The organism is Pseudomonas sp. Y3 TE3536 (assembly GCF_053629175.1).
In genome coordinates this window covers 57,186-113,202 of sequence record NZ_JBRJHU010000001.1, presented here as the reverse complement: position 1 = coordinate 113,202, position 56,017 = coordinate 57,186, and the positions used below count along the sequence as shown (strand labels likewise).

The window sequence follows — 56,017 nt, the reverse complement described above, 5'->3', positions numbered from 1 at the left end:
GGCCAGGCCGAACTTGTCGGCGCGCTCGATGACAATGGTGTTGGCGCTTGGCACGTCGATGCCGGTCTCGATGATGGTCGAGGCGATCAGCACATTGAAGCGCTTGTGGTAGAAGTCGCTCATCACCTGTTCCAGCTCGCGCTCGCGCATCTGGCCGTGGCCGATGCCGATACGCGCTTCCGGGACCAGTTCGGCAAGGTCTGCAGCGCACTTCTCGATGGTTTTCACGTCGTTGTGCAGGTAGTACACCTGGCCGCCGCGCAGCAGTTCACGCAGCAGGGCTTCTTTGACCGTGCTGTTGTTGTGTTCCATGACGAAGGTGCGCACCGACAGGCGTCGGGCGGGCGGTGTGGCGATGATCGACAGGTCGCGCATGCCGGCCACGGCCATGTTCAGGGTGCGCGGAATCGGCGTGGCGGTCAGGGTGAGAATGTCCACCTCGCTGCGCAGGGCTTTGAGCTGTTCCTTCTGGCGTACGCCAAAGCGGTGCTCTTCGTCGATCACTACCAGGCCCAGGTCCTTGAAGCGCACATCGTCCTGCAGCAGCTTGTGGGTGCCGATGAGGATGTCGATCTTGCCTTCAGCCAGGTCCGCAGCGGCGCTGGCGACTTCCTTGGCCGATTTGAAACGGCTCATCACTTCGACGGTTACCGGCCAGTCGGCGAAGCGGTCGCGGAAGCTGTTGTAGTGCTGTTGGGCCAGCAGGGTAGTGGGCACCAGCACCGCCACCTGGCGGCCGCTGTGCACGGCGATGAAGGCCGCGCGCATGGCCACTTCGGTCTTGCCGAAGCCCACGTCGCCGCACACCAGGCGGTCCATCGGCTTGGCCGCGAGCATGTCGGCGCGTACGGCTTCGATGGCGTTCTGCTGGTCGGGGGTTTCTTCGAAGGGGAACCCGGCACTGAAGGTGGCGTAGTCGGCAGCAGGGTCGGCAAAAGCGTAGCCCTTGCGCGCGGCGCGGCGGGCATAGATGTCGAGCAGCTCAGCGGCGACATCGCGCACCTGTTCGGCGGCCTTGCGCTTGGCCTTCTGCCAGGCCTCGGAGCCGAGCCGGTGCAGCGGCGCCAGGGCGTCATCGCTGCCGGTGTAGCGGGCGATCAGGTGCAGGTTGGCCACCGGCACGTACAGCTTGGCGCCCTCGGCGTATTCCAGGGTGAGGAACTCGGCGGCCTGGCCGTCGATTTCCAGGGTAGCCAGGCCCAGGTAGCGGCCCACGCCATGGTCGATGTGCACCACCGGTGCGCCTTCGCGCAGTTCGGTGAGGTTCTTGATCACCGCATCGTTGGCGGTCTCGCCGCGCTTGTCGCGCCGTCGGCGCTGCATCACGCGCTGGCCGAACAGCGGGCTCTCGGCGATCAGGGCCAGGGCCGGGTCGTCCAGCACCAGGCCTTCGTCAAGCGGGGCAATGGTGATCGCCAGCCGCTCGGAGCCGGTGATGAAGTCGGTCCAGCCTTCGACGGTGTGCGGGCGCAGTTTCAGGCGTTCGAGCAGTTCCAGCAGCACTTCGCGACGGCCCGCAGACTCGGCGGTAAACAGTACGCGGCCAGGGAACTGGTCAAGGAAGCTGGACAGCGCCGCCAGTGGCTGGTTGGCCTTGGCCTCGATGGCAAGTTCGGGCAGGGCGCGTGCCGGGAAGCGTTCACGGCCGGCGCCTGCCTCGACGTCATCGGCGCTGACCACCACCCGCGGCCATTGCTTGAGCCGGGCGAAACAGTCTTCTACCGGCAGGAACAGCTCGGCAGGCGGCAGCAGCGGGCGGCTCAGGTCGCCACGGCGGTCTTCGTAGCGCCCGCGCACGTCGTTCCAGAAGTGCTCGGCGGCCTGCTCGACGCCCGGCAGGGAAAACACCTGGGTGTCGCTGGGCAGGTAGTCGAACAGCGTCGAGGTGTCTTCGAAGAACAGCGGCAGGTAGTACTCGATGCCGGCGGGAATGATGCCGCTGGCCAGGTCCTGGAAGATCGCGCTGCGGCGGAAGTCGACGTCAAAGCGTTCGCGGAAGCGCGCCTTGAAGCGGGTCACTTCCTCTTTTTGCATCGGAAATTCGCGCGCCGGCAGCAGGCGCACCGAGTCGACCTTGTCGATCGAGCGCTGGGTCTCGGGGTCGAAGGTGCGCAGCGTCTCGATTTCGTCATCGAACAGGTCGATGCGGTAGGGCAGCTTGCTGCCCATGGGGTACAGGTCGATCAGCGCGCCGCGCACGGCGAATTCGCCATGTTCATAAACGGTGTCGACGCAGCGATAGCCGCTGGCTTCAAGGCGCGTGCGCATTTGCTCGACGTCGATGGTCTGGCCGATGTCCAGCACCAGGCTGCTGCCCAGCAGGAAGCGGGTTGGCGCCAGGCGGTGCAGGGCGGTGGTGATCGGCACGACGAGAATGCCGTGGCTCAGCTCCGGCAGCCGGTACAGGCTGGCAATGCGCTGGGAGATGATGTCCTGGTGCGGCGAGAACAGGTCGTAGGGCAGGGTTTCCCAGTCGGGGAAGGGCAGCACCGGCAGGTCTGGGGCAAAGAAGCGCAGCTCCTGTTCCAGACGGTCGGCGGCCTGGCTGTCGGCGGTCAGCAGCAGGGTAAAGCGGCCAGCGCTGCTGGCGGCTTCGGCAATGGCAAGGCTGAGGGCGGCACCGGGCAGGTTGCCCCAGGTTTGTTTGCCGGCCGTGGCCGACAGTTGCGGTAGGCGCAGAACTGACACGGGAGATTGCACTCCAAGCGTTGCGGCAAAGACACCGATTGTACCGGTGCCGGTGCCTGCTGTCAGGCTCCAAAGGCCATGAACACTGGCTCTGGCTGCCGCGACAGGCGCTCATTGCCCGTTCCGCGTTGGGGCGTCATAATGTAGCCCCTTTTTTCTGTCCCTACATGTGGAAGGTTCCCGTGACTCAGAAGCCCGACCAGTGTCTTGGTGAGTGGATTGATCGTGAAGCATTGGCTGAAGCGATGATCCCGCTTATCGGTCAGCTCTACCGCAACAACAACGTGGTGAGCTCGATTTATGGCCGCAGCCTGATCAACCGTTCGGTTATCTCGATCCTCAAAGCCCACCGCTTTGCGCGTCATCGTCAGACCGACGAGACCGAACTGTCTGTCCACGAGACGTTCCCCCTGCTCAAGGCCATGAGCGAGCTGAAACTGGGCGCCGCTTCGGTCGACCTGGGCAAGCTGGCCAACAAGTTCAAGCAGGAAGGCAACGGCCGCAGCGCCGAGCAGTTCGTGCGTGAAGAGCTGGCTGACGTAGTTGGCCAACAGAACGCTTCGGCCCGTAAAGGCACCGACGTCGTCCTGTACGGTTTCGGCCGCATCGGCCGCCTGCTGGCGCGCATCCTGATCGAGAAGACCGGTGGTGGCGACGGCCTGCGCCTGCGTGCCATCGTCGTGCGCAAAGGCGCCGAGAACGACCTGGTCAAGCGTGCCAGCCTGCTGCGCCGTGACTCGGTGCACGGCCCGTTCGATGGCACCATCACCATCGACGAAGCCAACAACACCATCACCGCCAATGGCAACCTGATCCAGGTTATCTACGCCAAGAACCCGAGCGAAGTCGACTACACCCAGTACGGCATCGACAACGCGCTGATCGTCGACAACACCGGTGTATGGCGTGACGCCGACGGCCTGGGCCAGCACCTGGCCTGCCCGGGCGCTGCCCGCGTGATCCTCACCGCACCTGGCAAGGGCGCGCTGAAGAACATCGTGCACGGCATCAACCACGGTGAAATCACCGCCGATGACAAGATCATCTCGGCTGCTTCCTGCACCACCAACGCCATCGTGCCGGTGCTGAAGGCTGTCAACGACAAGTACGGCATCGTCAACGGCCACGTCGAAACCGTTCACTCGTTCACCAACGACCAGAACCTGATCGACAACTTCCACAAGGGCAGCCGCCGTGGCCGTGCCGCGCCGCTGAACATGGTTATCACCGAGACCGGTGCCGCCACTGCAGCCGCCAAGGCACTGCCCGTGCTGAAGGGCAAGCTGACCGGCAACGCGATTCGCGTACCGACGCCGAACGTCTCGATGGCTATCCTGAACCTGAACCTGGAAAAGCCCACCACCCGCGAAGAGATCAACGAGTACCTGCGCCAGACGGCCATGCACTCGGAGCTGCACAAGCAGATCGACTTCGTCAGCTCGCAGGAAGTGGTTTCGACCGACTTCGTCGGCTCGCGCCACGCCGGTGTGGTTGACGCAGAGGCGACCATCGCCAACGACAACCGCGTTGTGCTGTACGTTTGGTACGACAACGAATTCGGTTACAGCTGCCAGGTGGTTCGTGTGATGGAAGACATGGCCGGTGTGAACCCGCCAGCGTTTCCACGCTGATTCGCTTGTAAGGCAATGAAAAAACGGGAACCTTCGGGTTCCCGTTTTTTTTGCCTAGCATTTATGTTGTCTCTACTGGCCTCTTCGCGGGTAAACCCGCTCCCACAGGTTCGCCTGCGTCCTTGAGGGCGGTGCAATACCTTGTGGGGGCGGGTTTACCCGCGAAGAGGCCAGTGTCGGCGACCGAGAGTCCGAATTTGCGCACAGCCCTCCTGTTCATCCTGATGCTCCTCACCGCCTGCAACCAGGGCCCGACCCTGGAGCGCCTGGGCGGCCCGACCATGGGCAGCAGCTACAGCATCCAGTACGTTCGCGCCCCCGGTGGCCCAGCCCCAGCCCAGGTGCAGGCTGCCGTCGAAACCATCCTCCACGACATCGACCAGCACTATTCCACCTACCGCAGCGATTCCACTGTCAGCCAGTTCAACCAGCTGCCGGCCAATCAATGCCTGGCATTGCCATCAGACATGCTCGACCTGGTCCGCTTCGGCCAGCAGTTGGCGGCGCAAAGTGCCGGCGCCTTCGACCTCACTATTGAGCCGCTACTCGACCTCTGGGGCTTCGGCCCCCAGGCCCGTCACGAGCAGGTGCCCGACCCGCGAGCCCTGGCCCAGGCCCGCCTGCGCGTGGGCTACCAGCACCTGCGCATCGAAGGCCAGGCATTGTGTAAGGATGCCCCCGTGGAGCTGGATTTCAACAGCATCGCCGCTGGCCACGCCGTCGACCTGATCGCCCAGCGCCTGCAGGCCATGGGCATCAGCAGTTTCATCGCCGAAGCCACCGGCGAGCTCAAGGCGGTTGGCCGCAAACCCGATGGCAGCCCGTGGCGCATCGCCCTCGAGCTGCCCCGTGAAGACCGCCAGATCGCCCGCCAAGTCATCCCGGTGGATGGCCTTTCGGTATCGACCTCGGGTGACTATCGCCACTATTTCGAGCAGAATGGCCGGCGCTATTCGCACACCTTCGATGCCCGTCTCGGGCGCCCGGTCGCGCACGACCTGGCTGCGGCCACTGTGCTCGACGCCTCGGCGCTGAAGGCTGACGGGTTCTCGACCCTGCTGCTGATTCTCGGCCCCGAGCGCGGCTGGGATTTCGCCGTCAGCCACAACCTTGCCGCCGTATTGGTGACTCGGGCCGAGGGTGGCTTCGTCTCCCGAGCGACCCCAGCGTTTTCGCGGGTAATGAAAGGCGAGTGAAAGCGCAAGGATGGATGATCGCCAGGGAATCGGTGAACCACATGTAGTGCAGGCAAAATTGGCCTACGACGCGACCAAGGGTTAATGTGCGCGGCGTTCACGCTTGATTAGACTGCAACCGAATTTTCTCATGGCGCCCCGGCGACATGATCGCGCCCCGCGAGCCACCGTGACTCGCGGGCCAGTTCTGAAGGAGTACGCATGGCTGTCTACAACTACGACGTAGTGGTGCTGGGTTCCGGCCCGGCCGGAGAAGGCGCGGCAATGAACGCCGCCAAAGCAGGGCGCAAGGTGGCGATGGTCGACAGCCGTCGCCAGGTCGGCGGCAACTGCACCCACTTGGGCACCATCCCGTCCAAGGCACTGCGTCACTCGGTGCGGCAGATCATGCAGTTCAACACCAACCCGATGTTCCGCGCCATCGGCGAGCCGCGCTGGTTCTCCTTCCCGGACGTGCTCAAGAGCGCCGAAAAGGTCATTGCCAAGCAGGTCGCTTCGCGCACCGGCTACTACGCTCGCAACCGTGTCGACCTGTTCTTCGGCACCGGCAGCTTCGCCGACGAGCAGACCATCGAAGTGGTCTGCCCCAACGGTGTGGTCGAAAAGCTCAACGCCAAGCAGATCATCATCGCCACCGGCTCGCGCCCGTATCGCCCGGCCGACATCGACTTCCACCACCCGCGCGTCTATGACAGCGACACCATCCTCAGCCTCAGCCACACCCCGCGCAAGCTGATCGTTTACGGCGCCGGCGTGATCGGTTGCGAATACGCCTCGATCTTCAGCGGCCTGGGTGTGCTGGTCGAGCTGGTCGATAACCGTGGCCAGTTGCTGAGCTTCCTGGATTCGGAAATTTCCCAGGCGCTGAGCTACCACTTCAGCAACAACAACATCACCGTGCGCCACAACGAGGAGTACGACCGGGTCGAAGGCTTGGACAACGGTGTGATCCTGCACCTGAAGTCGGGCAAGAAGATCAAGGCCGACGCCTTGCTGTGGTGCAACGGCCGTACCGGCAACACCGACAAGCTGGGCCTGGAAAACATCGGCATCAAGGTCAATAGCCGCGGCCAGATCGAGGTCGACGAGGCCTACCGCACCACCGTGTCGAACATCTACGGTGCCGGTGACGTGATCGGTTGGCCGAGCCTGGCCAGTGCCGCCCATGACCAGGGCCGTTCGGCAGCGGGCAGCATCGTCGACAATGGCAGCTGGCGCTTCGTCAATGACGTGCCGACCGGTATCTACACCATTCCGGAGATCAGCTCGATCGGCAAGAACGAGCAGGAACTGACCCAGGCCAAAGTGCCGTACGAAGTGGGCAAGGCCTTCTTCAAGGGCATGGCCCGCGCGCAGATCGCCGGCGAGCCACAGGGCATGCTGAAGATCCTGTTCCACCGCGAAACCCTGGAAATCCTCGGCGTGCACTGCTTCGGCTACCAGGCTTCGGAAATCGTCCATATCGGCCAGGCGATCATGAACCAGCCGGGCGAGCTGAATAACCTGAAGTACTTCGTCAACACCACGTTCAACTACCCGACCATGGCCGAAGCCTATCGGGTAGCTGCCTACGACGGCCTGAACCGGCTTTTTTAAGCGGCTCCGACCGGTGGCCTGAGCCGGTCGGGGATACCGATTTCAGCCCTACCCGAGGGTGGTCTTGGCCAAACCGGGAAAGTCTGTAATCAGGCTGTCCACGCCAAAATCAGCGAGCCGGCGCATCAGTGCCGGTTCGTTGACTGTCCACACCGACACATGCAACCCCTGGCCCTGGGCTTTGAGCAGGCGCTCTGGGGTGCACAGTGTCCAGTTCAAAGCCAGCAACTCGCAGCCGTAGTTTTGCGCGACCTTCAGTGGGTCGAGCCAGGCGTATTCGGCCACCAGCCCGCGAGACACGTCGGGTACCAGCTCTTGTGCGGCGCCTAGCACGTCGCGTGAGCTCGAGGTGATGGTGACCTTGTCCAGCAGGCCGTACTGCTGGGCCAGTTCACGAATGGCCAGCACCGTGGTGGCGGCGCGGGTGCGCGAGGCACTCTTGACCTCCAGCTGCCAATGCTCGAAGGCGCATTTTTCGAAGAGTTCTTCCAGTTTCGGGATAGGGCAGGGCTGCACATGGCCTGGGCCGCCTTTGCGTGCGTCGTAGGTGACCAGGTCGGCTGCCGGGTGCTCGACCACCTTGCCGCGTCGGCCGGTGGTGCGCTTGAGCGTCGAGTCGTGGATCACCATCAGTTCGTTGTCGGCCGACAGGTGCAGGTCCAGTTCACAGCGATTGACGCCGTGGGACAGGCACTGGCGGAAGCTGTTCAGGGTGTTCTCGGGCGCTTCGCCCTTGGCGCCGCGATGGCCGTAGATCAGGGTCACGTTCGTTCCTTCAATTCAAGGGGAAGAGGCTCAGGAGGCAGGGTCATTCTGCTCCAGCTGCTGGCGCCGTTGTTGTTGCTGGCGCTGCAGGATGTATCGGGCCAGCAGTTGGCGCTGGGCGTCGGTCATGTCGATGAATTCGGTGCCGACCTCAAAGCCGCCGTCAGGGCGTGGGTCGCAGTGGGTGACCTTGCCGCGCAGCAGTAGGCCGTGGGCGCGGGGCATCAGCACCATCTTCACCTTCACGCGGGTGTCGGGGGCGATGGCCTGGGCTTGGGTGAACTCGATGCCGCCTTCGGAGATGACCACTGCCTGCGGCTGGCCGACCTCACCGATGAGGGTTTGCGCGACCACGGCGCTGAGCAGGTCGAGGCGTTTGCTTTGCGCGCGCAAAAACGCCGCCAGAGTGCGGTCCTTGTCACTCAGCTGGCGCAGCAGGTGCTGGGCTTCGAAGTCGGACAGGTGCAGCTCGCTGAGCAGGTTGAACAGCGGCGAATCATCCTGCAACACTTCTGGGTCAAGGGCTTCAGCCGCGCTCAAGGGGTTGATTTGAAGTGCGATCCGATCTGCGATGCGGTAGTATTCGCGGCGATCTTCTTCGTCTAATGTCGTCATGGCGAACCCATGGTAGCGGCGGTGGTCCGAGTGTAAAGCCGCCGTAAGCGCCCCGCCACAAGGACGTTCCCTTTCATCCGAACAAGCCCCGACATGTTCAGACCTCTTTTCGCATTCATCGGCACGCGTTATACCCGTGCCAAACGTCGCAATCACTTCGTCTCGTTCATTTCCCTGACCTCGATGATCGGCCTCGCCCTGGGCGTGGTGGTCATGATCGTGGTGCTCTCGGTCATGAACGGTTTCGACCACGAGATGCGTACCCGCGTGCTCGGCATGATTCCCCATGCCACGCTCGAGAGCGGCCAGCCGCTTGACGACTGGCCTGCGCTTGCCCAACAAGTAAAGCAGAATCCGCAGGTGGTGGCGGTAGCGCCCTTCACCCAGATGCAGGGCCTGCTGACCCATGAAGGCAAGGTGCAGAAGGTGCTGCTCAATGGCATCGACCCGGCCCGCGAGCGCGAGGTGTCGATCATCGACAACTTCGTCCAGCAAGGCCGTCTCGACCAGCTGGCACCGGGCGAGTGGGGCATCATGATCGGCGACAAGGCCGCCGCCAAGCTGGGTGTGGCCATCGGCGACAAGCTGACCTTCGTCGCCCCCGAGGTCAGCGTGACCCCGGCCGGCATGTTCCCGCGCATGAAGCGCTTTACCGTGGTCGGTACCTTCCACGTGGGCGCCGGCGAAATCGACGGTTACCTGGGCCTGACCAACATCAGCGACCTGTCCCGCCTGCACCGCTGGAAACCGAACCAGGTGCAAGGCCTGCGGCTGAAGTTCGACGACCTGTTCCAGGCGCCGCGCGTGGCCTGGTCTATCGCCCAACAGCTGGGCGAGCAGGAGTTCTACAGCCGTGACTGGACCCGCACCCATGGCAACCTTTACCAGGCGATCCGCATGGAAAAGGCCATGATCGGCCTGCTGTTGCTGCTGATCGTGGCGGTGGCGGCGTTCAACATCATTTCCACCCTGGTGATGGTGGTCAATGACAAGCGCGGCGACATCGCGATCCTGCGCACCCTCGGCGCCACGCCTGGGCAGATCATGGCCATCTTCATGGTGCAGGGTACGGTGATCGGGGTGATCGGCACCTTGATCGGCGCCGGCGTCGGCATTCTTGCCGCGCTCAACGTGAGTGCGGCGATTGCCGGCATCGAGAAGCTGATCGGGCACAAGTTCCTCAACGCCGACGTGTATTTCATTGATTACCTGCCGTCGCAGATCATGGCCAATGACGTGTACATGGTCTGTGCCGCGGCACTGGTCCTGAGTTTCTTCGCCACCCTGTACCCGGCCTGGCGTGCGGCCCGCACCCAGCCTGCAGAGGCGCTACGTTATGAGTGAGTCGCGCATGAGTGATAAAGCCGTTCTGAGTTGCCGCAACCTGGGCAAGTCCTACGACGAGGGCCCGGAGTCGGTGCAGGTGCTGTCTGGCTTGCAGCTGGAGCTGCACCCGGGTGAACGCGTGGCCATCGTCGGCAGCTCGGGCTCTGGCAAGAGCACCTTGCTCAACCTGCTTGGCGGCCTCGACACGCCTACCCAGGGCAGTGTCTGGCTGGCGGGCGAGGAGCTTTCGGCCCTGGGTGAGCGCGCGCGTGGCCTGTTGCGCAACCGGGCACTGGGCTTCGTCTACCAGTTCCACCACCTGCTGCCTGAGTTCACCGCCATGGAGAACGTGTGCATGCCGCTGTTGATCGGCCGCACCGCCATCCCCGAAGCGCGTGAGCGCGCCGAGGCTCTGCTCAAGCGCGTCGGCCTTGGCCACCGCCTGCACCACAAGCCTGCCGAGTTGTCCGGCGGTGAGCGCCAGCGTGTGGCGATCGCCCGCGCCTTGGTCAACCGCCCGGGCCTGGTGATGCTCGACGAACCGACCGGCAACCTCGACCACCACACCGCCCAAGGCATCCAGGAACTGATGCAGGAGCTGTCCAGCGCTTCGCGTACCGCGTTCCTGGTGGTGACCCACGACCTCAACCTGGCGCGCCAGATGGACCGTGTGTTGAAACTCGACGACGGTCACCTGGTGGCGATCTGAGCCGCTTGCACGGGGTGGCCTGAGCCGCCCCGCAACTCTTTCATTGGGTGTTTTACATGTTCAGACCCTTGCCCTTGTTCATTGGTGCTCGCTACACCCGTGCCAAGCGCCGCAACCATTTCATCTCGTTCATCTCGATGACCTCGATGATCGGCCTGTCGCTGGGCGTGCTGGCGATGATCGTGGTGCTGTCGGTAATGAACGGCTTCCAGCGCGAGATGAGCTCGCGCATCCTCGGCCTGGTGCCCCATGCCAGTATCCTTGGCGTGCAGCCGCTGGATGACTGGCGCACCGTCGCCGATGCCGCCCTAAAGGACCCGGCGGTGATGGCCGCGGCGCCAATCACCGAAATGGAAGGCATGCTCTCTTACAAGGGCGCGATGCAGCCGATCCAGGTCAGCGGCATCGACCCAGCAGAGGAAGGCAAGGTTTCCATTGTCGGCCAGCATATTGTCCAGGGCCGCCTGGAGGACCTGAAACCAGGTGAGTTTGGCGTGGTGCTCGGTGAACTGAGCGCGCGGCGTTTTCGCTTGAACACGGGCGACAAGCTGACCCTGATCGTGCCGGAAATCAGCAAGGCGCCGGGTGGCATCACCCCGCGCATGCAGCGCCTGACCGTGGTCGGTATCTTCAAAGTCGGTGCAGAGCTGGATGGCTCCCAGGCGTACATTCACGTCGCCGATGCGGGCGAAATGCAGCGTTGGGCGCCGGGCCAGGTACAAGGCGTGCGGCTCAAGCTGCATGACCTGTATGCGGCGCCGCAGGTGTCCAAGGCCATCGCGGCCGGCCTGGGCGATGCCTACCGTGCCGATGACTGGTCGCACACCCAGGGCAGCCTGTTCAGCGCCATGAAGATGGAAAAGACCATGATCGGCCTGCTGCTGATGATGATCATCGCAGTGGCGGCGTTCAACATCATTGCCACGTTGGTGATGGTGGTGAATGACAAAGGGCCGGATATCGCCATCCTGCGCACCCTGGGTGCCACGCCTGCGCAGATCATGGGTACGTTCATGGTCCAGGGCAGCTTGATCGGTATTGTCGGGACCTTGATCGGCGGTGTGCTGGGGGTGATTGCCGCGTTCAACGTCAGCCAGATCGTTGGCTGGCTGGAGCGGGTCAGCGGCCAGCATATCTTCACGTCGGACGTGTACTTCATCAGCAGCCTGCCGTCGGAACTGCAGTGGGGCGATGTGGTGATCATCTGTGCGGCGGGGTTGGTGATGAGCTTCTTGGCGACCATTTACCCGGCGTATCGGGCATCCCAGGTGCAGCCGGCGATTGGCCTGGCGGTTTGAAACGCTGATTCGCGTTCATTGTAGGAGCAGCCTCGTGCTGCGAAGAGGCCGGTGCAGGCAAAGCAGATTGCTGCAGCCTGCACCGGCCTCTTCGCAGCACAAGGCTGCTCCTACACGCCGATGCAGGAGCTGCAGTTCTATTGATTGCCAGGTAACTCGATCACAAACCGCGTCCAGCCACCCTCGCACTCTGCCCGAATACGCCCACCATGTGCCTGCACGATCGACCGGGTAATCGCCAGCCCTAACCCGGCGTGCTCCGTGCTGCCTTCGCGCCGCGCCGGGTCCACCCGGTAGAACCGGTCAAACAAGCGGGGCAATGCAGCCGGTGCGATTGCCGCCCCGGTATTGGCCACGCAAACCCGTAACCCAGGCTCCAGCGTCACGCGTACCTGCCCACCGGGTGGGGTGAAGCGCAAGGCATTGTCGAGCAGGTTCGACAATGCGCGGCGCAGCATGGGGCGGTCACCCTGCAACAGCAGCTGGCCTTCGCGCAGCAGCGTCACGTCGCGGTCCTCGGCCAGCGGCGCGTAGTACTCCAGCAATGCATCGACATCTTCATGCAGTGCCAGCGTGGCTTGGCCAGGCACCAGCAGGCCATGGTCGGCCTTGGCCAGGTACAGCATGTCGTTGATCATCTGCGCCATCCACTGCAGCTCCTCCAGGTTGCCATGCAAGGCCTCGCGGTATTCCTCAAGGCTGCGCGGGCGGGTGAGGGTGACCTGGGTGTGGGTCAGCAGGTTGGACAGTGGTGTGCGCAGTTCGTGGGCGATGTCGGCGGAGAATGCCGACAAGCGCTGGAAGGCATCGTCCAGGCGCTGCAGCATGGCGTTCACGGTGGTGGCCAGTTCGGCCAGCTCTTCCGGCATCTGCGCCACTGGCAGCCGGGTGGTCAGCGAGCGGGCCGACACGCTGGCCGCAACCTGGCCCATCTGCCGCAGCGGCCTCAGCCCCCGGCGTACGGCCCAGGCACCGAGCAGGGCGGTGGCCAGGGCCGAGAGGCCGACCGTTAGCCAGATCAGGCGCTGCATGCCCTGCAGGAAGTGCTGATGGTGGGTGATGTCGAGGTACAAGGTCAGCTGCGCAGACTGCGGGTCGGCCGGGTTCAGGGGCATGGCCAGGCTGCGGTAGTCGGCGCCGTCGGTGTGCAGAGTGGCAAGCCCAGAGGGTGGCGTGGTGTCGGGCAATTGCGTGCGGCTGTCGAACCACGGCCTACCGTCATGGCCGCTGATGCGCAGGGCCAAGTCGGCCTGTTGGCTGAGTTCATCGCGCAGGGCGGGGAGGCGGGCGCCCAGTTCGGCGGGCCCGACGACGCCGGCCAGCTGCGTGCGAAACAGCGACAGGCGAGATTCCAGCAACTGTTGGTCGAGTTCGATGAAGTGCTGCTCGCTGGCGCGGCTGAACAGCACGCCAGCCCCCAGCGAAACGGCAGCGGTGCAGGCCGCGAACAGCAGCGCCAGCCGGCTGCCAAGGGAAAGTCGGCGCATCAATCCTGACGCTCCTCCAGCACATAGCCCATGCCCCGCACGGTGTGGATCAGCTTGCTGGCGTGTGGGTCGTCGATTTTCAGGCGCAGGCGGCGGATGGCCACTTCGATGACGTTGGTGTCACTGTCGAAATTCATGTCCCAGACCTGCGAGGCGATCAGCGATTTGGGCAGTACCTCGCCCTGGCGCCGCAGCAGTAATTCGAGCAGGGCGAACTCTTTGGCGGTCAGGTCGATGCGCTGGCCGGCGCGCTCGGCGCGGCGGCGGATCAGGTCCAGGCGCAGGTCGGCCAGGCTCAAGGTGGTGTCCTGGCTCGGGCTGGCGCCACGGCGCAGCAGGCTGCGTACACGGGCCAGCAGTTCGGAAAAGGCAAACGGCTTGACCAGGTAATCGTCGGCGCCCAACTCCAGGCCGTGCACACGGTCTTCTACCGCATCGCGGGCGGTCAGGAACAGCACGGGGGTGTCCAGGCCGGCCTGGCGCACTGCGTGCAAAATCTGCCAGCCATCGCGGCCTGGCAGCATCACGTCGAGGATCAGCAAGTCATGGTCGCCGGTCAGTGCCAGGTGTTGGCCTGTTTCGCCATCGGCTGCCAGTTCGGTGGCGAAGCCTGCCTCGCTGAGGCCCTGGCTCAGGTACTGGCCGGTGCGGGCCTGGTCTTCAACGATCAACAGTTTCATGCAGTGTCCACATTTCTGGAAGGGTGCGCGGCGGCTACCGGAAATGATACGTGACGATGTCGGCGCTCGCCCAAACTGACAAAGTTGTAATCTTCCCGTCAGGTAGCCGCCAGCCCCACCTGATTAAGGTGCTCTCATCACGTTGTGTATTTTGGAGTCATCATGAAACGCCTGTTCATCGCCGCCGCCCTTGCCATGGCAAGCCTGCCCACGTTTGCGGGCAGTGCCGACAGTTTCGCCTTTGGCGAGCCTGCCCCGGCTGGCAAGGCCACCCGTACGGTCGAGGTGGTGCTCAAGGACATTGCCTTCGAACCAAAAAGCCTGGAAGTCAAGGCGGGCGAGACGGTGCGCTTCGTGTTGATCAATGAGGGCAAGTTGCCCCACGAATTCAACCTGGGCGACAAGGCCATGCATGCCGAGCACCAGAAAGAAATGATTGCGATGCAAGGCAAGCTGTTCACCGCAGGCATGAACCATGAAGGCATGGACCACGGCCAGATGAACCACGGCGAAGGCCACGGCCACGGCGGGGGCAACACCGTGCTGGTACCGCCTGGCCAGCGTGCCGAACTGACTTGGACGTTCCGCAAGTCGGCACCCATCGAGTTTGCCTGCAACGTACCTGGGCATTACCAGGCGGGGATGGTCGGGCCATTGACCATCGAGTGACATCAGGCCCAAGGCGGGGCGCAAAAACGGTAGACTAGGGGCATTTCGAACCTTCAGGTCAGTTTCCATGCATCCCGCCGCCGAACACTCCCCGCTGGGCAAGTCCAGCGAATACATCGCTACCTACTCCCCTGAGCTGCTGTTCCCGATCCCGCGTACCGCCAAGTGGGCCGAGCTGGGCGTTACTGCCCAGACCCTGCCGTGGCAGGGCGTGGATTATTGGAACTGCTTCGAGCTGTCGTGGCTGCTGCCGTCGGGCAAGCCGGTGGTGGCGATCGGCGAGTTCGCCATTCCTGCAGACTCGCCGAATATCATCGAGTCCAAGTCGTTCAAGTTGTACCTGAACTCGCTGAACCAAACGGTTTTTGCCTCGATTGGCGAGCTGCAGGCCTGCCTGGAGAAGGACTTGTCTGCGGCGGCTGGCAAGCCGGTCGGCGTCAAGGTTCGCACGTTGGCCGAGGTGGAGGCTCAGGGCGTTGTGGCATTGCCGGGGCAGTGCATCGACGCGCTGGATGTGGCCATCAGCAACTATGAGCAGCCGCAACCGGAGTTGCTGCGTTGCGATGCGCAGCGTGTGGTTGAAGAGACCCTGCACAGCCATTTGCTCAAGTCCAACTGCCCCGTCACCGGCCAGCCGGATTGGGGTAGTGTGGTGGTCGAGTACAAGGGCAGGGCACTAGACCCTGCCAGCCTGCTGACTTACCTGATCAGCTTCCGGCAGCATGCCGACTTCCATGAGCAGTGCGTGGAGCGAATTTACCTGGACTTGAAGAACCTGCTGCAGCCGGAGCATTTGACGGTGTATGCACGGTATGTGCGCCGGGGTGGGCTGGATATCAACCCGTACCGCAGCATGGGGGCGATCAGCCCGGTGAATGGGCGGCTGGTTCGGCAGTAAAATCACGGCCGTTGGGGGCGCTTCGCGCCCCATTCGCGGGCAAGCCCGCTCCCACAGGTTTTAGCGCAGCCCTTAGACCGCGCTGTCCTGCAGGAGCGGGCTTGCCCGCGAAAGGGGTGCGAAGCGCCCCCAGCTATTCAGATACCCATGCTGTGCAATGAGTTGAAAATATTGCGCAGGGTAGCGGCTAAATCTGGGTGGTCGAGCTCAAAACGATCGATCGCCAGATTGACCCCGTCTACCAGATTGTTGTCCGGTGTGGCTTCCTCAAGCTTCAGCTGCGCTTCAATTTGTCTGGCTTCCTCATGCAGCGCGGCCAGCTCCTCTTCCGAAAGCGGCACGTTACGGTCCAGTTGCTCGCGCAAGCTGTTCAGTCGCTCTTGCAATTCGCGGGCAGGCATTGGCTTTTCTCCATCAATGGCTTGGCAAGCCATGGACCTCAGCGAAGCGGCAAAGGTTCTGGCCTGCTTTCAATGTAATCCACTCGCAGCCGCTTTGCATGATCCGCGTCAAAGGTGCTGTATCAGGGTTTTTCGCCCTTGCGCCGACGCTGGGCGATGTCCTGCAGGCAGGTGTCCAGGGCTTCGAGGTGATCGATCACCGAGTGTACGCCCAGGCTGAACAGCGCGAGGGTGGCCTTGCCACGGGCCAGGTCTTGTTCCTGTTGGCTCATGGCTTGCCAATGCCGGGAGCTGAGGTCGCAGTGCGGGCTGCAGGCCGCCAGGCCCACGGTCCACAAGCCGGCGTTTAGGCCCGATTGCAGCAGCGCAGGGTCACCGCTAACCAGTACGCAGCCATCCAGGCGCGCGCTTTCCAGTGCCATCAGCGCCTGCCAGCAGGCGTTTGGCGCGGGCCAGCGCACGCCGTTGACCGCGTGCCCCGGCAGCCAGTCGGGCAGCACAGTGGCCAGGCGTTTGCCCTGTGTGGCAGTCAGGTCGTCCAGCCAGATGCAGGGCACCTGGCGCTGGCGCAGGCTGGTGAGCGTTGCCAGGGCGCCGGGCGCGGGCAGGGGGTTGCCGTTAGCACCCTGGACCAGGCAGCCACGCAGGCCAAACAGCACAGCAGTGAAGGCGGACGCATCGTGCATGGCAACTTCCCTGAAATAGTCCGCAGGCTAGGCCGCTATTGTTACCAGCCGATGACGAGGCAACATACGTTCACAAAATCTTGAGCAAAAATGTGTAATGCTGGTGATCAGCCCGCAAGCCCTTATACTTGCGCCTTATCAGCAGCACGCCCGGTGCGGCTGCGGCCAAGAAATTCGATGGAGAGACATCTATGCGTAGGATCGGTGCCGGTGTGATCGAACGAGTCACCCAGGCCTGTGTCTGCGCCAGCTTGTTGCTGGCGCCCGTGGCGGCCACCCAAGCGGCCACCGAGGAAGACCCTTGGGAGGCGGTCAACCGCCCGATCTTCAGGTTCAACGATACGGTCGACACCTATGCCCTCAAGCCATTGGCCAAGGGCTACCAGGCAGTGACGCCGCAGTTCCTCGAAGATGGCATCCATAACATCTTCCGCAACCTGGGCGATGTCACCAACCTGGCCAACAATATTCTGCAGCTCAAGCCGCATGCGGCGGGCGTGGACACGGCGCGGCTGATCGTCAACACCACCTTTGGCCTGGGTGGCTTCTTCGACGTCGGCACCAAGATGGGCCTGCAGCGCAACGACGAAGATTTCGGCCAGACCTTGGGTTACTGGGGCGTGGGCAGTGGCCCTTACGTGGTTATCCCGTTGCTGGGCCCAAGCACCGTGCGTGACGGCCTGGCCAAGTACCCGGACAGCTACACCGAACCTTACCGCTACATCAACCACGTACCGACGCGTAACACGAGCCTCGCGGTTGATGTCGTCGATACCCGTGCCAGCCTGTTGTCGGCTGAGAAGCTGATGCAGGGCGACAAGTACATCTTCATTCGCAACGCCTACCTGCAGAACCGCGAGTTCAAGGTAAAGGACGGCGAAGTCGAAGATGATTTCTGATTGTTTCTGATTTAAGCCATCGGGGCTGCCAAGCAGCCCCAGCGTTAATGCATCGCCAGGATGCGCAGGCCGAATTTCTGCTGCCCGTCGGGCTGGTCGGCGATCCACACCACCTCGGTGCTGGCATGCAGGCCTTTCAGCGCCTTGTGATCGGAATCGATCCTCACCTCAAGCGTATCCCCTACCTGAAAACGCTGCGGCGCCTGCACTTGCATGCCCCCGCTGGACAGGTCCAGGCACACCGCTGCAATCACCTGGCCTTGGTGCAACAGGCTGATGTCGGTGTCGATGCGCATGCGGATGAAATCGCGTTTTTCGCTGTGGCTTGAGGGTGTCTGGGGCATGCTGCATCCTTCCCTTTAGGTTGCGCGGGTCGGCTTTCTTATAACTCTCGGTGATTTGCCCTGTAAAGAGCAGCGAGGTCGACCCTTGCACGCTTGAAACGCCTGGCGGATGGGAGTACCGTCTGCGCCTTACAGGGTACCTCTGACAGTTGCCGGGCGGGTCTTCTTGTCCTACAACTCAAGTAGAGTGTTACCACAGAGTATTCCCGTAGCTGGCCGTCAGCCTTGCCGACACCGCTGCACCAACCTAAATCGGCGCCGTTCGCCCACATGCAGAAAACCAGTGCAACGCTGCTGATCATCGATGACGACGACGTGGTCCGTGCGAGCCTCGCCGCCTATCTTGAAGACAGTGGTTTCAGCGTCCTCCAGGCCGGTAATGGCCAGCAGGGGCTTCAGGTCTTCGAAGAACACCAGCCCGACCTCGTGATCTGCGATCTGCGCATGCCGCAGATGGGCGGGCTCGAACTGATCCGCCAGATCAGCGAGCGCGCGCCGCAACTGCCGGTGATCGTGGTGTCGGGTGCCGGCGTGATGAGCGATGCGGTCGAGGCCTTGCGCCTGGGCGCCGCCGACTACCTGATCAAGCCGCTAGAAGACCTTGCCGTGCTCGAGCACTCGGTGCGCCGGGCCCTCGACCGTTCGCGCCTGGTGCTGGAAAACCAGCGCTACCGCGACAAGCTCGAAGCCGCCAACCGCGAGCTGGAGGCCAGCCTGCACCTGTTGCAGGAAGACCAGACCGCCGGCCGGCAGGTGCAGATGAACATGCTCCCGGAAAGCCCCTGGGTGGCCGGCGAGTTTGCCTTCGAGCACCAGATCATCCCGTCGCTGTACCTGTCGGGTGATTTTGCCGACTACTTCCGCGTGGATGATCGGCGCATTGCCTTCTACCTCGCCGATGTCTCCGGGCACGGCGCCTCGTCGGCGTTCGTCACGGTGTTGCTGAAGTTCATGACCACGCGCCTGTTGTTCGAATTCAAGCGCGGGAGCAAGATGCGTGAGTTCAAGCCCTCGCAAGTGCTCAGCCACATCAACCGCGGGCTGATCAACTGCAAGTTGGGCAAGCATGTGACCATGGTGGGCGGCGTGATCGATGAAGACACCGGGCTGTTGACCTATGCCGTGGGCGGCCACCTGCCGCTGCCGGTGCTGTACACCCCGGGCAATACCCGCTATCTGGAAGGCCGCGGCCTGCCGGTGGGGTTGTTTGACGAGGCCAGTTACCAGGACCTGGTGGTGGAGCTGCCGCCGGTGTTCAGCCTCAGCTTGATGTCCGATGGCATTCTGGACCTTTTGCCAGGTGACACGCTCAAAGATAAAGAAGCCGCCTTGCCAGAAATCGTCAAGGCAGCGGGTGGCAGCCTGGATGGGCTGCGGCAACGATTTGGATTGGCTACGCTTGGGGAGATGCCGGATGATATCGCCCTATTGGTGTTGAGCAGGAACCTTCAATGAGTACCGGTAGAATTCAGTTCGCCGAGCAAAGCGGTACCTTTGTACTGAAATTCGTCGGTGAAGTGCGCCTGACCCTGTGTTCGGCGCTGGATGCAACGATCGAGAAGATTTTCACCGCGCTGAACTTCTCGGCCATCGTCATCGATTTGACTGAAACCGAGAGCATCGACAGCACCACTTTGGGCCTGCTGGCCAAGTTGTCGATCCTGTCGCGCCAGAAAGTGGGGCTGCTGCCGACTGTGGTCACCACCAACCCGGACATTTCCCGGTTGTTGCAGTCCATGGGCTTCGATCAGGTGTTCAACATCGTCGATCGCCCGATACCGTGCCCAGAGTGCCTGACCGACTTGCCGTCGCAGGACCAGAACGAAGAAGTGGTGCGCTCCAAGGTGCTGGAGGCCCACAAGATTCTCATGGGGCTCAATGACTCCAACCGCGAAGCGTTTCATGACTTGGTGAATGCGCTGGAGCGGTCTTGAGTACGCTTTAAACCTGTACCGGCCTCTTCGCGGGTAAACCCGCTCCCACAGGGTTAGCGCTGCATCAGGAACTTCGGTAACCCTGTGGGAGCGGGTTTACCCGCGAAGAGGCCGGCACAGGCAATCCTTCATTCCGGCCCAACAAACTCCGTCACATCCCGCCCACCGGCATCCAACTGAAACACCCGTGCCGGCCGCCCCTGCTCATCAAAAAACACCTGCCCCAACCCCGCACCATTCCACAACCGCTCACCCGCCTTGCTACCGCTGGGCGTACGCGGCACCACTTCCATCTCCCGCCGCTTGGTAAACCAGTTCAGCGGCGAGCGCGGTGAATACAGCCAGCGGTTAAGCCGGTCGAGCACATCCAGCAAACGCCTAGGGAATTCGTTCTTGATCCCGCTGCTGGTGATCTGCCACAAGTGCGGGCTGCGTTGGCGGTGTCGAATCAGCACTTCATAGACGAACGAATAATGCACATCCCCTGAGAGCACCACGTAATGCCCGGGCGTGCGCGAGTGGCGGAAGATATTCAGAATCACCTGGGCCGCGCCCCGATGGGCCATCCAGTTCTCGGCATCCACCAGCAACGGGTAGCCCATCCAGCTGAATACCTTTTGCACGGTTTCTATCAGCTTTACCCCGAAGATCGGTGCCGGTGACACGATAATCGCCGAAGGATGATCGAGCAGCGCCTGCTGCAGCTCGCTCAGCGCCTCCCAGTCGAGCAGGCCCGAAGGCTTTGCCAGGCTGGTTTCGCTGCGCCAACGCCGGGTGCGGGTGTCGAGTACCAGCAAGGGTGGGTTGCTGGGCAGGCTGAACTGCCAGCCTTGGAAGCGCAACAGCTCGCCGATCAGTTCATCCTGTGCCTGGCTGGCCAGTGGCGCACCGGTCAGCGCCTGGCAGCGTTCGACCAGCGGCCCGCAGCCATCCGGGTCGTTGCCCCAGGCCTGGCACAGCAGGTAGCCCAGCAGCGCATTGCCGATGATCCGCCGCGAGAACGGGTGGCCATAGGCGGTTTCTTCCCACTGGGCCGAGAGGTTCCAGTCGTCGGTGATGTCGTGGTCGTCGAAGATCATCAGGCATGGCAGGTGTGCCATCACCCGCGCCACCTGGCCGAGGTTGTCGGCGAAGGCCTCGATCAGTGGCACCTCCTGCCGATAACGCGCCTGGCGTTCATCGGTGAGGCCTGCGGGCATGTCCAGGTTGACCAGCCGCCAGGGTTCAGGTGACCACACCAGCAGGTACATGGCCATGACCTCGGCGAAGGTTACCAAGTGGTTGTCGGCGTTGCTGGACGAGAAGATCGGCTTGCGTTTACCCCCGAAAAAGCGCTCGCGCAGGCTGTCGTTACGTTCCTGCGCGGGCAGCAGGTCGGCGCGGTGATAGTAACTGGCCGGGTGGCGATAGAGCGCCGCGCTGTCGGCGACGACTGCACCGTCCAGCTGTTCGTCGAACAGCCCCAGGCGTTCGATCAGCACGTGGATCGCGCGCAGCATGGGCCCGGCGACATCATCGGCATACACCTGGTCGCCGGTCATCAGCAGCACCGCGGGGCGTTGTTCGGGGTGTTGGCACTGTTGCAGCAAACGGTCGGCGCAGAGCAGGCCGTCGGCGGCGGGGTGGTGCGGCTTGCGGCAAGAACCGTGCAGCAAATGGTTCAGGCGATCACGCAACACGAAGTGTGGGCGCGTTTCGCCGGGGTAGAGCATGTGGGGTGCCCAGTCTGCGATGCCCTGGCCATTGATGCGCAGGTCGTAGCCCAGCGTCTGGTTGCAGGGGAGCGGCTGGGCAACGTGGATATCCAGCAAATGAATAAACGCGTGCTGGCCTATCGGGATCACCTGGCAAGTGACCTTGGCCGAGTGTTCTACGCCATCAAGGGCAAATTCAGGTTGCAAGGGTTGCGTTGCGACCAGCCAGATGGCCAGGCGCTGTGGCTCCAGGCGGCGCAGTACCGGGCCGGCGAGAACAAGGGGTAGGGAAGAGGTCATCAACAGCTCTGGTGGCTAGACAGCCCATTCACGCAGCACGGTACCGGTGGGAGCGGGCTTGCCCGCGAATAGGCCATCGAATTCAAAATACCTCGGAAGCCTGGCGCAGTTTAGCGCCAAACCAAAAACGGGCGGAAAATGCTGAACATTTCCCGCCCGTCAGGCAAACCCAAAATGTATCAGGCCTTTTCAGCCATCAACTTCTCCAGCTTCTCCTGATCCCGCGCGAACTGGCGAATACCCTCGGCCAGCTTCTCGGTGCCCATGGCATCTTCGTTCATCGCCCAGCGGAACTGGCTCTCGCTCAATACCTGCTTGGCCTCGCCCGTGTTGCCCGGCTTGAGCACGCGCGGCAGGTCGCCCTGGTCATCGCTCAACTGCTGCAGCAGTTCGGGGCTGATGGTCAGGCGGTCGCAGCCTGCCAGTTGCTCGATTTGACCGATATTGCGGAAGCTGGCACCCATGACCACCGTGTTGTAGCCATTGGTCTTGTAGTAGTCGTAGATGCGCGTGACCGACTGCACACCCGGGTCCTCGGCGCCGACGTACTCCTTGCCGGTGCTCTTCTTGTACCAGTCGTAGATACGGCCCACGAACGGCGAGATCAGAAACACCCCGGCATCGGCGCAGGCTTGGGCCTGGGCGAAGGAGAACAGCAGGGTCAGGTTGGTCTGGATGCCTTCCTTCTCCAGCTTCTCGGCGGCGCGGATGCCTTCCCAGGTCGAGGCCAGCTTGATCAGCACGCGGTCTTTACTGACCCCGGCGGCGTCGTACAGCGCGATCAACTGGCGGGCCTTGGCTAGCAGGGCCGGCTCATCGAACGACAAGCGCGCATCCACTTCGGTGGAGATACGGCCAGGGATGACTTTGAGGATCCCAGAACCGACCGCGACCGCGAACTTGTCGCAGGCCAGGTCCACATCACCCTTGGCATCACCTTTTACCTCCTTGAGCAGGTCGGCATAGCCGGGGATGGCGGCGGCTTTGAGCAGCAGCGACGGGTTGGTGGTGGCATCGACCGGTTTCAGGCGGGTGATGGCGTCCAGGTCCCCGGTGTCGGCGACCACGGTGGTGAACTGCTTGAGTTGTTCCAGCTTGGAGGTCATGGGCGTGCTCTGTCCTGTGCAATGACTCGACATTACCCGAGCCCCGGCGGCCGCTCAAGGCCCGTCGAAGCCGCTCGGGCAAACCGCGTGTGAGCGCGGCGTTGCGTCGCGAATGGGGTTGCGCAACAGCCCCAAGGTCTCAGCCCAACACAGCAGGCAAGCCCCTGAAGTTCTACGCAAGGTGATGATTCGATTCACCCACAGCCCCGAGGTTCCCAAGGCTGCCGACTACCTGCTTTTCAGGGCCTCGCCCAAGGTGCCCGATTGCCCTTCCTGGAGCCGTTTGCGGTCGGGCATGATGATTTCCAACGTGGTCCCCGCAGGGCGAGGCGCCGGCTGTGCCGCACGCGCCTGCGCCTTTCTCGCCTCAACCCTGCGCTCGATCATCGTCGGGTATTGCGAGGCGACCGCCAGAATGATGCCCACCGGGGCAAAGATCGCCACTGCCACGCCCAAGCTGCCCTGCGAACGCGTGCGCCTTTTCTTCATTGCCAATCCATCCCTGGTTCATTCATCAATGACCCTGCATCAACTCCGCTGCCTGATCAAACACCACCAACGGCTCTGGAGCCTTGTGAATATCCGCCGACAACAGCTGCCGGAATCGCCGCGCCCCCTTGAAGCCCTGGGCCAGCCCCAGAATATGCCGGGTGACGTGATGCATGGCCCCACCGCTCTCGATGTGCGCCACGATATAAGGCCGCAACAACGCCAGCGCCTCACTGCGGCTGATCACCGGCGCCTCGCTGCCAAACAACTGCTGGTCCACCTCGGCCAGCAGGTAAGGGTTGTGATACGCCTCACGCCCCAGCATCACCCCATCGAACGTTTCAAGGTGCGCCTGGCATTCCGCCAGCGTCTTGATCCCGCCGTTAAGCACGATCTCAAGGTCCGGGAAGTCCGCTTTCAGCTGCGCCGCCACGTCGTAGCGCAAAGGTGGCACCTCACGGTTCTCCTTGGGCGACAGCCCTTCAAGAATCGCAATCCGCGCATGCACGGTAAAACTCCGGCACCCAGCTTCGCGCACCTGGCCGACGAAATCGCACAGTTCGGCATAGCTGTCACGGCCATTGATGCCGATACGGTGCTTCACCGTCACCGGCGTCGACACCGCATCGCGCATTGCCTTGACGCAATCCGCCACCAGCGCCGGGTGGGCCATCAGGCACGCACCGATCATGTTGTTCTGCACCCGGTCGCTCGGGCAGCCAACGTTAAGGTTGACCTCATCGTAGCCCGCCTCCTCGGCCAGGCGCGCGCAGGCCGCCAGGTCGGCCGGCACGCTGCCGCCCAGTTGCAGGGCCAGCGGGTGCTCGGACACGTCGTGGCGCAGGAAACGGTGGGCGTCGTTGTGGAGTAGGGCGCCGGTGGTGACCATTTCGGTGTAGAGCAGGGTGTGCTTGGAGAGCAGGCGCAGGAAGAAGCGGCAGTGGCGGTCTGTCCAGTCCATCATCGGTGCAACGCTGAAACGGCGTGACGGCTCAGGGCGCGTGGTTTGTGGCTTTGAGGCTGATTCTAGGGGCATTCTGGTCTACGCATTTTTGTACCACTTTCGGGGTTTTGTGGCGTCTTTGGTGTGACGGCGGTGCGTTTACACCGGCAAACACGCTTGTATCCCCGAAAATCATGGCAACGATTAGAGCAAGGAAAAAGGCCGATGGAACGGTGAGCTACACCGTCCAGATCCGCCTCAAGAAAAAGGGTGTCCTAGTCTACCAAGAGTCCCAGACATTCGCCCGCAAGCAGGCTGCTCAAGCCTGGGCAAAGCGACGAGAGACCGAGTTGGCAGAGCCTGGCGCGATCGAGCGCGCCAATCGTGGTGGGCATGCAGTCAAGGACATGATTGATCGCTACCTGGTGGAAGCCGAGAAAGCCCGGCCGCTGGGTAAGACGAAGCGGCAGACCCTCCTGGCTATCAAGAACAGTTACCTCGGCGAAGTGGTCGACTCTGACATCTCTCAGCAGGTGCTGGTGGACTATGCCTATGGCGTATGAGCCCTGAAGGCGGCGGCATCAAACCGCAGACAGCCGGCAATGATCTGGCTCACCTAGGTTCTGTGTTGTCGCTGGCTAGGGCTGCGTGGGAGTACGAGATCAACCCCCAAGCCATGCCCGACGCACGCCTTGTGCTGAAGCGCCTCGGCTACAACATGAAAAGCCGGGAGCGGGATCGCCGGCCAACGCTCGAAGAACTCGACAAGGTACTCGAGCATTTTTTCGAGATGCTTGCACGGCGTCCGACTGGGATTCACATGCCAAAGGTAATGGCGTTTGCCATCTTCTTCACGCGCCGTATGGACGAGATTGCGCGCATCTTGTGGGAAGATCTGGATGAGCACCGCCAAGCGGTGAAGGTGTGGGACATGAAGAACCCTGGTCAGAAGATCGGCAACGATGTGTGGTGCCATCTGCCGGATGAGGCGTGGGCGATTGTGCAAAGCATGCCGCGTCAGTGCGCTGAGATCTTCCCTTACAACACCGACTCAATCGGCACGGCCTGGTCCAGTGCATGCAAGCTGGTTGGCGTGGAGGATCTGCACTTTCACGATCTGCGCCACGAAGGTGTGAGCCGGTTGTTCGAAATGGATTGGGATATTCCGCGCGTTTCAAGTGTTTCCGGCCATCGTGACTGGAACTCGCTGCGGCGGTACACCCATTTGAGGGGGCGTGGTGATCGATATATTGAGTGGAAGTGGTTAGAGCGGATTATCCAAGCCCCAGTCACACTTGGCGCCAGGGTTGAGTAGCTGGCTGGGGTAAGCGCAGAATTGACCATCACTAATGCTCGTCTTAACGAGTCGGCTGCATCGGACCTGACAAGTGCCTTAAATGGTTTGATCGGCACGAAGCGGCTATGAGCTGCCATGCCCGTAACACTGCCGTGGTTCAATCCGTCTCCAAGTGTGGCCGCTTTCGAACCGAACTGCCATTCGCCCAGCTTTAGTGATCTCCGTGGGAGCGGTTTGCCCGCGAACAACGCGACGCGGTTCAAGACCATGTCTTCGCCGCAACGCGCGGATGAAAACCGCTCCCAAAGGCTGGATCTGCTATTAAAAAACGAGCAAGGTCATGGCTACCAAAGTTGAATCCCATTGCGGCAGCTTCGGGTCGACTGTCGCTTGTGGTGACTCACAGCGCCTAAAATTAAGCAGTCCGGTGCAATAGAACGAATATGCAGCGGATGATAACTTATGGTTCTGCAAGTACTGGAGGCTGCGAGTCGTTTAATAAAGACCTCCTCTAGTCTCCAGAAGCTTTATTTTTAGTTTTTCGCCATCGACCATGATTCGCCTAATGCGCTGAGGCTCGGAGGACTCAATATCATCAAAGTCACCCCCTGAGCACCCGTCGAAAAAATCAGATAGCGGACTTGATATATTCTGCGTGCTAAAGCCTCTATACTGCCCGTCTAAATAATTGGTAAGCAGTGAAAGCTTAGCTTGCAGCCCAAGAATGTACTGCTTATCGTGAGGCTCGGCTTTTTTTTTGTTAGACCAGAACTTGCATGCGGCGACCTCAAGCTCTCCGATTAACTTGCATAGTTCCTCTATTCTTTTTGAAAAATCCTGAGATCTTATAGTGTATCTAGTGCGCCAGTAGTTGGTTATGATTGCTACCGCTGCTCCAATAATTGCCGCGGTAACGCTTATTGCGTATGTGCTCATTTATTACCCGCCTCATCAATGTAGCTCCAAATTTGATGTGGCAAATGAAAGTCGTCATTTGAGATCAGATTTAGTCTCCCTTTCAAACTTGATGCGGAGCGTCCATGCCTTACCAGTCCCGCGAATGCCTCTTCCAGAAAGGAGGCTCCATATCCATATGTGCCGTCTAGGTTCACCGTGACTGTTTGATATTTATCGAATGCTGGCGACAATAAACTATTAATAAAGGCTTCTGCAGAATACTTGCCATCAGTTAAGTACCTTCCGGCAGGATATTTACTGAAATCTTTAGCAATATCAATCTCTCCATGCGGCGAGAGCTGAGCTTGAGTGTCTTTGGGGCAAATCACAATTTCAACTAAGGTGCCGCCTCTAACAGGCGAGGTGACTGAAAGTTCATTTTTTTCGCTCGTACAATATAGCGCGCCACTGCGGCTAGATATATTAACAGCCTGCAGAGAACCTTTTAAAACAAAATCAAATATTGAATTTAGTCCGCGCCCTCGTCCGTGTTGTTCAGTCGAGCGTTCTGTTGAGAAAACAGCATCGGCAATTATTTTGGCGTCACTTTTACTGTGCGCATGTGCCGACAGATCATAATCATGGGATATCTTATTTAAAATTGACTGTGGAATGGTTACTCCATAGTCAACTACAGTAATAATTATAGCTTCGGCTGTAGTTTCTCGTATGGAAATCTCGCAAGCAAGTTGATTTGCCGGATTGAAATTATCTGGATATGCATGCTGCTTAATATTTGCAACTAATTCTGTTATGGTCGAATAAAGCGCTTGTGCGCGTGCGCGCTCAAATGTTTTAAAGTATGCAGAAACTGCATCCACAACCTCCACGGCAATACTCAAATCAATGCTTTCGCAAGTCCATCTCTTAACTTCCATATCTTCTCCGTCGCTTGTTAAGTCAAATGATATAGGCATGGGCTAGCTTTCATAGGTTTTTAAATCGAGCCGTATTGCATGGCAGAAGATTGGGTCTTCCAGATTCTCAAGACTAACCTATCCAAATTTTTTTCTGAATAGTCATGCCTACATTATGCCGCAAGCTACGCTACATGATGGACTCCTTTGGGGCGAAAGCGGTCACTATCAAGTAATGGATTTGGGCATTTTCGCCGTTCCGATCTAGCCGATTTAGTGTGGGGCGGGTCGATAGCCGCCGATTGTAGGCGGCCATCGACGCAAGGTAGCTAAGTCGGATTCGCCTGAGAAGTCGCGGGTGCAGCCAGATATTTTGTGTGGCCGTGTGACACTGATCAAGTGGGGGGCTGTCTCCGTATCAGCGTGTTCGTCATCTCCTATCCTATTGCACACACTCTTTGCGCGCAGCGTCCCTTTGCTGGTCCAGGTAGAGAGCCAGGTCGGCAATGTGTATGCCTCGGGCGCTCTTCTGGCTCGGTTCAAGTCGGGTGATGGGCAGCGTGATCTCCCCGGCCAGCACCTTGCGCTGGAATACGAGCGGCGTGAGGTGCGTGAAATAGTCAGCGCATACCTGTTCGAGCGAGATGATCGCCATGCCATTGTACTGCGCCATCAAAACAAAGGCTGTATTCACGCATGGCCCTCCTGTTCTTGCGAATTCGGTTCTTCGCTGCTTGGTCGAGCGGATTCTGCTGCTGCGGATCTTGGACAAGCCTGGCATGGAGTCGGACGAATTTGAGCTGCGCATTGACGACCGCGACCAGGTAGTGGCGCTGCCAGCGCGGGGAGGGGTGGTGGAGGTCCTGCTGGGTTACGAGGGCCAGCCACTTAAACGCATGGGCGCCTACACCGTGGACGAGGTGCAGTTATCCGGTCCCCCTGATGAGCTGACCATTCGCGGCAAGGCCAGCGACATGCGCGGCAGCGGTAAGACCATCCGAAGCGGCAGTTGGGAGGGTGTGCCGCTGGCCGAGATCGTCACTGAAATTGCCAAGCGCAACGGCTGGGAGGTGGTTTGCCCGGTCACGACGAAGGTCGAGCGGATCGATCAGCGCAACGAGTCGGACTTCAACTTCGTCACGCGCCTGGCGCGGCAGTACGACAGCACTGCCAAGGTTGCCCAGGGCAAGCTGCTGGTGATGCCCCGGCAGGGTGGGAAGAGCACTTCGGGCAAGTCACTGCAGGTCATCACCGTCAACAAGACGGACGTGTCCCGCTATCAGTTCCGGCTGAGCGACCGCAGCACGCAGAAAGCAGTGAAAACCCAGCACCAGGATCAGAAGACCGGCGCTTTGAAGGTGGTCCAGCTGGACAACGACGAATCGCCAGATGGCCTGCCCCCCGTTCATACGGACCGCCATATCTACCCCAACGAGTCTGCTGCCAGACAGGCCGCCAAGGCGCGGCTGGCTGCGTTCAACCGCAGCACCGCCGGTGTGCGCCTGGAGATGGCGGGCCGGCACGACCTGTTCGCGGAGTGCTCGGTGAATACCCAGGGCTTCAAGGTCGGGCTCGATGGCGAGTATCTGGTGGAAAGCGTGGAGCAAGTGTTCACGGCCAGCGGGTGGACCACGACCGTGGAGTGCAACGGCGGCAAGAAGGGCAAGGCCAAGGCCTCGCGCAAGAAAAAGAAAGACGACAAGCCGCTCAAGGTTGAGCAGCTCTAATCCCTATGGCCGCATACGGCCATCACTGGAGAGACCACTGGCTATCTCAGTTCAACAGCTGCAACAGATCCTTCCCAACGCCGGCCGAAAAGCCGGCGTTTTTGTTCCCGGCCTCAACGCAACAATGGGCAAGTACTCGATCATCACCCCTCGGCGTATGGCTGCGTTCCTCGCACAAGTCGGCCATGAGTCTGGGCAGCTGCAGTATGTGCGCGAGCTCGGTAACGATGCTTATCTGGCCAGGTACGAAACCGGGCGTCTGGCGGAGCGCCTCGGCAACACCCCGGCGGCTGACGGCGATGGTCAGCGGTACCGTGGCCGTGGGCTTATTCAGGTCACTGGCCGCGACAACTACGAGGCCTGTAGCGAAGCGCTGTTCGGTGACAGCCGCTTGCTCAACACCCCTGACCTGCTTGAGCAGCCCGTCTATGCGTCGCTGTCGGCCGGCTGGTACTGGCAGCGGGCAGGACTCAATAGCCTCGCGAACAAGGTGCTGCGGGCCGATGACTCGGTGTTCGAGCTGATTACCCGCCGTATCAATGGTGGCCTGAATGGGTTGCAAGATCGCCAGGCGCTCTACAAGCGTGCGCTTGAGGTGCTGCAGTAATGCCGATGAATTGGCGTATCGCGCTTCTGGCCGTTGCGGTCGGGCTCTATGCCGGCGGGCGTGGGGCCTGGGTCTGGCAGGCCAGCGAGTACGGAAAGCAGCAGGCTGAACAGGCTGCAGGTTATGTCCAGCAGCTGGCGGCTAAGGATCGGGCTCACGGTCGTGAGCGTGAGGAAGCTACAGCTGCAGCTCTGGAGCAGTCGGCTGAACAGAAAAGTCAGCGCAAGGACCTGGAGGATCGCCTGCAGGAGCAGGGCAAAAAACATTGGAAGGAGATGAACGATGCACAACAGATTCAAGCTCGCCTGCGTGACAGGCTGGTCACTGCTGACATGCGGTTGTCAGTCCTTGTCGACGCCGGAGCCTTTGCCGCCCCGGGTTGTGACGGTGGGGTGCGAGAAGCCGCCGGCACCGGAGGCATGGTTCATGGACCCATTCGTGCCCAACTTGACCCGGCGCATGCTCAACGAATTATCGGCATCACCGACACCGGTGACCGAGGACTGATCGCACTGAAGGCCTGTCAGGCCTACGTCCGCGAAGTCACCAAGTAGTAAAGAGGCGAGCCGGGAGGATGCGTCAACATCCAGCCCGGCCCGCCGAACCCGCAGACCCTTCCTGCAAGTCCAGCCGTGGCCTCTGCCTTGTGCACAAAGCGCGGCGAGCCTAAAACCTGTTTATCCATACAGTAAAGACTTGCATACCTATGACCTCTCCTATCATTCCCTGGATGGGTGGCAAACGCCGCCTTGCCGACCGCTTGATCCCTCTCTTCCCCCCTCATGAATGCTATGTCGAAGTCTTTGCCGGCGGTGCCGCGTTGTTCTTCATACGTCCTCAGCCCGCCCCGGTGGAGGTGCTGAACGATCTCAACGGTGACTTGGTCACCCTGTATCGCGTTGTGCAGAACCATCTGGAAGAGTTCGTGCGCCAGTTCAAATGGGCGCTCAGCTCTCGACAGATCTTCGAGTGGCAAAAGATGACACGCCCTGAAACCCTGACCGACATCCAGCGCGCTGCTCGGTTCTTTTACCTGCAGCAGCATGCCTTCTGTGGCAAGGTCACCGGGCAGACGTTCGGTACCGCCACCACTGGGCCGGCCATCAATCTGCTGCGCATCGAGGAGAACCTGTCCGCTGCGTGGCAGCGGCTCGCCGGTACCTACGTCGAGCACCTGTCCTGGCTCGCCTGTGCAGAGCGCTATGATCGAGCACACACGTTCTTCTATATGGATCCGCCTTACTGGCAGACCGCCGGCTATGGGGTGGACTTCCCTTTCGAGGAGTACGTGCTAATGGCCGACTTCATGCGTCGCTGCAAGGGCAGGGTGATGGCCAGCATCAATGATCACCCAGACATCCGTCGAGCGTTTGACGGTTTCCACTTTGAGTGCCTCGATATCCGCTATAGCAACACGAACCAGCGGCAAGGCAAGGCGGAGGTGTCCGGCGAGTTGGTGGTTACGAACTGGAAGCCTGCATCTCTAGGCGGCTTGTTCTAAGTTAAGATGACCTGCGATCATGGTGATGTGATCGCAGAATTTCCACGTGCAAATGGAGAAAATAAATGCACTTCGATTGGCGTGAGTTATTATTTTTAGTTTGGGGTGCAATTTCCAGTGATGGAGCGCCAGCCTGGGTGCAGGCTATAGGTTCCATCATAGCTTTAGTTGTTGCTATTAGAGTGTCCAGGATTTCTGTAGAACATGCTGGGCTTCTTAAGCAGAAGACCATATTTTCCATTGCTGAGGCGGCACATGAATATGCGAATAAAGTTCGCGGGGCTATCCATAGCATTAGTGATGATCCCGGAAGCAATTTAAGCCTTTACAGCGTCTATAACAGCGATGTCACGGCGGCTTTGGTAAGGGCTCTTCAGGGTGTTCCGATGCACGAGCTCGCTTCTGGGAGGCAGGTGTCCGCAATATTGGGGCTGGCAAATCAGCTTGTGTTCATGGGCAATGCCACAGATAAACTGCTAGTTCCTCCAGTAATGCACCCTGACGTTCTAAAGGTGCTTAACAGGGTTGGAGATGATTATGAGCAGCGTCAACGGCTATCAGTTGTTGCGTTGAGTGTGCTGAAGAAGAACGCGTTGAACCACTTGGATGAAATTGATAGGCACTATAATTCATTAAAAAGCACAATTGAATAATCGTACTTGGTTTTTATTTCCAGAAGTCGGCAAATGCCCATTTGGCATCTGGTATTCATATGAAAAGCGCCAAAGTCTGAAGGCTTAGGCGCTTTTCGGGTTTTTACTGCAGCACAATCGGTGTGTGCAAGAATATGCGGGTGAGCATGACACGCATCGAGATGTGCGACCCGAGCGTCTAACAGCGTGGTGCCCCGCGACCCCGATTGGTTTTGAGTCGCGGAGCTCTACACATTGCGGTTAATTTTTACGGGCTTTCCTATAAAGGTTTACTACGCTTCGGCGGGCACCGGTGTGTCGCAACCCTAAACCACGACGGTACAGCTCCGGTACTTCGTAAGGCGCAGTTTCGCCATACACAATGCCATGCCTCGTCAAAGTCTCAAGTTCTGAGTCGCTGATTCCGATTTCTGTAAGAGACTCAGTGGTCAGCGGCGCTGCAACCTCTTCGGCTCTGGTTCGGAATTTTCCGAAAATTGGCTTGAGTTCTGAGATTTCCTCTTCGGTTTCTTTTACCTTTGCATTGCTAGTCGGTTCCACAGCATTTTTTAGAACACGCGGGGATAAAAGGCGTCCAGCAAAAGTTGATTCTTCACCAGCTTCAAATGACTGACTGGCTGCGCTAGCAAGAAACCTTACTAGGTCTCTCGGTACTAGCCTTCCGCGTAAGTCGGAAAGTACTGCAATAATCCAAGTGGCAGTATAGGCTTCTCTTGTACGCTTCCCTGGAATATCATCTGGCCCCAGCTTGCTTCCCCACAATTTCTCAAGGCGAGCGGCTTTTTCCGCTGAGCTAATGATGTTGAAATCACTGGTCCAAAGATTGGGTATGGCTCCAGATTGGGTTGACAGCCATGCAGCAAGTTCAAGGACGTCATCTTCAGTCCATGAAAGAGCAAATGGCGAATACTCACGGCGAAACTGATCAAGATTTTGTTTGACAGCAGCTTCTACTGTATCTCGTCGGGCGAAAATTAGTGCGCCCAGTGGACGTCGAGCTTCAGATCTTAGTCTCTGAGGAAGAGATACCAGGATTGCACGCATAGCTTTATCCACTCCCAGGTCGGTCGCGGAACTATACAGCTCTTCCAATCCCTCAAATACAGCGATAAATGTCTTGCCAGTGGTCCTTAAGTGCTCAAGAAACTCGCTTCCTATATCGGGTTTATTGACTTGGTATCCTGAGCACCAAGCTATTAAATCCAGCCATAAGCCTACCCATTCCTGCTCTGTGTGGTTTTTTCTAAGTTCCTCTTTGAGCCAAGAGGTGCTTTCATAAGAGGTTATAGGTGTGCCAAAACATAGCTCTTGAGATGCTGCAGTTCGAGCGGCATCAATCTCGGTTTGAAAATTTGCGCTCGATTGAATCGAAGCGCAAATTGGCAAGAGGGGGGCGTTGATGGCGCCGGATTTATTAACAAGTTCTTTGACGGCGGTGTTCCAGTGCCGTTGAGAAATAAAATATCGTGCCGCCAAAGTTTTGCCGGTGCCTTTGGCACCTTCGCTTACTGCAATAGGTACTTCGGACTGAAATCTTTGTGCCAGCGCCGCGAGGGATTGCGTTACTAGCGGCTTAGGTACTTCGCCCTCCGCATTTTCAGCGGCTATTAATTGATTCGCGAAAGTTGAGAGTACGCGTCGCGCTTGCTCGGCCCCTACTTCTTTTGAAAGCGTTGGCTTGTCCGTCGCATTGGCAAAGTTGGTCTTCAATTCCGTTGAAATCCAATGGTCTATACCTGAGCCAATTATTTTCGAGAAACCACTCCCAGCAATTTGCGTCGTATACGTTTCCCATTCCTTCGAGGAAACTTGTATGTCGGGTAGTTCTGGGACTTCAACTTGGATGAATGGCTCCAACTCCACTTCGTCGCCGAAGATATCAGATTGTGCTGAGATTGATTCAGAGGTATCGGGTACTAGGCTTGACATAAGCTCTGTTGTTAACGGTTCAATAAGCTTTTTGTCTAGCCCAGCCTGTTTGAATATTGCGGGTACGCGATTTATCACTACCAGTGGTTTGCGCAGCCAGCCCCCTTGGCGCTTTATTTCACGCGACAAGAATTTTACTAGCCCTGATGTAGCCCTTATCGACTGATCTGCCAACGTAGTTACTATGATAGGTGAGACATTGGGGTCCATCGCCATAGTTACGCCTAGGGGAACAAGGCCGGCGCGCACGTCGACTACAACGCCCGCACAGCCGAGTTGTGCGGCGATTTTAGAAAGAATGTCGGCAAGCGCAAAAGGCTGCTCGGGCGTTGATAGGTGCTCCGGGCGGATGGAAGAGCTGGCAAGCTCGTCAATATTCCGCCTCAGTGGCAGGATGATCAAATTGCCACTGATGGCATGATCTTTGAGGCGTTCCGCGGCAAACGCTATAGTCTCGGGTGCGCCTTCTGATTCTTCTGAGTGAGCAAGGGTGATAATATCCTCGAGGGAAATTTTCGGAGTGCCGGCATAGCTTTCGAATAGATAGCTAACTCCAGGTGCCTCTAGGTCGGCATCAACGAGTAATATCGGTCCTTCAGACAGCTCGGCCCAACGAAGAGAAAACGCAATTGCTGTCGTTGTCCGTCCAGTTCCCCCTTTAACACTTAGAGCAGCGACTACTGGTACGGGGCGCTCAACCTGTTTTATAGATGGAGATGGCAAGAATTCTATGATGCCATCTACTATGCCAAAAGATTGCCTGTAGTGAGGCTCCGCTTCCTCTTCGAGGATTTCGATGTCCAGTCCATTATGGCTTGGGCCCTCCAGCTCCAATGAAAGTGGTTCCAGTCGCAAGCGCGAAGGAAATAGATTTTCCAGCCAATCAAAAATTGTTTGCTGGTCTGTGCCTTTCCTTACTTCAATGATCAGCCCAAACCAACCTACTCTCGCTCGTATGACTTCTGAGGGAGTATTAGAATCGCAAAGCGAAACAGATGCGAATCGACGCGCTACGTCCATCCATGTCATCGGAGTTTGGTCAATGGTCATGTGTTTTTCTTGCACCATTCAATTAGTTTGGTGAGCCACTGAATAATCGTGGCTGTCTCTCTGATTTTTTCGCCATATCTCCAGGCTTGATGGAGATCGCTAATTTCGTTTCTCTCACCATTCCGAACCAGAAAGACTTCGGGTGTTTTCGGTAAGGATGCGGAAGGGATGTTGAGAGACGTTATAAGGTCTTTCAGGTTGTGAACAAAGCTTCTTGCAGCTTTGTATTGGCCTCGTTGCTCGCCAGTATGTCGGAGGTTATTCTTATACATATATGCGGCTTTAAGAGAGCATTCAGCTGCATAGAATAGCAGTAGTCCGCCACACTCTGGGTTGACGGGCAATTCGCGACAGGCGGAGGAATGCAGTTCCTCGGCCCTTCGCTTCAAGGCTAAAAAGGGTGGATTGATCAAGTGCCTATACCTGAAGCGGAAAAAGTCTACTCCGAAGGGGCCGTGTCCCTTCGGCATCAAAAGGTGTCTGGAAGATAACCCTGATGATTTGAAACGTCTACATGCAGCCTGAGCCATGTACTTGTGATGACAGCGGCCAGGGAGCCGGAAATAGGCTCGGTGCCGCTCGTTTGGTGTACCAAGCCACACCGAGGATGGCTCAAGGGCCTCACCTCGTGGCGGCGTCCGGATGGTACAAAATTGTTACTGGAGGTGCTTGCCGTGCCTGCGGGCTGGTACGAATCTGAGCTATGAGAAGACTGTGTCTAATCCATCATCGGCATGTCAGAGCGGATTGGTTAAGGCCGGTAACGTTAGCCAGCTCGGCCATTCGCCGGTCGGCGGTGTTGTCGATCAAGATTTCTACTCGCTCGAGATCGCATTGAGCAAGAACATGGCCTATGTCCAAGGCGAGACAAACCCCTTGGGCGGTAGCTTGTGCAATTAGGCAGTTCACGGGGCAAGGCGGCTTCGATCGATCTAAGTACCAATCGTAGACGCCTTTGGATCTCAGGGGGTAGCACCAGGCCGGGTGCCAGTTCTCCGGCAGAGAGACTGTATTGCGGGCGCATGTCTAGCTACTCCAGTAGGTGGTAGTCGGAGCGGCTGCGAGGGTTTTTCGTCGATCCGCGACAGTTCTCACCTCTGAGTGGAGGATGGCCAGGGAAGAACACTAGCCCCTCTGCCTCAAATGCAAATGCCACTGCCTGCATGCTGATTGGATTGAGGTTTCCTCCCGCCTCAAGCCGCTGGATTGCCTGAGGAGAAACGCCGGATGTTGAGCTCAGATCCTCAATGCTCCAGTCCAACAGCACGCGAGCTGGGCCGCAATGGATGGCAGCAAAACTCAATGGCTGATGATCCACGATCCACTCGACTATTTCGATCTGGTGCTCGTCCAGATTGAGCCGAAGTGGTTGCCGGGCAGTAGTGTGAGAAGTCATGACAGTCACCCTTTTGCTGTATGGATGAACAGTATGCGGCGCGTCGATGAGTTGGGAAAGGTAGGCTAGTTTTAGGGCAAAGTTAGGGCAAAAACCGGGCCGGATCAGGCCGGAATGAGCCTTCATAGCCACGGTTGGTGGCCGTATTTTCGGGCCTAAAGCGGCCTCCCGTGCAGAGCGGGCGGGTTCAGATCCCTATCCCTGGTCTGGCAGTATCAGAGCCAGGACAGCTCGGCCTTGGAGGGGAACTCCGGTCTAGTCATGGGGCAAAAATGGGCAAGCCATGCGCCATTCGATGCCAATCTATGCCCACGTCCACACAGATGCCAGAATGAAAAGTGGCGCTCAAGCCCTGATCTTGAGGCGCTTTGGCGCCTTTTTCTGGTCCTACAGCAGCACAATCGAGGTCTGTCATGGTAATGTCATATCGCCATGCCCTGGGTCTGCTAGACAACGGCAATGTGGATAACGATTTTATATTTGAACTGAGAGAATATCGGAGTGGAGATGGATACGAGCGCTCTATCGGATAGTTATAACAGGATAGTGCCGCAAGCAGAGAGGTTGAAAACAGCTTTGCTGGCAGAACTGGATCACTTACTCAAAAAAGGGAATGTATCTCTCGGTGTTCCGATAGAGTCGCGAATTAAGGCGTGGGAGTCAATAGCTGAAAAGTCTGAGCGAAAATCTCTAGAGCTTGATAGCGTTGCGAAACTGGATGATCTAATAGGTGTAAGGTTAATACTGCTGTTCAGCAAGGATTTGGCGGTGGTGTCTGAGGTGCTAAATTCTAATCTCATGGTTCTTCACTCTGAAGATAAGTCTGCTCAGCTAGGGGAGTCACAGTTCGGGTATCAATCTCAACATTTTATTGTTGAGGTTCCAGACGAATGGACGAAACTACCTACTTGGAGTGACCTGGGCGGTTTGCGAGTGGAAATTCAAGTGAGGACATTGGCTCAGCATATTTGGGCAGCTGTTTCTCATAAGCTACAATACAAGCAGGAAGCGGGCGTGCCTCCACCGTTACGGAGAGCTATTAACAGAGCCTCCGCACTTCTAGAAACTGTGGATGTCGAGTTTGATCGTTTGCTTATGGCCCGCGATGAATATTTAGAGGCGGAGTCTGTGGTAAGTGATCCGGATGAGCTTCTGAATGTCGATCTCGTTGAGGCAGTACTTACAAAGATTTTTCCGGCCGCTAATAAAAGAGAGTCAGAAGACTATGATGATCTATTGGTGGATCTTGTAAACTTCGGTATTGATAAAGTTGGGCGATTAAAGGAGGTCATGACACGGCACTATGGCCAGATTATGGAAGAGGAGCGGAAGTACGTTAAAAGTGAAGGTGATCCAGTCTACTTTAGGTTTGTTGGTCTTGCCCGAGAGGGGCTTCGCTGTGAGTTTGGCTCAAAAGCTGTGAGTGATTTCCTTAACGCTAAACGTGAAGAACAGAGGCGTATCAATGATGAAAATCGGGGGGCGATAAAAATTTATTCTTAGTAAGGGCTCTTAGGCTTATTTGTAAATTTGGTCTTGCTCAAGTGTCCCATTCAGGTATTCGTTGATTTGAAGCTCTCGGAATCATTAGGCGAAACTATTTCAATAGATGAAAGAATTAACCATGCGGGACACTATGCCGGGCGGCTTGCGAAACGATGAGATTTTCTATCGTTGACTGATGGTACAAAATTGGTACGCGTCGAAATATCCTAGGCTGTAGGCCCTGATCTCCTTGGCTTTGAGGAAAAACAACCCCAATCCATCATCGGTGCAACGGAGAACCGGCGCGACGGCTCAGGCCTTGTCGCAACTGGGTTAGAGCCTGATTTTGCAGTCATTTCGTTCAACGTGTTTCGTACCGGATTCGGGGTTTTCAGGGCGATTTCAGCAAGCGGTGGCTGCGATTTAGCAACCGGGCGGCGACGTGTAGCAAATTCCCGTGGCAACAGCACACGCAGAGGCGGATTGCTAAGCCCGCTACATCGGCCATGTTCGCGTGAGTGTGGAAGACGGCTAGTTTACCAAGAGAAATCGCGGTTCGTCCGGAAACAGGTCCTTCGAATGCTGTTGGCGCGACCTTGTTGGCAGGCACAATTTCCGATAACGTCCCGCCCCCGACCGACACATGGCAAGGATTCCATCGTGCATCAGAACCTCAGGACTGCGTTCATCGTTAGTGTATTGATGATGACCTCCTGCACATCCTCAACCCCTTCAACCCCTGCCACCGATCAAACGCGCATCGGATTACGAGGCGACTCGGCTTATGGCCTGGGTGTCGATGCATACAAGCGCGAAGACTATCCTGAAGCGGTGGTGCAGTGGCGTCAGGCCGTGGCGCAAGGGAATCGGCTTGCGCTCAACAACCTGGGCTACCTGGCCTACTATGGCCTTGGCATGCAGGCCGACCCATCCTTGGCTGTCGATCTGTGGCACAAAGGCGCAGCGCTGGGTGTTTCGGAGGCTCAGTGGCATCTGGGCATCGCTTATCAGGAAGGCAAAGGGGTGAGGCCAGATCCCGTTCAGTCTTACACATGGGTGCGCTGTGCCATAGATACTGCCACACGCAATGCTGCAGCTGCGGACGCGCATGCGGACACCGAGCAGAAGATTGCGAGCGACGCCCGCGTAAGCTTGGTGGAGATCGTTGACAAGATGCCGGTAGAGAAGCTGGCTGATGCCCGCCAGCGCGCCTCGGCCTGTATGAACGCCTACAAAGTGCGATGAGCCTGTTCTCTCGGCCCTGTAACCCTCAGGGCTGATTGAAGGAAGGGCAGTTCGGGCTCGCGTACGTTATTCGCGGGTGTCCCTGAGGCAGATCTTCGAGAGACGGGCTAAATCCTAATGCCAGCCACTTAGGGCCAAGGGGGCCGCTGCGCGACCCATCGCAGCGGTCCGGCGCCCCGGCAAGCCAGGTCCTACAGGTGAGCGAGACTCACACGAAATACGCTACTCCTGTAGGAACTGGCTTGTCGGGGCGACTGACCGCTGCGATGGGCTGTTAAAAAGCGCTCAGCGTAAACGCTCCATGGAAAGCCCGCGGGTGCCTTAGCTCCGCGAGCCCAGCTGCCCATCAAGCTCGACCGTTTAACTCGGCAAACTCATATGCAACAACGGAAACGGCCGCCCCTCACCATCCACCTTAGAGCGCCCCGTCTGCACAAACCCATAATGCAGATAAAACCCCACAGCCTCCGGGTTCTGCTCGTTCACATCCACACTCAGCGTGTGCCGCGAACCGCGTGCGTAATCCAGCAGCGCGCGCCCAATTCCGCGCCCACGCAGGTCGGGGTCGATAAAGAGCATTTCCACATGCTCCTGATTCAGCCCGATGAAGCCTAATGGGCAATCTTCAGCATCGACCGCGACCCACAACTCGACAGCGGGGAGGTAAACATCGCGCAACTGCGGCAGCAGCGCGTCTATGTCGGATGCCTGCAAAAAATGGTGAGTGGCGCGAACGGCGCGCAGCCAGATGTCGAGCAGCAGTGGATGGTCTGCGGCGTTGGCCTGACGAATGATCATGTAATCAACCTTGTTCACTTGATAACGGAGTAGCGGCACGCCATTAGGCGACCGTATAAGTGTCGGCATCTTGAATGCCCGCTTCGCGAATTAACGCCTGGGCGGTGCACTGCAGAGGGGGCCGAAAAGGGAGGGGGCTGAAAACGTACTGATACCCGGAGGTTGCGTCAAGGGCCGGGGACGGCTTCAAAGCCGCGCCGTCCCCGGTAATCACTCAGATCGAGCGCTGGTTAACCCGCGCCGTAAGCTGCTCGGCGCTTTCTTTGCGCTCGGAATAGCGGTCCACCAAAAACTCGGTGCGGTCGCGCAGCAACAGGGTGAACTTCACCAGCTCTTCCATCACGTCGACCACCCGGTCGTAGTAGGGCGATGGCTTCATGCGGCCGGCATCGTCGAATTCCAGGTACGCCTTGGGCACCGAGGACTGGTTGGGGATGGTGAACATGCGCATCCAGCGGCCCAGTACGCGCAGTTGGTTGACCACGTTGAACGACTGCGAACCCCCGCACACTTGCATCACGGCCAGGGTCTTGCCTTGGGTGGGGCGTACGGCGCCGAGGGCCAAGGGGACCCAGTCGATCTGCGCCTTGAACACGGCCGACAGGGCGCCGTGGCGTTCGGGCGAGCACCAGACCTGGCCTTCGGACCACAGCACCAGGTCACGCAGTTCTTGCACTTTGGGGTGCTCTACCGGCACGTCGTCAGGCAACGGCAGGCCGGAGGGATCGAAGATGCGCGTCTCGGCACCGAAATGCTGCAGAAGGCGGGCAGCTTCTTCAGTCAGCAAGCGGCTGAAGGAGCGTTCGCGGGTCGACCCGTACAGCAGCAGGATGCGCGGTTTGTGCTCGCTGGCACGGGGCGCGGCTGGGGCTGCGTCGAACAGGGACAGGTCGAGGTTGGGCAGTTGCTCGGACATGGGGCCTCCTTAAAGCGTGCCGATGCGGTCCAGCTCGCGCTTGAACTCGTCGTGGCCGAGGGTATTGAAGGGGAGGGCGAAGAGGGCGTTGCAACGTCGCTCGATGATGGCCAGCGTGGCGTTGAACGCGGCGTCAATCGCGGCCTCGTCACCCTCGACCTCGGAAGGGTCTTCCAGGCCCCAGTGGGCTTTTAGGGCTGGGCCGAAGTACACGGGGCAGGGTTCACCGGCGGCTTTGTCGCAGACGGTGATGACGATGTCCGGCGGGTTGGCGGCGAAGGCATCGTTACCTTTGCTGTGCAGGCCGTCTGTGGAAATGCCGGCCTGCTGCAGGGTGGTGAGGCTGCGCGGCAGCACCTGGCCTTTGGGAAAACTGCCGGCACTGACGGCTGCGAAGCCTGGCGGTGCCAGGTGATTGAACAGCGCTTCGCTGAGGATGCTGCGGCAGCTGTTGGCGGTGCACATGAACAGGACTTGCATTGGAAGGCTCTCTCGCGGGGTGGCGGCTTCAGCAGCAGGCGGCTGCGCGGACGGGGCGGTCGGCCATGTGCTGCAGGCGGGCTGTGTTCGCCTGCAGCCAGGTGGCATTGGCCTGCAACGTCACCTGCAGCATGTCGTGCACCCACGTGGGCAGGTCTGGGTTGAGGCGGTAATACACCCATTGGCCTTGGCGGCGATCCAGCAGCAGACCGCTGCTTCGCAGTTGGGCGAGATGGCGGCTGATTTTCGGCTGGCTGTCGTCGAGGGCGCACATCAGCTCGCAAACGCAGAGCTCGCCCAGGCTGGCGATGAGCAGGGTGGCGCGAGCGCGCGTCTCGTCGGCCAGGTTCTTGAAGACCTCGGGTGGGGTGATCATGGAGGTGCTCTTTACATATGGATAATCGAATATACGCATTTCCATATGTATTAGGCAAGCAGGAAAATGCGGCACGAAATTGATACAGAGCTAGCGGAAATCATCAGATTTTGGCTCTTCCTTGTAGGGCGTTTCTGAATAACTCTTTGCAGGCCATTGCGTCATTGAAGTGAGGGGGAGAGCCTTCTAGTCTGGCCGCGTCGGTGAGAAATCAACGATCAGGTCTGCAAGCCTGTAGGGTCAACTAGGAAGAGTCCACCATCAGCCACAGATGCTTTGCATCCGGCTGCGCTTTATGGTGGCTACGTACGGGTGGTCCTCGGACCAGCCGGGCATTCTCTCTAGTTGCCCCCGGCCTTGCAGGCCTGTATGTAGCCGCCACCCAATCATCTGCAAGTGAGCAGGTGGCGATCTGAATAGTGCAACTAGAGAGACTCGCCATGCTCAAGATCGTCCCCGACCCACCGTGCTCCCCCGATACACCTCATCACCTCGAAGACACCCTGATCCAGGCCTCGGAGTACGTACTCTGCGCCTTGGCCGTCGCCCACCACGCCGTCTCCACGCTTCCCAAGTCGCCTGCCTCCATCATGACCCTGGCCGTCATGCACGAAATGGAAGCGGTGCGCACATTGCTGGAATCGGCGGTTGCGCAGGTGCAACTCACGGCCAGGCCGCACATGCAGACGCTGCATTGACATTCACCGATGCCGGGGCTGCTTTGCAGCCCTTCGCGGGCAAGCCCGCTCCTACAGGGGGCGTCGACGCGCTTGCGAACGTTGTTTTCAGCGCGACAGCGCAGGGAGATATGCAATGGACAAGGTATTACCAGAACGCACCGGCACGCTGGGTTTGACCATAGGCTCCGCGTCGTGCCTGGACGGCGTGATACAGGGCAAGCGCCTGTTTCGCGTAGAACCCGGCAACTGCTGCGACCATGCCATCGAGCAGGCGTCGGTGCTGATGGACTGCTCAAGGCGAGCCTCGTTCATCGGCGTGATGGACGACGAACCTACGCTGGTCTGGGCCTCGCACTTTCTTTGCGAAATGGCCAAGGCGCTGATGGACGATGCGCACATGGGGATGCGCAAGCACCGCTGATGCGTTAGCGCTCAACAGTGAAAGTGTAAACAATGAAGATCTTTTCCGAAGGTGATAGCGAGAACCCTCCCAGTCGCTGCTAGCCGTGTTGCCCCCGCAACAGTGTTTCGACAGTCTGCTGCGCAGAGGGCACCGCGCCCGGTCTGCGCTGTTGGCTATCCCATTGAGGCTCAACGCTATTTTCGTTTGGCACGGTTGCTGCGTTGTCTGCTTCAACCCTTCGAGGACAGCCAAGGAGCCTCCCCATGAGCCAAGCCCCAATCAAGTTCGCCTACTGGGTCCCCAACGTCAGCGGTGGCCTGGTGGTGAGCACCATCGAGCAACGCACCAGCTGGGACATCGACTACAACCGCAAACTGGCGCAGATCGCCGAAAAGGCGGGCTTTGACTACGCCCTGTCGCAAATTCGTTTCACTGCCGGTTATGGTGCCGACAACCAGCACGAGTCGGTCACCATCAGCCATGCGCTGCTGGCCGCCACCGAGAAGCTCAAGGTCATCGCGGCCATCCTTCCAGGCCCATGGAACCCGGCGCTGGCGGCCAAGCAACTGGCAACCATCGACCAGTTCACCCACGGGCGGATCGCCATCAACCTGGTGTCGGGCTGGTTCAAGGGCGAGTTCCACGCCATCGGCGAACCGTGGCTGGACCATGACGAGCGCTACCGCCGTTCAGAGGAGTTCATCCGTGCGCTGAAGGGCATCTGGACCCAGGACAATTTCACCTTCAACGGCGATTTCTATCGCTTCCGGGACTACACCCTTAAACCCAAACCCCTGCAGCAGCCGCACCCGGAAATCTTCCAAGGTGGTAGTTCGCGTGCAGCGCGGGACATGGCGGCGCGGGTGTCGGACTGGTACTTCACCAATGGCAATACCGTGGAGGGGATCAAGGCCCAGGTCGACGATTTGCGTGCCAAGGCAGCCGCCAACGGCCATGCGATCAAGGTGGGGGTGAATGCCTTCATCATTGCCCGCGACACCGAGGAAGAGGCGCGGGCGGTGTTGCAGGAGATCATCGACAAGGCTAACCCCGAGGCGGTGAAGGCGTTCGGGCATGAGGTCAAAAACGCCGGGGCGGCCAGCCCGGAAGGCGAGGGCAACTGGGCCACGTCCAGCTTCGAGGACCTGGTGCAGTACAACGATGGGTTCAAGACCAACCTGATCGGCACACCGCTGCAGATTGCCGAGCGCATTGTTGCGCTAAAGGCGGTGGGGGTGGATTTGATTCTCTCAGGGTTCCTGCATTTCCATGAGGAGGTGGCGTACTTTGGTGAGCATGTGTTGCCGCTGGTGCGTGAGCTGGAGGCCGGGCGCCGGGCGGAAAAAGCGGTGGCGTGAGGCTGCTGTGTGGGAGCGGGCTTGCCCCGCGAATGAGAATACGCGGTGCATGGCACCGGCTGCGCCGGTGTTCGCGGGGCAAGCCCGCTCCCACACAGCCCCGGCGATTATCGTGGTGCAGCCCTTTTCGACCGGTCCGGCGCCCCGGCAAGGCCGCTACAGGGGGCGAGGTAGTGGCTAGTAGCGTTGCAGGTGCTCGGCAAAGGTAGCGCCTTGGTATTGCCCGCGGAACAGCCCGCGCTCCACCAGCCGCGGCACCACCTCATCGAGGAAGCAATACACCGAGCCGAACGAGCCCCCCGGCGCCGCAATAAACCCATCCATTACACCCGCCTCGGCCCAGTCGGCAATTTCTTCCACCGCGTCGTCGACCGTGCCGATCACCTGCCAGTGCGCCGCCGAGAGCACTTCTGGGCGCATCAACAGCTCGCTAGGCAGCAACGATTCGCGCTCGATCAAGCGCCGCAACAAGCTCACATGCGTGCGGCTGGCACCGGGCAGCAGTTGCAGTGGTGGCAGGTCGGCAGCGTGAATGCGTCGGTCGCTTGGCCAGTTCGTCAGGTCGATGCCGATCATCTTTTCGATGGCAGCATATTTGCGTGCCTTGTCGACCCGCGCATGGGTGTCCATGAACAGTTCGCGCGCCTCCTTGCGGGTAGGCGCCAGGAACAGGCTGAGCCCCGGCAGCAGGCGGATGTCTGCGGGGTTGCGACCATGGCGTTCGGCCCGTCGTGAAAGGTCACGGCGCAGCTCGGCGGCGGCGGCCTGGTCGGGCGTGGGGGCGAAGACGATGTCGGCGACCCGGGCAGCGAAGTCGCGGCCACTGTCAGAGGCGCCCGCCTGGATCAGTGGAATGCGGCTGCCCTGTTCCGGCAGGTTGAGCGGGCCTTGCACCTGGAGGAAGTCGCCCTGGTGGTCTATTGGCTGGACTTGCGCCGGGTCGGCATAGACACCGTTGTCACGGTCGATTCGCAGCGCCTGGTTGGGGAAGCTGCGCCACAACCGCTGCACCACGTCGGTAAATTCGGCGGCGCGGGCGTAGCGCTCTTCGGCGCTGGGCATGGCAGGCAGGCCGAAATTTTCGTGCCCTTGCAACGCGGTGACGATGTTCCAGCCCACGCGGCCGTTGCTCAGCCAGTTCAGAGACTGCAGCTGGCGAGCCACCAGGTACGGCGGGAAGAACGTGGTCGAAACGGTCGACACCAGGCCGATGTGCGTAGTCTCGCGGGTGAGCGCGGCCAGCAGCACCGTGGGGTCGAGGCTGGTGAAGCCCGAGCCGCTTTGCAGCGCGTCGGCGACCACGCAACTGACGTCGGGGCGGAACACGAAATCCAGGTGCGCGGCTTCTGAGCGGCGTGCGATGTCCAGGGCGAAGTCGCTGCCAAACAGGCTTTCGACGCGGCTGTCTGGGCGCCGCCAGCCTTCGCCGCTTAGCCAGGTCGGGGCGAGCGACATGCCGATGTGCAGGCCTTGTTGATGAGTCATCAGGGTCGGTTCTCCAGTGGCTGGCAAATAAGCGCTGGCCGGTGCTTATCGGCCAGCAGGGGGGGCTTAGAACGCGCCTTTGACGCCCACGCCAAGCGTGCGCGGCTCGGTCATGCTGGCTTCGATCCCGCCAATGCCCCGGTTGGTCTGCATGTAGGTCGCGCTGCGCTCGTCGAAGACGTTCTTGACGTAGGTGTACACCTGGAGCTGGTCGTTGAAGCGGTAGCTCATGCGTGCATCGGCCACGGTGTAACCGTCGATGGCATAGCTTTTGGTGTTGGCGATATCCGAGTAGTAGCCATCGACGTGGCGCACTTGGGCGTTGAGGTTGAGGCGGTCGGTGATGTCCCAGCTCGGGCCGAAGCTGACGGTGTAGCCGGGCGAACGGGCAAACTCGTTATGCGCATAGCTGCTGTTGGCGTCGATGTCGTCGATGCGGGTCTGCAGGGCGCCAGCGCTGGCCTTGAGGGTCAGGTTGTCGAGCACGCGGTAGTCTGCCGACAGCTCGACCCCATAGGCGTGGGCCTTTTCGGCGTTGATGGTGTAGGACTGAGTCAGGCCTGAGGCCAGCACCACGGGGATGTTGTACTGCGCATCCTGCATGTCCATGTAGAACAGGTTGCCGTTCACGTGCAGGCGGTCGTTCAGCAGGCTGGCGCGGGCGAACAGTTCGTAGTTCCACATGCGCTCGTCGTCGAATTGCTCGAAGCGCTTGCTGCTCATGTTCAGCGACACACCGCCGGGGTTGTAGCCGCGGCTGACCATGCCGCCCACTGTCCATTCCGGGGTCAGGGCGTAGGCCAGCGATACCTTGGGCAGGAAGGCGTTGAAGGTCTTGTCGTAGTCCAGGCCATCGGTGGCGAAAGGCGAGGTGCCCTCGCGCTGGACCTGGTCTTGCTGGAAGCGCAAGGCCGTGGTCAGGGTCCAGCGGTCGTTCAGGCGATAGCTGACTTCACCGAACACGCCGAGGTTGCGCTTGGTGTCGTCGAAGTCGGAGATGCCGCCGTAATACAGGATTTCATCGGAGTCAGTGCGAGCCAGGTACAGGCCGGCCATGCCGCTGAGGGTGTCTTGCTGCTCGCCGAAGGTGACGCGCGTTTCGTTGGAGAAGTTCTTCTGGCGGACATCGGCATCGCCGCTGTTGGCCACGCCCAGCACGCGGTGCACGTTGGACAGCGAGTACTGGGTCTGGTTGAACAGCTTCATGCCGTTGCCCAGTTCGTAATCGACATCGACGATATGCGTGTTGGTTTGCTGGTGCCAGCTGGGCATGGTGGCGCCGGTGTGGTTCAGCTTGTGAAACGGGTACGAGGCGGCTTCCTGGGTGGGGCGGTTGGAGTCGCCGTGGGCGAAGGTGTATTTCAGGCCCAGGCCGGGCACCGCTTCGGGCAGCCATAGCAACTTGCCGCGCAGGTTCAGCGAGCGGAAGTCCTGGTCGGTGCCGTGGCTGGCAAAGGACGGGTTGGTGTAGTCGATGAACGTGTCACGGGCGGCGTAATCCAGGGCCAGGCGGCCGGCCAGGTTGTCGGTCAGCGGCCCGGAGACCGCCAGCGAGCTGCGCCGGGCGTGGTAGCTACCCAGTTCTGCCTGGTAGGCCGCCTCCGGTGTGAAGGTCGGGTCTTTGGTCTTGACCACGATGGCCCCGGCAATGGCGTTGGCGCCCTGGCTGGTGGTCTGCGGCCCGCGGTAGACCTCGATGGTGTCGACGTCCCACACCGACGGTGCGCCGAAGTACATCTCGTTGTAGTTCAGGTAGTGCCCGTCGAGGTTGATCGTGGCCCGCGGTACCGTGCCGCCCCAGAACACGTTGGCGCCGTTGTTCGGGCCCTGGCTGTCCTGGCCGCGGATGATCGGCGCGCCGACCGAGTCGGTGTAGATCACGTTGGGCACATCGTTGAGCACTTCGTGCACCGAGGCGTTGCCGGTCTTGAGGGTGTCGATCTCGCTGGCGTTCTTCACCGACACCGACGAGGCAGTGTTCTTGAGGTCGCGTTCGACCTTCTCGCCGCTCACCAGCACCGGTGCCAGCACCAGCTGCGAGTTGGCGGCGGCTGGCGTCTGTTCGGCCAGGACGGGTGGGGCGGCAAGCAGGGTGGACAGGGTCAGCACACCAAATCCTTGGCTGATCGAGCGTTGCGCGGGGTACTTCAAGACAACCTCCAAATGAGAACGATCCTCGTTTGCGATGGAAGGTATCACGGTGCCATCTCGTTCCGCAATAAAGAATCTATTCCTCGAAGTGGTATGGTGTGACCGCCCTGCACGTGCATTCGCACCCTGCGAGGGCCGCTGGCGGTATGATGGGCAGCCGCGCGTGCCGGGCGTGGCGCTGCCGCTTGGCCAGATAATCAGAAATGAGGAGATAGCCCCGTTGAACACTTTGCAGTCCCCTGCCGATGCGGAGCCGGAGAGCCCCGGCGAGAAGCGTTCCGGCACCATTCAGTCGGTGTCGATTGCTGCGCGGTTCCTGAATGTGCTGGCCAATGCCGAGAGTGAATTGAGCCTGGGCGAGGTCGCCCGCCGTACTGGTACCGGTGGTTCCACAGCGCATCGCTATCTGCAGAGCCTGGTCAAAGAAGGGCTGGCCAGGCAGGACCCGGCTAGCGCGCTGTATGACCTTGGCCCGGCAGCCCTGAGCATCGGCATTGGCGCCCTGAAACGGGTGGATGCAGTGGACATCGGCGCCCAGCACATGAAGGCCCTGGCGCAACGGCATGCCGCCAGCGGTGGCGTGGCGATCTGGACCGACCGCGGGCCGACCCTGGTGCGCTGGTACCGCAGTGCCTATTTCTCGATCAACCCCTTGGCGTTGGGCGACATCTTGCCCATCGACAACACTGCGTGCGGGCTGGTGTTCCAGGCGTTTCTGCCCAAGGCCACGATCGATGCCGCGCGCAAGTTGCAGCCGGCGCATTTTCGCGGCACCCCACCCAGTGCCAAGGTGCTGGAGCAGATTCGTCAGCATTGCTGGGCTGAGCTGACCAGCCACTTGCTGTCGAGCGTGACCGGGCAGGCCGCGCCGGTGTTCGACGCGCAGCAGGAAATTGTCTGCGTGATGACCACGGTCACTGACCTGGGGCAGTTGCGTGCGCCTGAAGACCGCCAGGCGCTGTTCCATGAGGCCGGGCTGGTCAACCAGGCCACCGGTGGCCGCATGCTCGGCGCACCGGCGCCGGTGCTGCCGGATTAAGCGGGCTCGCTGCGCCCGCGTGGCACCAGCAGCGGGGTGCCGCTGACCGGGTCTTCGATGATCAGCGCCGAAAGCCCGAACACGCGCTGCACCAGCGCTTCAGTGAAGATTTCGCTTGGCGCACCCTGTGCCACGATCGCGCCGTCGCGCATGGCCACCAGGTGGCTCGCGTAGCGGCAGGCCTGGTTGAGGTCGTGCAACACGGCCACGATGGTGCGGCCCTGCTGGTTCAGTTCGCGCAGCAACTCCAGCAGCTCGAACTGGTGCGCGATGTCCAGGTAGGTGGTGGGCTCGTCGAGCAGCAAAATCGGCGTGTCCTGGGCCAGCACCATGGCAATCCACACGCGCTGGCGCTGGCCGCCCGACAGTGCCTGCAGCGGGCGCTCGGCAAGCGCTTCGATACCGGTGGCACGCATGGCCTGCTGCACGGCGTGCTCGTCGGCCTTCGACCATTGCCGCCATAGGCTCTGGTGCGGGTAGCGGCCGCGCGCAACCAGCTCGGCGACACTGATGCCGTCTGGCGCCGTGGCGCTTTGGGGCAGTAAGGCCAGGCGCCGGGCGACGTCTTTGGCAGGGCGTTGCTGGATGTCTTGGCCATCGAGCAGCACCTGGCCGCAGCTGGGGGGCAGCAACCGCGCCAATGCTGCCAGCAGAGTCGATTTACCGCATGCGTTGGGGCCGACGATGACAGTAAAAGCGCCATCCTCGATTTCCAGGGACAGGTCGTGCGACAGCGTTCGGGTGTCGCGGCGCAGGGTCAATGCACGGGCATGCAGGCGAGAGCTCATCGAAGGTCCTTGGCAAGGCTGGAATTTGCGGAATGGATTCTACATGATGGAATTAACTGCATGAGAAGTATTATCATGCGCACCTTGATTCCCTTCGAGCGAAGCCAGTCGATGAAGCCTTTACGTGTTTGCGCAGCACTGACCGCAGTTGCCCTGATGCTGTTTGGCCCTTGGGTGGCGGCCGCGCCCACGCGCATCGTGTCCACCACGCCGAGTGTTACCGGCATCCTTCTGGCGATGAATGCGCCGCTGGTGGCCAGCGCCGCGGCCACGCCCAGCCGTCTGACCGATGGCAAAGGCTACTTCTCGCAATGGGCGACGGTGGCGGACCAGCGGGATGTGCAGGTGCTGTACCGCAACCTGCAGTTCGACATCGAAGCCGTGGTGGCCAGTGCGCCCGACCTGCTGGTGGTGTCTGCCACCGGTGCCGACAGTGCCGCGCCGCACCTGGCCGAACTCCGCGCCCAGGGCATCCCTACGCTGGTCGTGAACTATTCCAACCAGTCCTGGCAGGCGCTGGCCACCGAGCTGGGCGCGCAAACCGGGCTGCAACGGCAAGCGCAGGAGGTGATCCAGCGTTTTGACGACTACACCCGTGAAACCGCCGCGCGCCTGCAGCCTTCACCGCGGCCGGTGATGCTGGTGGGCTACAACATCGGTGGTAGTTACTCCATCGGGCGTGCCATCAGCCCGCAGGCGCGGCTGCTCACGGCGCTCGGTTTCCAGGTCCGTGAGCTGCCCGAGGCGATGGCCGGACAGGTGATCCGGGCCACCGAGTTCCAGTTCATTTCCCGCGAGAACCTCGCCGCCGCGATTGGCGATGCCGACGTATTCCTGCTGAGTGCCGATGACAGCGATGCCCAGGCGTTTCGCAGCGACCCGGTGCTGGCTAACCTGCCCGCGGTACAGCATCAGCGGATTTACCCGCTGGGGCCCAGTTCGTTTCGCATCGACTATTACTCGGGGCGGCAAATGCTCGATACCGTCGCCGGCTACTTCCGCTGATCATGCATAACCTGTCGACCCAGCCCGTACGGGCTGCTGGCTGGGTGCGTGGCATGCCGCGCCAGGGCCTGTTGCTGGGTGTGCTGGTGTTGCTTGTGGCAGCGTTGGCCAGCTTGCTGATCGGTTCGCACCCCATCGCCATGAATGTCGTGTTCGACGCCCTGTACCAGCCCAACCTGCAGAATGATCAGCACCTGATCGTGCGTGAGTTGCGGGTGCCGCGCACCCTGGTGGCGCTGCTGGCCGGGCTGGCGCTGGGGGCGGCGGGCACCCTGATGCAGGCGCTGACGCGTAACCCGCTGGCCGAGCCTGGGCTGCTGGGCGTCAATGCTGGCGCTGCATTGGCGGTCATCCTGGGTGTCGCGTTTTTTGGCCTGACGCAGGTCGGCCACTACATCCTGCTGGCCTTCCTGGGGGCTGGCGTTGCCGGTGTCGCGGTGTTCTTGCTGGGCCAGGCTGGTGCCAACGACAGCAACCCCGTACGGTTGGTGCTGGCCGGGGCCGGCCTGACGATGCTGCTGGCGTCGCTGACCGGTATCGTCGTGCTCAACACCCCGCCGCAAGTCTATGACCACTTCCGCCACTGGGCCGCCGGCTCGCTGGCCGGCAGTAGCACGGCCACATTGCTGCTGCCAACCCTGGCCATTGCCCTGGGGCTGGTCCTTGCGGCGGCGCTCATGCCACAACTCAACGCCCTGGCACTGGGGCGGGACCTGGGCCGGGCGCTGGGGGTGAACGTGCGCCTGACCTGGGCGCTGGCCTGTGTCGCGCTGATGCTGCTGGCCGGCAGCGCGACGGCGATCGCCGGGCCCATCGGGTTCGTCGGCCTGGTCGCCCCGCACCTTGCGCGCTTGCTGGTTGGCCCGGACTACCGACGCATGCTGCCCTATGCGGCGCTGATTGCCGCGTTGCTTTTGCTGGGCGCCGACCTGCTGGGGCGGGTGCTTGCCGCGCCGGCAGAACTGGCTGCCGGGACCCTGGCGCTGTTGCTGGGTGGGCCGGCGTTCATCGTGCTGATAAGCAGGTTTCGACTATGCCATCTCTGACTACTCCACGCGTGCTCAGGTGTGGCCCGTTCAGCGTGCGTTTCAGCCCACGGGCGGTGCTGGTCGGCAGTGCGTTGTTGCTGTTGGTGCTGGGCTTGGCGATTGTGCTGCTGGGCACCGGCAGCCTGCCGATTGGTGCCGGGCAAGTACTGGGCAGCTTGCTGGGGCAGGGGGACAGTGACATGACCCAGCGCATCGTCAAACGGGTGCGCCTGCCACGGGTGCTCACCGGCCTGCTGGTGGGTGCGGCGCTGGGCATGGCCGGGGCGATCTTCCAGTCGATTGCCCGCAATGCCCTGGGCTCGCCCGACGTCATCGGCTTTACCACCGGCGCGGCGAGCGGTGCCATCGTGCAGATCATTGTGTTCGACGCGGGCCCGTTGGCCACGGCGTTGGCGGCAGTGGCGGCGGGCATGCTCACGGCACTGCTGGTTTTACTCCTGGCGCGCCGGGGGCAGGGCAGCGAGGGTTACCGGTTGGTGCTGGTGGGCATTGGCATGGGCGCCACGCTGTCAGGTCTTAACCAACTGTTGTTGGTCACGGGGGACCTTGATCAGGCACTGTTTGCCCAGTTGTGGCTGGCCGGTTCGCTCAACACCCGGACTTGGGCGCATGTCGTCCCTGCCGCGCTGGGCCTTGCGCTGATCCTGCCGATAGCGCTGCTGCACGGCCGCGAACTGGCACTGCTGGAGATGGGCGATAACTCGGCCAGTCAGCTGGGGGTGGCTGTTGGGCGGTCGCGGCTGGTGCTGGTACTCGCCGCCGTGGGGCTGACGGCCATTGCCACTGCCGCTGCCGGGCCGATTGCGTTCATTGCCCTGGCGGGGCCGCAATTGGCGCGACGGCTGACGCGTACGGCCAGCGCGCCGCTGGTGTGCGCCGCCTTGATGGGGGCAACCTTGCTGTTGGTCGCCGACTGGCTGAGCCAGCGCCTGGCCGCCACGGCGCAGTTGCCGGTCGGGCTGGTGACCGGGGTGTTGGGGGGTGGGTACTTGCTGTGGTTGATTACTGCCCAACGTAAGCGGTCAATGTAGGCGCGTCAGGCCTGAGGCCTGGCATGACATCAATGCAAACAGTGCTTGAATTGGCTCAATCGGCCAAACCCGTTAAGGTATCGCCCCTCGCAAGGATTGCCCCGCTTCAGGATAGGTTCGATGCCGCTTTCGCCCAGTACCAACCCGCCCTTCGGCCTGCTCAACGGCCGCCGGTTCATACCCGACGCATCACTCAAGCCACTGCTTGAGGGTTATTCAGGGTTGCAGGTTCCCGGCCCGGAAACGGTCTGGGCCACCGGCGAGGTCGACCTCGGCGATTCGGTGCACCTGCTGCGGTATTACCTGGACAACGAAGACTACTGGCTGCAAGTGCTGATGAACGGCGACAAGGTGGGCGATAGCGTGCTGTTCGGTTATCACAGCGCCGTAGCCCTCCACGATGAGGCGCACCTTCAGCGCCTTGTCGGTAGCCAGTCCAAGGTCGGCCTGCCGATCTACGAACACGACGGCTGTCTGTATTCCCGCCAGTGGGGCCGTGAGCCGGGCCAGGCCAGGCTGGTGCCGTTGTACGAGCGGGTGGTCAGCCCCGACGCCCGTTATGGCATCCAGCACCTGTCAATGCTCTACGCCCGCGACACCGGCCTGCCTGAGCGCCGCGAATTTCTGCTGTTGTCGGCGGAGGAAGACGAGGCGGGCAAGGCCACCCTCACCACCTCGCTCGGCATCACCCTGCTCCCCACGGACTTTCACGTAACCTGACAAGGACTCACCATGCTCGACGCGCTACGCCTGTCGCTCAATGCCTCTGCAGTGACCGGCTTCATCCTCTATATCAGCGTGGCACTGTTGCTGTTCTGGCTGTTCCAGTTCATCTACACCCGCCTTACTCCGCACCGCGAGTTCGCGCTCATTCGTGAGAACAACCCGGCCGCGGCCATTGCCTTGGGCGGCTCGCTGATCGGCTTCTCGCTGCCGGCCAGCAATATCATTGCCTACAGCGTTGGCATCCTGGACTTCGTGGCCTGGGTCGTGATCGCCGCTGTGGTTCAATTGGTTGCCTTTGGCATTACCAGCCTGGTGCTGCGCGACCTGTCCAGGCGTATCGCCGCGGGTGAGCTGGCCGCTGCCATCTACGCTGGCAGCGTGGCGATCAGCGTCGGCTTCCTCAATTCGGCCTGCATGACCCCGTCGGCCTGACGCCCAAGGAGCCCCCATGAAACCCCCAATGAGACGCAGCTCCGTCAAGCTGGTGCTGGCCAGCTCGCTGCCCTTGGCCCTGACCGCGTGCAGCCCGCAAGAGGAGACCTACACCGTCAGCCAGCAGGTGAACTACGACAGTGTCGAAGCCTGTGTCAGCGACAAGGTGCCGGAGAAGGCGTGCAACGATGCCTACAAGCAGGCGCTGGCCGAGTACCGGCGTACCACGCCGACCTATGTGTCCAAGCCCGCGTGCGAAGCAGAATTTTCCCCTGATGGCTGCCAGATCAGCGCCGGTGGCCGTTACATGCCGCGCATGAGCGGGTTCGCGTTGGAGACCACCGGCGAGGTGACCCAGGCCCAGGTCGATGCGGCGCACGCCCAGGGCGGCGGTTATGGCCATGTCGCTACCGCCGTGGTGGCTGGCATGCTACTGGGGCAGATGGCCAACAGCGCCGACCGCCGTTACCGCGCGCAGCCGCTGTATGCGTATCGCGAGGGTGCCGGGCAGCGCAATGGCCTGCTTGGGCAGCGCTACGGCACGGCCGGGGGCATTCAGCGCAGCAACAAAGACGAGCAGAGCAGCAGCGGCGGTGGCTCCGGCGGCGGCGGCGGTAGCTATGGCGCCTCAGGCCGCGGCGCGTCGCGCTCGGCGGTGTCTGCATCCATCTCGCGGGGTGGGTTTGGCAGCCAGGCGACGGCTCGAAGCGGCTGGGGCGGCAAGTCCGGTAGCTTCTTCGGGGGGTGAGCATGCGCAAGGTCGAACTCGCCGAGCGCCCAGGCTGGCGCAAGACAGCCCAGCAAGAAGGCTTTGCCTTCCACACCCTCGACGGCGAGCGTTACTGGGATGAACGGGGTTACTACCAGTTCAGCCAGGCCCAGGTCGAGCGGGACCTGCAGGCCCCGACCGAGGCGCTGCACGCGATGTGCCTGGAGGCTGTCGGGCGCATCATCGACAGCGAGGCGCTGATGGCACGCCTGGCGATTCCACCGGCATTCTTCGACCTGGTGCGGCAATCGTGGCTGGCGCGGCAGCCGCACCTCTATGGGCGTTTCGATTTCAGCTATGACGGCCATGGCCCGGCGAAACTGATCGAGGCCAACTACGACACGCCGACTTCGTTGTACGAAGCCGCGGCGTTTCAGCTGATCTGGCTGGAAGAACAGATCCAGCGCGGCGTTCTGCCCGCGCAGGCCAGCCAGTTCAATACCCTGGCCGAAGACCTGGTGCAGGCGTTTGCCGCGCAGCCGGGGCAGGGCACGTTCTACTTCTCGACCATCTCGGGCTCGGTGGAAGACCGTGGCACCACGGATTTTCTGCGCAAGATGGCCGCGCACGCGGGTATTCAAACCCGGCACATCGACCTGGAGGACATCGGCCTGAATGGCGAGGGGCGTTTCGTCGATCTGGAGGGGCGGCCAATCCCGCGGCTGTTCAAGCTGCATGCCTGGGAGCATATCTTCCACGAAGACTTCGGCAGGGCTATCCCGGGGTGCGACACGCAGTTCGTCGAGCCGCCCTGGAAGGCGCTGATCTCCAACAAGGGCATCTTGCCGTTGCTGTGGGAGTGGTACCCAGGGCACCCCAATCTGTTGCCCGCCTTCGTCGATGACAACCCTTCGCGGCCAGTGCCTAGAGGGTGGGTGCGCAAGCCGTATTTCTCGCGGGAAGGGGCCAATGTCGATATCCGCACCGGCGCGGGGCAGCGGGTATTCGAGGACGGCCCTTATGACGACGCACCGTACATCCTGCAAGGGTTTGCGCCGCTGCCCAGGTTTGGCGACAGCTACACGCTGATCGGTTCGTGGGTGGTCGGCGACAAGGCGGCAGGGATGGGGATTCGTGAGGATGATTCGCTGATTACCAAAGACAGTTCGCGGTTTGTGCCGCATGTCGTGCTGGGCTGACGGACTGCAAAGCGGGGCAACTGAAACAGCCTGAACCTCACGTCGGTTTCAGGATGCGCCTGGTCGTTCGCATGCAACCCTCCGGCGCCACAAGTGCCATGCTTGCAGGATGCTCCTGGACCAGTGCGCGCAGACGCACGGCCGTGGGCAAGGAGGCTGCCGACACCCCGCAACCGTGACGTGGCCGGCACGCCGCAGCAGAACACGCCGGACACCTGCCCCTACAACAACACAGGCAGGGTCCGTGATGCCGAGGTCCGCTGTATGCCTGATGAACTGCTCCACCTGCCTTTGATCCACAGCATCCTGGCCCGTGAAAAGGACACACCCGGCG

55 protein-coding genes and 1 pseudogene (2 of these 56 only partly in view) are annotated in these 56,017 nt (G+C 60.6%); 31 read left to right on the top strand and 25 right to left on the bottom strand.

Translation table 11 applies throughout. From position 1 onward, the window contains the following. Positions 1-2,688, bottom strand: partial view of a transcription-repair coupling factor gene (gene mfd / locus AB7M33_RS00535; RefSeq protein ID WP_454242261.1) — the 5' portion only. It extends 762 nt beyond the left edge of the window; the window shows 2,688 of its 3,450 coding nt (coding positions 1-2,688); its start codon is at positions 2,686-2,688; the stop codon falls past the left edge of the window. A gap of 167 nt (positions 2,689-2,855) precedes the next feature. On the opposite strand from mfd, the gene AB7M33_RS00530 reads away from it, so the two are divergent. The 3 genes from AB7M33_RS00530 (at position 2,856) to sthA (ending at position 7,111) form a co-directional block, all read left to right on the top strand. Continuing rightward, on the top strand, positions 2,856-4,319 hold the full coding sequence (locus tag AB7M33_RS00530) for a glyceraldehyde-3-phosphate dehydrogenase (protein ID WP_274887724.1): 1,464 nt from the start codon (positions 2,856-2,858) through the stop codon (positions 4,317-4,319). 197 nt (positions 4,320-4,516) lie between these two features. Further along, positions 4,517-5,515, top strand: coding sequence for an FAD:protein FMN transferase (locus tag AB7M33_RS00525; protein WP_454242260.1), 999 nt, complete (start codon positions 4,517-4,519; stop codon positions 5,513-5,515). Positions 5,516-5,716: 201 nt separating this feature from the next. After that, entirely contained in the window at positions 5,717-7,111 is a 1,395-nt protein-coding gene (sthA, locus tag AB7M33_RS00520; RefSeq protein ID WP_027596615.1) for a Si-specific NAD(P)(+) transhydrogenase, read from the top strand. A 48-nt stretch (positions 7,112-7,159) separates the two neighbouring features. On the opposite strand, the gene AB7M33_RS00515 is transcribed toward sthA, so the two are convergent. Next, on the bottom strand, positions 7,160-7,876 hold the full coding sequence (locus tag AB7M33_RS00515; RefSeq protein ID WP_027596614.1) for a glycerophosphodiester phosphodiesterase: 717 nt from the start codon (positions 7,874-7,876) through the stop codon (positions 7,160-7,162). Positions 7,877-7,906: 30 nt separating this feature from the next. Continuing rightward, on the bottom strand, positions 7,907-8,491 hold the full coding sequence (locus AB7M33_RS00510; RefSeq protein ID WP_099430031.1) for a PilZ domain-containing protein: 585 nt from the start codon (positions 8,489-8,491) through the stop codon (positions 7,907-7,909). 93 nt (positions 8,492-8,584) lie between these two features. Between AB7M33_RS00510 and AB7M33_RS00505 the strand changes: the two genes are divergently transcribed. The 3 genes from AB7M33_RS00505 to AB7M33_RS00495 are packed head-to-tail and all read left to right on the top strand — an operon-like array spanning position 8,585 to position 11,824. After that, positions 8,585-9,835: a lipoprotein-releasing ABC transporter permease subunit gene (locus AB7M33_RS00505; protein ID WP_027596612.1), complete on the top strand. Its 1,251-nt coding sequence runs from the start codon at positions 8,585-8,587 to the stop codon at positions 9,833-9,835. A gap of 7 nt (positions 9,836-9,842) precedes the next feature. Further along, positions 9,843-10,526: a lipoprotein-releasing ABC transporter ATP-binding protein LolD gene (gene lolD / locus AB7M33_RS00500; protein ID WP_172960376.1), complete on the top strand. Its 684-nt coding sequence runs from the start codon at positions 9,843-9,845 to the stop codon at positions 10,524-10,526. 56 nt (positions 10,527-10,582) lie between these two features. Next, positions 10,583-11,824: a lipoprotein-releasing ABC transporter permease subunit gene (locus tag AB7M33_RS00495; protein WP_265970004.1), complete on the top strand. Its 1,242-nt coding sequence runs from the start codon at positions 10,583-10,585 to the stop codon at positions 11,822-11,824. 137 nt (positions 11,825-11,961) lie between these two features. Here the strand turns inward: AB7M33_RS00495 and AB7M33_RS00490 are convergent, their stop codons facing one another. Both AB7M33_RS00490 and cinR read right to left on the bottom strand, forming a co-directional pair. Further along, positions 11,962-13,314, bottom strand: a complete 1,353-nt coding sequence (locus tag AB7M33_RS00490; protein WP_454242259.1) for a heavy metal sensor histidine kinase — start codon at positions 13,312-13,314, stop codon at positions 11,962-11,964. Further along, positions 13,311-13,991 carry a two-component system response regulator CinR gene (gene cinR / locus AB7M33_RS00485; protein WP_099430029.1) on the bottom strand — a complete coding sequence of 227 codons (681 nt, stop codon included), beginning with the start codon at positions 13,989-13,991 and terminating at the stop codon, positions 13,311-13,313. The genes AB7M33_RS00490 and cinR overlap by 4 nt, the downstream gene beginning before the upstream one ends. 162 nt (positions 13,992-14,153) lie before the next feature. On the opposite strand from cinR, the gene AB7M33_RS00480 reads away from it, so the two are divergent. Together AB7M33_RS00480 and queF are read left to right on the top strand one after the other, a co-directional pair. Next, positions 14,154-14,660 (top strand): cupredoxin domain-containing protein, encoded by a 507-nt coding sequence (locus AB7M33_RS00480; RefSeq protein ID WP_085274216.1) that lies wholly within the window; start codon positions 14,154-14,156, stop codon positions 14,658-14,660. A gap of 67 nt (positions 14,661-14,727) precedes the next feature. Continuing rightward, positions 14,728-15,558: an NADPH-dependent 7-cyano-7-deazaguanine reductase QueF gene (queF, locus tag AB7M33_RS00475; RefSeq protein ID WP_099430028.1), complete on the top strand. Its 831-nt coding sequence runs from the start codon at positions 14,728-14,730 to the stop codon at positions 15,556-15,558. A gap of 137 nt (positions 15,559-15,695) precedes the next feature. Here queF and AB7M33_RS00470 read toward each other — a convergent pair whose 3' ends face one another. After that, positions 15,696-15,959 carry a DUF4404 family protein gene (locus tag AB7M33_RS00470; protein ID WP_274887731.1) on the bottom strand — a complete coding sequence of 88 codons (264 nt, stop codon included), beginning with the start codon at positions 15,957-15,959 and terminating at the stop codon, positions 15,696-15,698. 122 nt (positions 15,960-16,081) lie between these two features. Then, entirely contained in the window at positions 16,082-16,645 is a 564-nt protein-coding gene (locus tag AB7M33_RS00465; protein ID WP_265970347.1) for a phosphonoacetaldehyde phosphonohydrolase-related protein, read from the bottom strand. Positions 16,646-16,836: 191 nt separating this feature from the next. Between AB7M33_RS00465 and AB7M33_RS00460 the strand changes: the two genes are divergently transcribed. Continuing rightward, positions 16,837-17,544 (top strand): MlaA family lipoprotein, encoded by a 708-nt coding sequence (locus AB7M33_RS00460; protein WP_085274220.1) that lies wholly within the window; start codon positions 16,837-16,839, stop codon positions 17,542-17,544. Between the two features lie 44 nt (positions 17,545-17,588). Here AB7M33_RS00460 and AB7M33_RS00455 read toward each other — a convergent pair whose 3' ends face one another. Continuing rightward, positions 17,589-17,888, bottom strand: a complete 300-nt coding sequence (locus tag AB7M33_RS00455) for a PilZ domain-containing protein (protein ID WP_099430026.1) — start codon at positions 17,886-17,888, stop codon at positions 17,589-17,591. 270 nt (positions 17,889-18,158) lie between these two features. Here AB7M33_RS00455 and rssB point away from each other — a divergent pair, with 270 nt between their 5' ends. Both rssB and rssC read left to right on the top strand, forming a co-directional pair. Next, positions 18,159-19,343 carry a two-component system response regulator RssB gene (gene rssB, locus AB7M33_RS00450; RefSeq protein ID WP_027596602.1) on the top strand — a complete coding sequence of 395 codons (1,185 nt, stop codon included), beginning with the start codon at positions 18,159-18,161 and terminating at the stop codon, positions 19,341-19,343. After that, positions 19,340-19,822 carry an anti-sigma factor antagonist RssC gene (rssC, locus tag AB7M33_RS00445; RefSeq protein ID WP_027596601.1) on the top strand — a complete coding sequence of 161 codons (483 nt, stop codon included), beginning with the start codon at positions 19,340-19,342 and terminating at the stop codon, positions 19,820-19,822. The genes rssB and rssC overlap by 4 nt, the downstream gene beginning before the upstream one ends. A gap of 128 nt (positions 19,823-19,950) precedes the next feature. Here the strand turns inward: rssC and AB7M33_RS00440 are convergent, their stop codons facing one another. The 4 genes from AB7M33_RS00440 to dusA form a co-directional block, all read right to left on the bottom strand. Further along, positions 19,951-21,816 (bottom strand): alkaline phosphatase D family protein, encoded by a 1,866-nt coding sequence (locus AB7M33_RS00440; protein ID WP_454242258.1) that lies wholly within the window; start codon positions 21,814-21,816, stop codon positions 19,951-19,953. 179 nt (positions 21,817-21,995) lie between these two features. After that, positions 21,996-22,922, bottom strand: coding sequence for a transaldolase (gene tal, locus AB7M33_RS00435; protein WP_454242257.1), 927 nt, complete (start codon positions 22,920-22,922; stop codon positions 21,996-21,998). A gap of 228 nt (positions 22,923-23,150) precedes the next feature. Then, positions 23,151-23,411 carry a hypothetical protein gene (locus AB7M33_RS00430; protein WP_454242256.1) on the bottom strand — a complete coding sequence of 87 codons (261 nt, stop codon included), beginning with the start codon at positions 23,409-23,411 and terminating at the stop codon, positions 23,151-23,153. Between the two features lie 25 nt (positions 23,412-23,436). Then, positions 23,437-24,447 (bottom strand): tRNA dihydrouridine(20/20a) synthase DusA, encoded by a 1,011-nt coding sequence (dusA, locus tag AB7M33_RS00425; RefSeq protein WP_454242255.1) that lies wholly within the window; start codon positions 24,445-24,447, stop codon positions 23,437-23,439. Positions 24,448-24,548: 101 nt separating this feature from the next. Here dusA and AB7M33_RS00420 point away from each other — a divergent pair. Then, positions 24,549-25,669: pseudogene (locus AB7M33_RS00420) on the top strand (tyrosine-type recombinase/integrase). A 477-nt stretch (positions 25,670-26,146) separates the two neighbouring features. Here the strand turns inward: AB7M33_RS00420 and AB7M33_RS00415 are convergent. The 3 genes from AB7M33_RS00415 to AB7M33_RS00405 form a co-directional block, all read right to left on the bottom strand. Then, on the bottom strand, positions 26,147-26,587 hold the full coding sequence (locus tag AB7M33_RS00415; RefSeq protein WP_454242254.1) for a hypothetical protein: 441 nt from the start codon (positions 26,585-26,587) through the stop codon (positions 26,147-26,149). Then, positions 26,584-27,486 (bottom strand): STAS-like domain-containing protein, encoded by a 903-nt coding sequence (locus AB7M33_RS00410; RefSeq protein ID WP_454242253.1) that lies wholly within the window; start codon positions 27,484-27,486, stop codon positions 26,584-26,586. Before AB7M33_RS00410 ends, AB7M33_RS00415 begins: the two co-directional genes overlap by 4 nt. A gap of 421 nt (positions 27,487-27,907) precedes the next feature. Continuing rightward, entirely contained in the window at positions 27,908-28,159 is a 252-nt protein-coding gene (locus AB7M33_RS00405; protein WP_454242252.1) for a pyocin activator PrtN family protein, read from the bottom strand. An 85-nt stretch (positions 28,160-28,244) separates the two neighbouring features. On the opposite strand from AB7M33_RS00405, the gene AB7M33_RS00400 reads away from it, so the two are divergent. The 5 genes from AB7M33_RS00400 (at position 28,245) to AB7M33_RS00380 (ending at position 31,953) form a co-directional block, all read left to right on the top strand. Beyond that, positions 28,245-29,192 (top strand): phage late control D family protein, encoded by a 948-nt coding sequence (locus AB7M33_RS00400; RefSeq protein WP_454242251.1) that lies wholly within the window; start codon positions 28,245-28,247, stop codon positions 29,190-29,192. A 37-nt stretch (positions 29,193-29,229) separates the two neighbouring features. Next, positions 29,230-29,799 (top strand): glycoside hydrolase family 19 protein, encoded by a 570-nt coding sequence (locus AB7M33_RS00395; protein WP_454244188.1) that lies wholly within the window; start codon positions 29,230-29,232, stop codon positions 29,797-29,799. Continuing rightward, positions 29,799-30,353 carry a lysis protein gene (locus AB7M33_RS00390; RefSeq protein ID WP_454242250.1) on the top strand — a complete coding sequence of 185 codons (555 nt, stop codon included), beginning with the start codon at positions 29,799-29,801 and terminating at the stop codon, positions 30,351-30,353. The genes AB7M33_RS00395 and AB7M33_RS00390 overlap by 1 nt, the downstream gene beginning before the upstream one ends. A gap of 152 nt (positions 30,354-30,505) precedes the next feature. Further along, positions 30,506-31,300: a DNA adenine methylase gene (locus tag AB7M33_RS00385; protein ID WP_454242249.1), complete on the top strand. Its 795-nt coding sequence runs from the start codon at positions 30,506-30,508 to the stop codon at positions 31,298-31,300. Between the two features lie 65 nt (positions 31,301-31,365). Next, positions 31,366-31,953 (top strand): hypothetical protein, encoded by a 588-nt coding sequence (locus AB7M33_RS00380; protein ID WP_454242248.1) that lies wholly within the window; start codon positions 31,366-31,368, stop codon positions 31,951-31,953. A 240-nt stretch (positions 31,954-32,193) separates the two neighbouring features. On the opposite strand, the gene AB7M33_RS00375 is transcribed toward AB7M33_RS00380, so the two are convergent. The 3 genes from AB7M33_RS00375 to AB7M33_RS00365 form a co-directional block, all read right to left on the bottom strand. Continuing rightward, on the bottom strand, positions 32,194-34,932 hold the full coding sequence (locus tag AB7M33_RS00375; protein WP_454242247.1) for a KGGVGR-motif variant AAA ATPase: 2,739 nt from the start codon (positions 34,930-34,932) through the stop codon (positions 32,194-32,196). Beyond that, the gene (locus tag AB7M33_RS00370; RefSeq protein WP_454242246.1) at positions 34,929-35,345 is read right to left on the bottom strand and encodes a hypothetical protein; all 417 of its coding nucleotides are present in this window, start codon (positions 35,343-35,345) and stop codon (positions 34,929-34,931) included. The genes AB7M33_RS00375 and AB7M33_RS00370 overlap by 4 nt, the downstream gene beginning before the upstream one ends. A gap of 617 nt (positions 35,346-35,962) precedes the next feature. Then, a complete protein-coding gene (locus tag AB7M33_RS00365) occupies positions 35,963-36,328 on the bottom strand; it encodes a helix-turn-helix domain-containing protein (RefSeq protein ID WP_454242245.1) in 366 nt (121 codons plus the stop codon). 507 nt (positions 36,329-36,835) lie between these two features. On the opposite strand from AB7M33_RS00365, the gene AB7M33_RS00360 reads away from it, so the two are divergent. Beyond that, positions 36,836-37,831: a GTP pyrophosphokinase gene (locus AB7M33_RS00360; RefSeq protein ID WP_454242244.1), complete on the top strand. Its 996-nt coding sequence runs from the start codon at positions 36,836-36,838 to the stop codon at positions 37,829-37,831. A gap of 642 nt (positions 37,832-38,473) precedes the next feature. Next, a complete protein-coding gene (locus AB7M33_RS00355) occupies positions 38,474-39,058 on the top strand; it encodes a tetratricopeptide repeat protein (RefSeq protein ID WP_454242243.1) in 585 nt (194 codons plus the stop codon). Positions 39,059-39,418: 360 nt separating this feature from the next. Here AB7M33_RS00355 and AB7M33_RS00350 read toward each other — a convergent pair whose 3' ends face one another. The 4 genes from AB7M33_RS00350 to AB7M33_RS00335 all read right to left on the bottom strand — a co-directional run bounded on the left by AB7M33_RS00350 (position 39,419) and on the right by AB7M33_RS00335 (position 41,628). Then, positions 39,419-39,856 (bottom strand): acetyltransferase, encoded by a 438-nt coding sequence (locus tag AB7M33_RS00350; protein ID WP_454242242.1) that lies wholly within the window; start codon positions 39,854-39,856, stop codon positions 39,419-39,421. A 214-nt stretch (positions 39,857-40,070) separates the two neighbouring features. Next, a complete protein-coding gene (arsH, locus tag AB7M33_RS00345) occupies positions 40,071-40,772 on the bottom strand; it encodes an arsenical resistance protein ArsH (protein ID WP_027596595.1) in 702 nt (233 codons plus the stop codon). A gap of 9 nt (positions 40,773-40,781) precedes the next feature. Then, positions 40,782-41,252: an arsenate reductase ArsC gene (locus AB7M33_RS00340; RefSeq protein WP_454242241.1), complete on the bottom strand. Its 471-nt coding sequence runs from the start codon at positions 41,250-41,252 to the stop codon at positions 40,782-40,784. A 28-nt stretch (positions 41,253-41,280) separates the two neighbouring features. Then, the gene (locus AB7M33_RS00335; RefSeq protein ID WP_238216282.1) at positions 41,281-41,628 is read right to left on the bottom strand and encodes a metalloregulator ArsR/SmtB family transcription factor; all 348 of its coding nucleotides are present in this window, start codon (positions 41,626-41,628) and stop codon (positions 41,281-41,283) included. Between the two features lie 440 nt (positions 41,629-42,068). Here AB7M33_RS00335 and AB7M33_RS00330 point away from each other — a divergent pair, with 440 nt between their 5' ends. From AB7M33_RS00330 to sfnG, 3 genes are all read left to right on the top strand, one after another. Further along, on the top strand, positions 42,069-42,326 hold the full coding sequence (locus tag AB7M33_RS00330; RefSeq protein WP_085274161.1) for a hypothetical protein: 258 nt from the start codon (positions 42,069-42,071) through the stop codon (positions 42,324-42,326). A 115-nt stretch (positions 42,327-42,441) separates the two neighbouring features. Further along, entirely contained in the window at positions 42,442-42,729 is a 288-nt protein-coding gene (locus AB7M33_RS00325; RefSeq protein WP_265970316.1) for a DUF3077 domain-containing protein, read from the top strand. Positions 42,730-42,974: 245 nt separating this feature from the next. Continuing rightward, positions 42,975-44,069, top strand: a complete 1,095-nt coding sequence (sfnG, locus tag AB7M33_RS00320) for a dimethylsulfone monooxygenase SfnG (protein ID WP_454242240.1) — start codon at positions 42,975-42,977, stop codon at positions 44,067-44,069. A 177-nt stretch (positions 44,070-44,246) separates the two neighbouring features. On the opposite strand, the gene AB7M33_RS00315 is transcribed toward sfnG, so the two are convergent. Next, positions 44,247-45,554, bottom strand: coding sequence for an NtaA/DmoA family FMN-dependent monooxygenase (locus AB7M33_RS00315; RefSeq protein ID WP_454242239.1), 1,308 nt, complete (start codon positions 45,552-45,554; stop codon positions 44,247-44,249). Between the two features lie 66 nt (positions 45,555-45,620). Beyond that, positions 45,621-47,705, bottom strand: a complete 2,085-nt coding sequence (locus tag AB7M33_RS00310) for a TonB-dependent receptor (RefSeq protein WP_274887760.1) — start codon at positions 47,703-47,705, stop codon at positions 45,621-45,623. Positions 47,706-47,925: 220 nt separating this feature from the next. Here AB7M33_RS00310 and AB7M33_RS00305 point away from each other — a divergent pair, with 220 nt between their 5' ends. Continuing rightward, positions 47,926-48,744 (top strand): IclR family transcriptional regulator, encoded by an 819-nt coding sequence (locus tag AB7M33_RS00305; protein ID WP_099430000.1) that lies wholly within the window; start codon positions 47,926-47,928, stop codon positions 48,742-48,744. Here AB7M33_RS00305 and AB7M33_RS00300 read toward each other — a convergent pair. Beyond that, positions 48,741-49,532: an ABC transporter ATP-binding protein gene (locus AB7M33_RS00300; protein ID WP_454242238.1), complete on the bottom strand. Its 792-nt coding sequence runs from the start codon at positions 49,530-49,532 to the stop codon at positions 48,741-48,743. The two genes, AB7M33_RS00305 and AB7M33_RS00300, sit on opposite strands and share 4 nt — an antisense overlap. Positions 49,533-49,643: 111 nt before the next feature. Between AB7M33_RS00300 and fepB the strand changes: the two genes are divergently transcribed. The 8 genes from fepB to AB7M33_RS00260 all read left to right on the top strand — a co-directional run. Next, complete coding sequence (fepB, locus tag AB7M33_RS00295) at positions 49,644-50,537, top strand: Fe2+-enterobactin ABC transporter substrate-binding protein (protein ID WP_099430947.1); 894 nt, start codon at positions 49,644-49,646, stop codon at positions 50,535-50,537. An 11-nt stretch (positions 50,538-50,548) separates the two neighbouring features. Then, entirely contained in the window at positions 50,549-51,583 is a 1,035-nt protein-coding gene (locus AB7M33_RS00290) for a FecCD family ABC transporter permease (RefSeq protein ID WP_454244187.1), read from the top strand. Then, positions 51,571-52,617: a FecCD family ABC transporter permease gene (locus AB7M33_RS00285; protein ID WP_454242237.1), complete on the top strand. Its 1,047-nt coding sequence runs from the start codon at positions 51,571-51,573 to the stop codon at positions 52,615-52,617. The genes AB7M33_RS00290 and AB7M33_RS00285 overlap by 13 nt, the downstream gene beginning before the upstream one ends. Before the next feature lie 120 nt (positions 52,618-52,737). Beyond that, positions 52,738-53,337, top strand: a complete 600-nt coding sequence (locus tag AB7M33_RS00280; protein WP_454242236.1) for a DUF2491 family protein — start codon at positions 52,738-52,740, stop codon at positions 53,335-53,337. A 12-nt stretch (positions 53,338-53,349) separates the two neighbouring features. Next, a complete protein-coding gene (locus AB7M33_RS00275; RefSeq protein WP_454242235.1) occupies positions 53,350-53,775 on the top strand; it encodes a DUF350 domain-containing protein in 426 nt (141 codons plus the stop codon). A 16-nt stretch (positions 53,776-53,791) separates the two neighbouring features. Beyond that, positions 53,792-54,523 carry a DUF1190 domain-containing protein gene (locus AB7M33_RS00270; protein ID WP_454242234.1) on the top strand — a complete coding sequence of 244 codons (732 nt, stop codon included), beginning with the start codon at positions 53,792-53,794 and terminating at the stop codon, positions 54,521-54,523. A 2-nt stretch (positions 54,524-54,525) separates the two neighbouring features. After that, complete coding sequence (locus AB7M33_RS00265) at positions 54,526-55,683, top strand: glutathionylspermidine synthase family protein (RefSeq protein WP_454242233.1); 1,158 nt, start codon at positions 54,526-54,528, stop codon at positions 55,681-55,683. Between the two features lie 264 nt (positions 55,684-55,947). Then, a protein-coding gene (locus tag AB7M33_RS00260) for a formate dehydrogenase subunit gamma (protein ID WP_027596585.1) crosses the window boundary here: on the top strand, positions 55,948-56,017 show its start. The gene runs 413 nt beyond the window's last position; the window shows 70 of its 483 coding nt (coding positions 1-70); the start codon lies at positions 55,948-55,950; its stop codon lies off the right edge, out of view.

Bases quoted from the DNA above. Each gene is read 5' to 3' on its own strand.
- AB7M33_RS00530 (WP_274887724.1), top strand. From the start codon at position 2,856: ATGTGGAAGGTTCCCGTGACTCAGAAGCCCGACCAGTGTCTTGGTGAG.
- sthA (WP_027596615.1), top strand. From the start codon at position 5,717: ATGGCTGTCTACAACTACGACGTAGTGGTGCTGGGTTCCGGCCCGGCC.
- AB7M33_RS00510 (WP_099430031.1), bottom strand. From the start codon at position 8,491: ATGACGACATTAGACGAAGAAGATCGCCGCGAATACTACCGCATCGCA.
- AB7M33_RS00505 (WP_027596612.1), top strand. From the start codon at position 8,585: ATGTTCAGACCTCTTTTCGCATTCATCGGCACGCGTTATACCCGTGCC.
- lolD (WP_172960376.1), top strand. From the start codon at position 9,843: ATGAGTGATAAAGCCGTTCTGAGTTGCCGCAACCTGGGCAAGTCCTAC.
- AB7M33_RS00495 (WP_265970004.1), top strand. From the start codon at position 10,583: ATGTTCAGACCCTTGCCCTTGTTCATTGGTGCTCGCTACACCCGTGCC.
- cinR (WP_099430029.1), bottom strand. From the start codon at position 13,991: ATGAAACTGTTGATCGTTGAAGACCAGGCCCGCACCGGCCAGTACCTG.
- AB7M33_RS00480 (WP_085274216.1), top strand. From the start codon at position 14,154: ATGAAACGCCTGTTCATCGCCGCCGCCCTTGCCATGGCAAGCCTGCCC.
- queF (WP_099430028.1), top strand. From the start codon at position 14,728: ATGCATCCCGCCGCCGAACACTCCCCGCTGGGCAAGTCCAGCGAATAC.
- AB7M33_RS00470 (WP_274887731.1), bottom strand. From the start codon at position 15,959: ATGCCTGCCCGCGAATTGCAAGAGCGACTGAACAGCTTGCGCGAGCAA.
- AB7M33_RS00465 (WP_265970347.1), bottom strand. From the start codon at position 16,645: ATGCACGATGCGTCCGCCTTCACTGCTGTGCTGTTTGGCCTGCGTGGC.
- AB7M33_RS00460 (WP_085274220.1), top strand. From the start codon at position 16,837: ATGCGTAGGATCGGTGCCGGTGTGATCGAACGAGTCACCCAGGCCTGT.
- AB7M33_RS00455 (WP_099430026.1), bottom strand. From the start codon at position 17,888: ATGCCCCAGACACCCTCAAGCCACAGCGAAAAACGCGATTTCATCCGC.
- rssB (WP_027596602.1), top strand. From the start codon at position 18,159: ATGCAGAAAACCAGTGCAACGCTGCTGATCATCGATGACGACGACGTG.
- rssC (WP_027596601.1), top strand. From the start codon at position 19,340: ATGAGTACCGGTAGAATTCAGTTCGCCGAGCAAAGCGGTACCTTTGTA.
- AB7M33_RS00440 (WP_454242258.1), bottom strand. From the start codon at position 21,816: ATGACCTCTTCCCTACCCCTTGTTCTCGCCGGCCCGGTACTGCGCCGC.
- tal (WP_454242257.1), bottom strand. From the start codon at position 22,922: ATGACCTCCAAGCTGGAACAACTCAAGCAGTTCACCACCGTGGTCGCC.
- AB7M33_RS00430 (WP_454242256.1), bottom strand. From the start codon at position 23,411: ATGAAGAAAAGGCGCACGCGTTCGCAGGGCAGCTTGGGCGTGGCAGTG.
- dusA (WP_454242255.1), bottom strand. From the start codon at position 24,447: ATGCCCCTAGAATCAGCCTCAAAGCCACAAACCACGCGCCCTGAGCCG.
- AB7M33_RS00415 (WP_454242254.1), bottom strand. From the start codon at position 26,587: ATGAGCACATACGCAATAAGCGTTACCGCGGCAATTATTGGAGCAGCG.
- AB7M33_RS00410 (WP_454242253.1), bottom strand. From the start codon at position 27,486: ATGGAAGTTAAGAGATGGACTTGCGAAAGCATTGATTTGAGTATTGCC.
- AB7M33_RS00400 (WP_454242251.1), top strand. From the start codon at position 28,245: ATGGAGTCGGACGAATTTGAGCTGCGCATTGACGACCGCGACCAGGTA.
- AB7M33_RS00390 (WP_454242250.1), top strand. From the start codon at position 29,799: ATGCCGATGAATTGGCGTATCGCGCTTCTGGCCGTTGCGGTCGGGCTC.
- AB7M33_RS00385 (WP_454242249.1), top strand. From the start codon at position 30,506: ATGACCTCTCCTATCATTCCCTGGATGGGTGGCAAACGCCGCCTTGCC.
- AB7M33_RS00380 (WP_454242248.1), top strand. From the start codon at position 31,366: ATGCACTTCGATTGGCGTGAGTTATTATTTTTAGTTTGGGGTGCAATT.
- AB7M33_RS00375 (WP_454242247.1), bottom strand. From the start codon at position 34,932: ATGACCATTGACCAAACTCCGATGACATGGATGGACGTAGCGCGTCGA.
- AB7M33_RS00365 (WP_454242245.1), bottom strand. From the start codon at position 36,328: ATGACTTCTCACACTACTGCCCGGCAACCACTTCGGCTCAATCTGGAC.
- AB7M33_RS00360 (WP_454242244.1), top strand. From the start codon at position 36,836: ATGGATACGAGCGCTCTATCGGATAGTTATAACAGGATAGTGCCGCAA.
- AB7M33_RS00350 (WP_454242242.1), bottom strand. From the start codon at position 39,856: ATGATCATTCGTCAGGCCAACGCCGCAGACCATCCACTGCTGCTCGAC.
- arsH (WP_027596595.1), bottom strand. From the start codon at position 40,772: ATGTCCGAGCAACTGCCCAACCTCGACCTGTCCCTGTTCGACGCAGCC.
- AB7M33_RS00340 (WP_454242241.1), bottom strand. From the start codon at position 41,252: ATGCAAGTCCTGTTCATGTGCACCGCCAACAGCTGCCGCAGCATCCTC.
- AB7M33_RS00335 (WP_238216282.1), bottom strand. From the start codon at position 41,628: ATGATCACCCCACCCGAGGTCTTCAAGAACCTGGCCGACGAGACGCGC.
- AB7M33_RS00330 (WP_085274161.1), top strand. From the start codon at position 42,069: ATGCTCAAGATCGTCCCCGACCCACCGTGCTCCCCCGATACACCTCAT.
- AB7M33_RS00325 (WP_265970316.1), top strand. From the start codon at position 42,442: ATGGACAAGGTATTACCAGAACGCACCGGCACGCTGGGTTTGACCATA.
- sfnG (WP_454242240.1), top strand. From the start codon at position 42,975: ATGAGCCAAGCCCCAATCAAGTTCGCCTACTGGGTCCCCAACGTCAGC.
- AB7M33_RS00315 (WP_454242239.1), bottom strand. From the start codon at position 45,554: ATGACTCATCAACAAGGCCTGCACATCGGCATGTCGCTCGCCCCGACC.
- AB7M33_RS00300 (WP_454242238.1), bottom strand. From the start codon at position 49,532: ATGAGCTCTCGCCTGCATGCCCGTGCATTGACCCTGCGCCGCGACACC.
- fepB (WP_099430947.1), top strand. From the start codon at position 49,644: ATGAAGCCTTTACGTGTTTGCGCAGCACTGACCGCAGTTGCCCTGATG.
- AB7M33_RS00285 (WP_454242237.1), top strand. From the start codon at position 51,571: ATGCCATCTCTGACTACTCCACGCGTGCTCAGGTGTGGCCCGTTCAGC.
- AB7M33_RS00280 (WP_454242236.1), top strand. From the start codon at position 52,738: ATGCCGCTTTCGCCCAGTACCAACCCGCCCTTCGGCCTGCTCAACGGC.
- AB7M33_RS00275 (WP_454242235.1), top strand. From the start codon at position 53,350: ATGCTCGACGCGCTACGCCTGTCGCTCAATGCCTCTGCAGTGACCGGC.
- AB7M33_RS00270 (WP_454242234.1), top strand. From the start codon at position 53,792: ATGAAACCCCCAATGAGACGCAGCTCCGTCAAGCTGGTGCTGGCCAGC.
- AB7M33_RS00265 (WP_454242233.1), top strand. From the start codon at position 54,526: ATGCGCAAGGTCGAACTCGCCGAGCGCCCAGGCTGGCGCAAGACAGCC.